This is a genomic window from Kiloniellales bacterium (genome assembly GCA_030064845.1).
Classification (GTDB): domain Bacteria; phylum Pseudomonadota; class Alphaproteobacteria; order Kiloniellales; family JAKSDN01; genus JASJEC01.
Genome location: JASJEC010000051.1, coordinates 1 through 56785 on the forward strand (window position 1 = coordinate 1; position 56785 = coordinate 56785).

General features: G+C 69.6%; 48 protein-coding genes and 1 other RNA gene (1 of these 49 cut by a window edge). 15 read left to right on the plus strand and 34 right to left on the minus strand.

The window, feature by feature from the left end; genetic code table 11:
* Together QNJ67_16120 and QNJ67_16125 are read right to left on the minus strand one after the other, a co-directional pair.
* Positions 1–545: YbfB/YjiJ family MFS transporter (locus QNJ67_16120; protein ID MDJ0610501.1), on the minus strand; the 545-nt coding region annotated here is incomplete at its 3' end.
* Positions 542–988, minus strand: coding sequence for a gamma-glutamylcyclotransferase family protein (locus tag QNJ67_16125; protein MDJ0610502.1), 447 nt, complete (start codon positions 986–988; stop codon positions 542–544). The genes QNJ67_16120 and QNJ67_16125, both read right to left, overlap by 4 nt.
* A 146-nt stretch (positions 989–1134) precedes the next feature.
* On the opposite strand from QNJ67_16125, the gene QNJ67_16130 reads away from it, so the two are divergent.
* Both QNJ67_16130 and QNJ67_16135 read left to right on the plus strand, forming a co-directional pair.
* On the plus strand, positions 1135–2418 hold the full coding sequence (locus QNJ67_16130) for a cation:proton antiporter (GenBank protein MDJ0610503.1): 1284 nt from the start codon (positions 1135–1137) through the stop codon (positions 2416–2418).
* Between the two features lie 28 nt (positions 2419–2446).
* A complete protein-coding gene (locus tag QNJ67_16135; protein ID MDJ0610504.1) occupies positions 2447–3190 on the plus strand; it encodes a flavodoxin family protein in 744 nt (247 codons plus the stop codon).
* A gap of 4 nt (positions 3191–3194) precedes the next feature.
* On the opposite strand, the gene QNJ67_16140 is transcribed toward QNJ67_16135, so the two are convergent.
* Together QNJ67_16140 and QNJ67_16145 are read right to left on the minus strand one after the other, a co-directional pair.
* A complete protein-coding gene (locus QNJ67_16140) occupies positions 3195–4205 on the minus strand; it encodes a S1C family serine protease (protein MDJ0610505.1) in 1011 nt (336 codons plus the stop codon).
* A gap of 74 nt (positions 4206–4279) precedes the next feature.
* Positions 4280–5422, minus strand: a complete 1143-nt coding sequence (locus QNJ67_16145; protein MDJ0610506.1) for a M14 family metallopeptidase — start codon at positions 5420–5422, stop codon at positions 4280–4282.
* A gap of 125 nt (positions 5423–5547) precedes the next feature.
* Here QNJ67_16145 and QNJ67_16150 point away from each other — a divergent pair, with 125 nt between their 5' ends.
* The 5 genes from QNJ67_16150 (at position 5548) to QNJ67_16170 (ending at position 12492) form a co-directional block, all read left to right on the plus strand.
* A complete protein-coding gene (locus tag QNJ67_16150) occupies positions 5548–5964 on the plus strand; it encodes a DUF1761 domain-containing protein (GenBank protein ID MDJ0610507.1) in 417 nt (138 codons plus the stop codon).
* A gap of 55 nt (positions 5965–6019) precedes the next feature.
* Positions 6020–8305: a UvrD-helicase domain-containing protein gene (locus QNJ67_16155; GenBank protein ID MDJ0610508.1), complete on the plus strand. Its 2286-nt coding sequence runs from the start codon at positions 6020–6022 to the stop codon at positions 8303–8305.
* A gap of 5 nt (positions 8306–8310) precedes the next feature.
* A complete protein-coding gene (locus QNJ67_16160) occupies positions 8311–9171 on the plus strand; it encodes a 50S ribosomal protein L11 methyltransferase (protein ID MDJ0610509.1) in 861 nt (286 codons plus the stop codon).
* A 233-nt stretch (positions 9172–9404) separates the two neighbouring features.
* The gene (locus QNJ67_16165; protein ID MDJ0610510.1) at positions 9405–12092 is read left to right on the plus strand and encodes a hypothetical protein; all 2688 of its coding nucleotides are present in this window, start codon (positions 9405–9407) and stop codon (positions 12090–12092) included.
* Positions 12093–12366: 274 nt separating this feature from the next.
* On the plus strand, positions 12367–12492 hold the full coding sequence (locus tag QNJ67_16170; protein ID MDJ0610511.1) for a hypothetical protein: 126 nt from the start codon (positions 12367–12369) through the stop codon (positions 12490–12492).
* 58 nt (positions 12493–12550) lie between these two features.
* Here the strand turns inward: QNJ67_16170 and QNJ67_16175 are convergent, their stop codons facing one another.
* Positions 12551–14158: an ABC transporter substrate-binding protein gene (locus QNJ67_16175; protein ID MDJ0610512.1), complete on the minus strand. Its 1608-nt coding sequence runs from the start codon at positions 14156–14158 to the stop codon at positions 12551–12553.
* A 336-nt stretch (positions 14159–14494) separates the two neighbouring features.
* On the minus strand, positions 14495–15160 hold the full coding sequence (locus QNJ67_16180) for a DUF1127 domain-containing protein (protein MDJ0610513.1): 666 nt from the start codon (positions 15158–15160) through the stop codon (positions 14495–14497).
* Positions 15161–15484: 324 nt separating this feature from the next.
* Here QNJ67_16180 and QNJ67_16185 point away from each other — a divergent pair, with 324 nt between their 5' ends.
* Both QNJ67_16185 and QNJ67_16190 read left to right on the plus strand, forming a co-directional pair.
* Positions 15485–17548, plus strand: coding sequence for an aminopeptidase P family protein (locus QNJ67_16185; GenBank protein ID MDJ0610514.1), 2064 nt, complete (start codon positions 15485–15487; stop codon positions 17546–17548).
* Positions 17549–17928: 380 nt separating this feature from the next.
* On the plus strand, positions 17929–18165 hold the full coding sequence (locus tag QNJ67_16190) for a hypothetical protein (protein MDJ0610515.1): 237 nt from the start codon (positions 17929–17931) through the stop codon (positions 18163–18165).
* A 163-nt stretch (positions 18166–18328) separates the two neighbouring features.
* Here QNJ67_16190 and QNJ67_16195 read toward each other — a convergent pair whose 3' ends face one another.
* The 25 genes from QNJ67_16195 to QNJ67_16315 form a co-directional block, all read right to left on the minus strand.
* Positions 18329–19294: a pyridoxal-phosphate dependent enzyme gene (locus QNJ67_16195; GenBank protein ID MDJ0610516.1), complete on the minus strand. Its 966-nt coding sequence runs from the start codon at positions 19292–19294 to the stop codon at positions 18329–18331.
* Positions 19291–21387 carry an NAD-dependent DNA ligase LigA gene (gene ligA, locus QNJ67_16200; GenBank protein ID MDJ0610517.1) on the minus strand — a complete coding sequence of 699 codons (2097 nt, stop codon included), beginning with the start codon at positions 21385–21387 and terminating at the stop codon, positions 19291–19293. Before ligA ends, QNJ67_16195 begins: the two co-directional genes overlap by 4 nt.
* Positions 21388–21390: 3 nt before the next feature.
* Complete coding sequence (recN, locus tag QNJ67_16205; GenBank protein ID MDJ0610518.1) at positions 21391–23058, minus strand: DNA repair protein RecN; 1668 nt, start codon at positions 23056–23058, stop codon at positions 21391–21393.
* 6 nt (positions 23059–23064) lie between these two features.
* On the minus strand, positions 23065–23919 hold the full coding sequence (locus tag QNJ67_16210; protein MDJ0610519.1) for an outer membrane protein assembly factor BamD: 855 nt from the start codon (positions 23917–23919) through the stop codon (positions 23065–23067).
* Positions 23920–24235: 316 nt separating this feature from the next.
* Positions 24236–25945 (minus strand): cell division protein FtsZ, encoded by a 1710-nt coding sequence (gene ftsZ / locus QNJ67_16215; GenBank protein ID MDJ0610520.1) that lies wholly within the window; start codon positions 25943–25945, stop codon positions 24236–24238.
* A gap of 106 nt (positions 25946–26051) precedes the next feature.
* Positions 26052–27338, minus strand: a complete 1287-nt coding sequence (gene ftsA, locus QNJ67_16220; GenBank protein MDJ0610521.1) for a cell division protein FtsA — start codon at positions 27336–27338, stop codon at positions 26052–26054.
* Positions 27339–27381: 43 nt separating this feature from the next.
* A complete protein-coding gene (locus tag QNJ67_16225) occupies positions 27382–28233 on the minus strand; it encodes an FtsQ-type POTRA domain-containing protein (protein MDJ0610522.1) in 852 nt (283 codons plus the stop codon).
* Positions 28221–29144, minus strand: a complete 924-nt coding sequence (locus tag QNJ67_16230) for a D-alanine--D-alanine ligase (protein MDJ0610523.1) — start codon at positions 29142–29144, stop codon at positions 28221–28223. Before QNJ67_16230 ends, QNJ67_16225 begins: the two co-directional genes overlap by 13 nt.
* On the minus strand, positions 29141–30094 hold the full coding sequence (murB, locus tag QNJ67_16235; protein MDJ0610524.1) for a UDP-N-acetylmuramate dehydrogenase: 954 nt from the start codon (positions 30092–30094) through the stop codon (positions 29141–29143). Before murB ends, QNJ67_16230 begins: the two co-directional genes overlap by 4 nt.
* The gene (murC, locus tag QNJ67_16240) at positions 30091–31536 is read right to left on the minus strand and encodes a UDP-N-acetylmuramate--L-alanine ligase (protein MDJ0610525.1); all 1446 of its coding nucleotides are present in this window, start codon (positions 31534–31536) and stop codon (positions 30091–30093) included. Before murC ends, murB begins: the two co-directional genes overlap by 4 nt.
* Positions 31536–32681, minus strand: a complete 1146-nt coding sequence (gene murG, locus QNJ67_16245) for an undecaprenyldiphospho-muramoylpentapeptide beta-N-acetylglucosaminyltransferase (protein MDJ0610526.1) — start codon at positions 32679–32681, stop codon at positions 31536–31538. Before murG ends, murC begins: the two co-directional genes overlap by 1 nt.
* Positions 32678–33802 carry a putative peptidoglycan glycosyltransferase FtsW gene (locus tag QNJ67_16250; protein ID MDJ0610527.1) on the minus strand — a complete coding sequence of 375 codons (1125 nt, stop codon included), beginning with the start codon at positions 33800–33802 and terminating at the stop codon, positions 32678–32680. Before QNJ67_16250 ends, murG begins: the two co-directional genes overlap by 4 nt.
* Positions 33799–35214 carry a UDP-N-acetylmuramoyl-L-alanine--D-glutamate ligase gene (murD, locus tag QNJ67_16255; GenBank protein ID MDJ0610528.1) on the minus strand — a complete coding sequence of 472 codons (1416 nt, stop codon included), beginning with the start codon at positions 35212–35214 and terminating at the stop codon, positions 33799–33801. The genes QNJ67_16250 and murD overlap by 4 nt, the downstream gene beginning before the upstream one ends.
* Before the next feature lie 14 nt (positions 35215–35228).
* Positions 35229–36317, minus strand: a complete 1089-nt coding sequence (gene mraY, locus QNJ67_16260; protein ID MDJ0610529.1) for a phospho-N-acetylmuramoyl-pentapeptide-transferase — start codon at positions 36315–36317, stop codon at positions 35229–35231.
* A gap of 9 nt (positions 36318–36326) precedes the next feature.
* The gene (locus QNJ67_16265) at positions 36327–37754 is read right to left on the minus strand and encodes a UDP-N-acetylmuramoylalanyl-D-glutamyl-2,6-diaminopimelate--D-alanyl-D-alanine ligase (protein MDJ0610530.1); all 1428 of its coding nucleotides are present in this window, start codon (positions 37752–37754) and stop codon (positions 36327–36329) included.
* The gene (locus QNJ67_16270; protein ID MDJ0610531.1) at positions 37751–39193 is read right to left on the minus strand and encodes a UDP-N-acetylmuramoyl-L-alanyl-D-glutamate--2,6-diaminopimelate ligase; all 1443 of its coding nucleotides are present in this window, start codon (positions 39191–39193) and stop codon (positions 37751–37753) included. Before QNJ67_16270 ends, QNJ67_16265 begins: the two co-directional genes overlap by 4 nt.
* Positions 39194–39218: 25 nt before the next feature.
* Positions 39219–40973 (minus strand): penicillin-binding protein 2, encoded by a 1755-nt coding sequence (locus tag QNJ67_16275; GenBank protein MDJ0610532.1) that lies wholly within the window; start codon positions 40971–40973, stop codon positions 39219–39221.
* Positions 40973–41305, minus strand: coding sequence for a hypothetical protein (locus QNJ67_16280; GenBank protein ID MDJ0610533.1), 333 nt, complete (start codon positions 41303–41305; stop codon positions 40973–40975). The genes QNJ67_16275 and QNJ67_16280 overlap by 1 nt, the downstream gene beginning before the upstream one ends.
* Positions 41306–41310: 5 nt before the next feature.
* Positions 41311–42339, minus strand: coding sequence for a 16S rRNA (cytosine(1402)-N(4))-methyltransferase RsmH (gene rsmH, locus QNJ67_16285; protein MDJ0610534.1), 1029 nt, complete (start codon positions 42337–42339; stop codon positions 41311–41313).
* Positions 42336–42800 carry a division/cell wall cluster transcriptional repressor MraZ gene (locus tag QNJ67_16290; GenBank protein ID MDJ0610535.1) on the minus strand — a complete coding sequence of 155 codons (465 nt, stop codon included), beginning with the start codon at positions 42798–42800 and terminating at the stop codon, positions 42336–42338. The genes rsmH and QNJ67_16290 overlap by 4 nt, the downstream gene beginning before the upstream one ends.
* 418 nt (positions 42801–43218) lie before the next feature.
* Positions 43219–43599: RNase P RNA component class A (rnpB, locus tag QNJ67_16295), an RNA gene on the minus strand.
* Between the two features lie 11 nt (positions 43600–43610).
* On the minus strand, positions 43611–44303 hold the full coding sequence (locus QNJ67_16300) for an N-acetylmuramoyl-L-alanine amidase (protein MDJ0610536.1): 693 nt from the start codon (positions 44301–44303) through the stop codon (positions 43611–43613).
* 15 nt (positions 44304–44318) lie between these two features.
* The gene (locus tag QNJ67_16305; protein MDJ0610537.1) at positions 44319–46166 is read right to left on the minus strand and encodes an ATP-binding cassette domain-containing protein; all 1848 of its coding nucleotides are present in this window, start codon (positions 46164–46166) and stop codon (positions 44319–44321) included.
* Between the two features lie 16 nt (positions 46167–46182).
* Entirely contained in the window at positions 46183–46920 is a 738-nt protein-coding gene (locus QNJ67_16310; GenBank protein MDJ0610538.1) for a TerB family tellurite resistance protein, read from the minus strand.
* Between the two features lie 97 nt (positions 46921–47017).
* On the minus strand, positions 47018–47770 hold the full coding sequence (locus QNJ67_16315; protein ID MDJ0610539.1) for a DUF3750 domain-containing protein: 753 nt from the start codon (positions 47768–47770) through the stop codon (positions 47018–47020).
* A 151-nt stretch (positions 47771–47921) separates the two neighbouring features.
* On the opposite strand from QNJ67_16315, the gene QNJ67_16320 reads away from it, so the two are divergent.
* From QNJ67_16320 to QNJ67_16330, 3 genes are all read left to right on the plus strand, one after another.
* Positions 47922–51590: a hydantoinase B/oxoprolinase family protein gene (locus tag QNJ67_16320; protein MDJ0610540.1), complete on the plus strand. Its 3669-nt coding sequence runs from the start codon at positions 47922–47924 to the stop codon at positions 51588–51590.
* 12 nt (positions 51591–51602) lie between these two features.
* On the plus strand, positions 51603–52154 hold the full coding sequence (locus tag QNJ67_16325) for a winged helix DNA-binding protein (protein ID MDJ0610541.1): 552 nt from the start codon (positions 51603–51605) through the stop codon (positions 52152–52154).
* A gap of 156 nt (positions 52155–52310) precedes the next feature.
* Complete coding sequence (locus tag QNJ67_16330; protein MDJ0610542.1) at positions 52311–52595, plus strand: hypothetical protein; 285 nt, start codon at positions 52311–52313, stop codon at positions 52593–52595.
* A gap of 27 nt (positions 52596–52622) precedes the next feature.
* Here QNJ67_16330 and QNJ67_16335 read toward each other — a convergent pair whose 3' ends face one another.
* Positions 52623–53291, minus strand: a complete 669-nt coding sequence (locus tag QNJ67_16335; GenBank protein ID MDJ0610543.1) for a thermonuclease family protein — start codon at positions 53289–53291, stop codon at positions 52623–52625.
* A 197-nt stretch (positions 53292–53488) separates the two neighbouring features.
* Positions 53489–54295 (minus strand): alpha/beta fold hydrolase, encoded by an 807-nt coding sequence (locus tag QNJ67_16340; GenBank protein MDJ0610544.1) that lies wholly within the window; start codon positions 54293–54295, stop codon positions 53489–53491.
* 144 nt (positions 54296–54439) lie between these two features.
* On the opposite strand from QNJ67_16340, the gene QNJ67_16345 reads away from it, so the two are divergent.
* From QNJ67_16345 to QNJ67_16355, 3 genes are read left to right on the plus strand one after another with little or no spacing between them, the layout of a single operon-like run.
* Complete coding sequence (locus tag QNJ67_16345) at positions 54440–55156, plus strand: DUF6134 family protein (protein MDJ0610545.1); 717 nt, start codon at positions 54440–54442, stop codon at positions 55154–55156.
* Positions 55153–55911: an SDR family NAD(P)-dependent oxidoreductase gene (locus QNJ67_16350; protein MDJ0610546.1), complete on the plus strand. Its 759-nt coding sequence runs from the start codon at positions 55153–55155 to the stop codon at positions 55909–55911. Before QNJ67_16345 ends, QNJ67_16350 begins: the two co-directional genes overlap by 4 nt.
* A complete protein-coding gene (locus tag QNJ67_16355; protein ID MDJ0610547.1) occupies positions 55908–56351 on the plus strand; it encodes a nuclear transport factor 2 family protein in 444 nt (147 codons plus the stop codon). The genes QNJ67_16350 and QNJ67_16355 overlap by 4 nt, the downstream gene beginning before the upstream one ends.
* Here the strand turns inward: QNJ67_16355 and QNJ67_16360 are convergent.
* Positions 56311–56785, minus strand: partial view of a DUF3833 domain-containing protein gene (locus QNJ67_16360; GenBank protein ID MDJ0610548.1) — the 3' portion only. It continues 20 nt past the right edge of the window; only the last 475 of its 495 coding nucleotides appear in the window; its start codon lies beyond the right edge, outside the window; it ends in the stop codon at positions 56311–56313. The genes QNJ67_16355 and QNJ67_16360 overlap by 41 nt on opposite strands.

Genomic DNA, 56785 nt, shown 5'->3' on the forward strand with positions numbered 1-56785 from the left:
GACAGGCCGGCGCCGGCCCACCACTGCTCGGGCCAGCCGCCGCCGAAGGCCGAGACCAGGGTAACGGCCACTGCCGAGACGGCGATGCCCGCGCCGACGCCGGCGAAGTGCAAAGCCGAGAGGCCGCCGCGGCCGCCGGCGGCGAGGCGTTCCAGCACCAGGGCCGAGGCGTAGACCATGACGAAGGCGCTGGCCATGCCGCCCGCCAGGCGGAGCAGGAGGAAAACCGGCATCGCGGTGGTCAGCGCCATGGCGCCCGTGGTCAGCGCGCTGACCGCGAGCGCCGCCAGCAGCCAGCCCCGCCGCGAGCCTGGAATTCCGGGCAGCGCGGCGAGCAGCGCGCCCAGCAGATAGCCCAGGAAGTTGGCCGACGCGATCAGGCCGGCCTCGCTCTTGGAGAGTGCCAGCGCCTCGGCCATGAAGGGCAGGATGGGGGTGTAGATGAAGCGCCCGATGCCGATGGCCGCGGCAAGCGCGAGCAGGCCGCCGAAGGCCAGAAGCAGCGGCCGGTCCGTCGGGCCGTTTGCCGAGAGGCTCGTCGTCATGAGCCTTTTCCTCGACCGCCCGAGCCGGCGCCGCGGCGCGACGCCGGGACGTAGTGCGGGTCGTGCCGGTACTCCTCGAGAAAGTCCGTGTGGACTTCTCCGATGCCTTCGCGCGCCTTGACGTAGGTCCAGGCGGGGTCCGGATCTTCGGCGCCCGCGATGCTGACCGCGATTTCGATCCGCTCATAGCCGCCCGGCAGGTGCGTGCCTTCGAGACGGTCGAGCAGGGCCAGGCCGTCGCCGTCCACGGCGTAGAGCTCGCCCAACACCCGGCGTCCCGCTCCCGGCTCGGCGATCAGCACGGGCGAGAACCAGGGGCCGGCGATGACCAGCGGAAAGGCCTCGAGGGTGCGGCAGACCGCCAGGAAGCGCTGCCCGGCGAGTCCGGTCTGGTGATAGGGGAAGCCGCGCTTGAGCGTTCCATAAACGAAGACGCGGTGCATCGATCTGTTCCGTCGCTCGCCGCGGACCGCTCTGACACTGTATTGCATTCGTTCGTCGGGCGCGCGCATCTCGCATGCTATAGGAAAAAGTTGATCCTAGCCGGCATGTCGTACGTAAATGTTTGGCTGAGGGGGTAAACATAAACATGGACGGGCAGGCCATCGCGGTTGTCGCCGCAGGACTCATCGGCTTTGCGCTGGTTTCCCGGCGGCTCGAGAGCAGCATCTTGACGCCGCCGATGGTGTTCACGGCCTTCGGGTTGGTCATCGGCGAGGCCGTGCTCGGGCTGGCCGATCTGGACCTCGGCCACGGGTTCATTCACGGCCTCGCCGAGGTCACGCTGATCCTCGTTCTCTTCTCCGACGCGGCCCGGATCGATCTGGGCCAACTGCGGCGCGATCACGATCTGCCGCAGCGCATGCTCCTGGTCGGCATGCCGCTCACGATCGCCGCCGGTACGGCCGTGGCCCTCGGCCTGCCGCTCGGCCTCGGCTTCTGGGAGGCGGCGCTGCTCGCGGCGATCTTGGCGCCGACCGACGCGGCGCTCGGCCAGTCGGTGGTGTCCAGCCCTATGGTCCCGGCGCGTATTCGCCAGGCGCTCAACGTTGAGAGCGGTCTGAACGACGGCATCGCCCTGCCGGTCGTGCTGTTCTTCGGCTGCATGGCGAGCGCGACCCATGCCGAGGCGGGCGAGCAGAACTGGCTCCTGTTCGGCGCCATGCAGATTACGCTCGGCCCGCTCGCCGGCCTGGCCGTCGGGGTGCTGGGCGCGAAGCTGATCGACCGGGCGGTTGAGCGGGAGTGGATGGGCGAGAGCTTCCAGGGGCCGGCCATCCTGGGAACCGCCCTGCTGGCCTATGCTGGGGCCGAGCTGATCGGCGGCAACGGCTTCATCGCCGCCTTCGTTTCCGGGATGATGTTCGGCAACCAGGTGCGCGGGCGCTGCGGCTTCATCTTCGAGTTCGCCGAGTCGGAAGGCCAGCTCCTGACCCTGGTCACCTTCCTGATCTTCGGCGCGGCGATCCTGCCCGAAGCCGCGGGCCGCATCGACTGGGCGATCGTGCTCTACGGCGTGCTGAGCCTGACGCTGCTGCGCATGATCCCGGTCGCGCTCTCCCTGCTGGGCGCCCGGCTGCGCCTGCCGACCATCTTCTTCCTCGCCTGGTTCGGGCCGCGCGGCTTGGCCTCGCTGCTGTTCGGCCTGCTGGTCTTGGAAGAGGTCGTCTCGCCCGGCGTCCAGACCGTTCTGGTGACCATCATCGTCACCGTGGCGCTGAGCATACTGGCGCACGGCGTGACCGCCGGGCCCGCCGCGCGCTGGTACGGCCGACTGGCGGAGCGATTGGGCGACAGCGAGGAGATGAAGCCGGTTTCCGAGCTGCCAACCCGCAGCGGCATGGTGGCCGCGTCAAGCGGGCCGCTTTCGTAAGAGCTGAAAACAGAGGAGAGAACAATCGATGTTGAACGAACAGCAAGAAAAGTGGTGCAGCGAGAGCAAGTGGGACTACTCCGACTTGAACGCGCTCTTCTTGAACTGCACCCTGAAGCGCTCGCCGGGCCTCTCCCACACCGAGGGGCTGATCCGCATCGCCCGGGCGATCTTCGAGAAGAACGGCGTCAAGACCGAAACCATCCGCCCGGTCGACCACGCCATCGCGACCGGCGTCTATCCCGACATGAAAGAGCACGGCTGGGAGCGGGACGACTGGCCGGAGATCTACAATAAGGTCGAGGCGGCCGACATTCTGGTGATCACCTCGCCGATCTGGCTGGGCGAGAAGTCCTCGATCTGCACCCAGGTGATCGAGCGGCTCTACGCCAACTCCCACATTCTCAACGCCGAAGGCCAGTACGCCTACTACGGCAAGGTCGGCGGCTGCCTGATCACCGGCAACGAGGACGGCGCCAAGCACTGCTCGATGAACATCCTCTACTCGCTGCAGCACCTGGGCTACGTGATCCCGCCCCAGGCCGACTCCGGCTGGCTCGGCCCGGCGGGACCGGGGCCCTCCTACCTGGACCCCGATTCGGGTGGGCCGGAGAACGACTTCACCAACCGCAACACGACCTTCATGGCCTGGAACCTCCTGCACCTGGCGCGCATGATCAAGGACGCCGGCGGCATCCCGGCCCACGGCAACCAGCGCTCGGCCTGGGACGCCGGCTGCCGCTTCGACTATCCCAACCCGGAGTACCGGTGAGCCTTCAATAGGCGTGCTGGAGCTTCAGGTAGTCGTAGCGGTCGCCCGAGGTGACGGTCAGGTCGGTCGGCTGTGCGCCGCGCAGCACGGTAAGCGGCACCTTCACGCCGGCGTCGCCGAGCGCCCAGATCTTGCGGTAGAAGTCCGCGGTGTCGGCAACCGGCTCGCCCTTGACCGCGAGTATCAGGTCTTCCGCCTCGAGGCCGGCTGCTGCTGCCGGACCTTCCGGCGCCACGCGGGTGACGAAGACCCGGCCGTGGGCCTCCTCGGCATAGACGCCGAGCCAGGGTCGGGGCGTGGCCGCGGCGCGCCCCTTCTCCAGCAGCTCGGCGAGGATCGGCTTGAGCGCGTCGATCGGCACGAACATGTTGCCGGGCAGGCCGGCGTCCTCCGCGGCGTCGGCGACCAGCAGCGAGCCGATGCCAAGCAGCCGGCCGTCTTCGCCGATCAGGCTGGCGCCGCCGTAGCCGGGGTGCGGCGGCGTGGTGAAGATCGCCTGGGGCAGCAGATACTCCCAATAGCCGGCGAACTCGCGGCGCGAGACGACGAAGGCCGCGCTGGCCGAGACGCTGTCGGCGAAGCTGGCGACCAGCACCCGGCTCTGCGGATCCAGCGCGTCCGAGCTGCCCAGCGGGATCGGTTCGACATCCAGGCTGCCGATCGCGCGCAGCAGGCCGAAGCCGGTGTCGTAGTCGTAGGCCAGGATCTCGGCCGGCAGTGCCCGGTCTTCCGGCAGGAGGATCTCGGCCGACTCCGCCTCCAGGATAAGATAGCCGATGGTGAGCACCAGACCGGCTTCGCCGATCACCACGCCGGAGCCCTCGCGCTGGGTGCCCAGCACCGGGGCGGTCCGCGCATCGGCGGGGATCGTCGCGCGCACGCCGACCACCGCGTCGAGCACATCCGCCCGGGCGGGCGACAGCGCCAGCAGGACCGCGACCAGTGCGGCGAGTAGGAGGAGCCCGCGTAGCGCGCTGGGGTTCTGAAAGCGGCGGGCTTTGGCAGAGGCGGGCATGGCGGCCGTTCCTTCTCGATGCCGGTAAAGCAGCATAGCACGGGCGGCGCCCGAGAGCAGACGGTAAGGCCCGCTCAGTCTTCCAGGAGATAGCCGCCTTCGCGGTGGCCGAGCGGCTGGTCCCCGACCACCTTGGCCACCGTCGTGCCGGGCGTGACGTACTTGAGCAGGCGGCGCGACAGCAGCAGGCCGCTCGCCCGCGTGACGATGGGCTGGCGGCCCTTCGCCGGGTCCTCCGCCGCCGGGTCGATCAGCTCGGCGATCATCTGACCCGCCGAGACCTGGTCGCCCAGCGCCGCCGTGTAGCTGAGCACGCCGGCCGCCGGCGCCTTGACCGAGTCTGCGGCGTCCAGGCGGGTCGCGGTGCAGAGCGCCGCGGGAATCGGTCCCGGGTCGCCGGCGATCACGCCGCGGCGTTGAAGGACGCGGAATAGCGCGGCGGCGTCGGCCGCGGCCAGCGCGTCGGCGACGTCGGCCTGACCGCGCAGCTCGACCGTGGCCGAGAAGCAGCCCTGGGGTATCGGATGGTCCGGAAAGCGTTCGGCGAGGCGCGTCCAGACCGACGAGAAGGCTTCGTCGAAGGGATCGCCGCCCGCGGGGTCGGAGGTCATGACCGCGCGGCACTCAAGCTCGGCCGCCAGATCGGCCGCCGCCGGCCAGAGCGCCGGGATGATGAAGAGGTGCATGAGCGCATCGTCGTCGCAGTGCAGGTCGAGCACCAGGTCCGACTGGCAGGCCTCGCGCGCGAGGACTCGGCGCAGGCCCTGGATCTCACTGGCCGCCGGCAGGGCCGCGACGACCTCGGCCATGGCCGCGCGGATCAGGGCGACGTTCGCCTCGCCGTTGTCCGTCAGCTTTCCCGCCACCTTGTCGGCGACGGGCGCCAGCAGGTCCGGCCAGTTGCGGTTGAAATTGCCGGCGCCGCCCAGCTCGTAGCGGCCCAGGTGGTAGGCGTTGACGACGTTGCCGAGGCCGAGCGGGTTGGCGTAGGGCACCAGCACGATCTCGCCCGTGATCTCTCCCGCCGCTGCGGCCGCGTCGAGCAGGCGGGCGAGGTGGTGCGCGACAAGAAGGGCCGGGGTCTCGTCGGCGTGGACCGAGGCCTGCAGGTAGGCCCTGGGGCGCGCGCCGGCCGCGCCGTAGCGCCGCAGCATCACCCGGCGCGCGGTCCCGGGCGTCGAACCGGGCAGGGAGATTTCTTCGATGGAGCGGGTCATGGCGTTACTAGAGAATGGCCCGTTCCGCCGGGTCAAGTGTCAGATACCGACGGGCGCTCTTTTGCGGTCCGCTCCGATCGGACAGGATCGAAGAGAAGGCGTGAGACCCATGCGGGAGGAGAAGGATGGTTTTCGCGGGCATGAACTATCTGGCGATTCTGGTCGCGGCGGTCGCCAGTTTCGCCTTCGGCGCGGTCTACTACACGGTGCTGGGCAAGGCCTGGATGGCGGCGCTCGGCAAGACGGAGGCGGAGGTCCGGGAGGGCGCCACCTCAGCGCTGTCGTTCGTCATCGCCGCGGTGGCGCAGCTGGTCATGGCCTGGGTCCTGGCCGGGACGCTGGGTCATCTCGGTGAGGGTCAGGTCACGATGAGGAACGGGGTGATTACCGCCGGTTTCGTCTGGGTCGGGTTCGTGCTCACCACCATGGCGGTCAACCACACCTTTCAGGGCGCGCGGCGCATGCTGACCGTGATCGACGGCGGCTTCTGGCTCGGCGTTCTGCTGATCCAGGGCGTCATCATCGGCCAGTTCGGCGTCTAGACCGCGGGGCGCAAGGCGGGTCTTTGGTAATCGGGCGCCTCTGGTATAAGGAGCCATGGCGGAAAGCCTCGACGTCCAAAGCGAAGACCTGCGCTATCCCTATCTCGCCGCGCTCAACGAGGCGCAGCGCGAGGCCGTGCTGGCGCTCGACGGGCCGGTGCTGGTTCTGGCCGGCGCCGGGACCGGCAAGACCCGCGTCCTGACCACGCGCCTGGCGCATCTCCTGATCACCGGCAAGGCGTCGCCGGGCCAGATCCTCGCGGTCACCTTCACCAACAAGGCCGCCTCAGAGATGAAGCAGCGGGTCGCCGCCCTGATCGGCCGCCCGGTCGAGGGCTGGTGGCTCGGCACCTTCCACTCGCTGGCCGCGCGCATGCTGCGGCGCCACGCGGAGCTGGTCGGTCTTCGCCCCGACTTCACGATCCTCGACACCGACGACCAGCTGCGCCTGATCAAGCAGCTGCTCGAGGCCGAGGAGATCGATACCAAGAAGTCGCCGGCGCGCGCCGTGCTGGCGGTGATCGAGCGCTGGAAGGACCGGGCGCTGACCCCTGACAAGGTGCCGGCGGGCCAGCGCGGCCAGGCCGCCGGCGAGCTGGCCGGCGGCCGCCTGATCGAGATCTACCGCGCCTACCAGGATCGCCTGAAGATCCTGAACGCCTGCGACTTCGGCGATCTGCTGCTGCACAGCGTGACCCTACTCCAGGACCACCCCGAAGTGCTCGAGGAGGCGCACCGGCGCTTCCGCTACATCCTGGTCGACGAGTACCAGGACACCAACGTCGCCCAGTATCTCTGGCTCCGGCTGCTCGCCCAGGGCCACCGCAACCTCTGTTGCGTCGGCGACGACGACCAGTCGATCTACGGATGGCGCGGCGCCGAGGTCGGCAACATCCTGCGCTTCGAGAGCGACATGCCCGAGGCCAAGGTGGTGCGGCTGGAGCGCAACTACCGCTCGACCAGCCCGATCCTGGCGGCGGCCTCGGGTCTGATTGCCCACAACAAGGGCCGCCTCGGCAAGACGCTCTTCACCGAGGAGGGCGGCGGCCAATCCGAGCTGTTGCGCTGGCGTCGCGTCTACGACGGCGAGGCCGAGGCCCGCTTCGTCGGCGAGGAGATAGAGGCGCTGCAACGCAAGGGCCACGCGCTGTCCGAGATCGCCATCCTGGTCCGCGCCGGCGCCCAGACCCGCGAGTTCGAGGAGCGCTTCATTACCCTCGGCCTGCCTTACCGGGTGGTTGGGGGCCCGCGCTTCTACGAGCGCATGGAGATCCGCGACGCGCTCTCCTACCTGCGCGTGGTGCAGCAGCCCGACCACGACCTCGCCTTCGAGCGGATCCTCAACAAGCCCAAGCGCGGCCTCGGCGACGCCACCCTGCGCCTGCTGCACCGCCACGCCCGGGCCCAGGAGCTGCCGCTGCTGCGCGCCGCGGGAGAGCTGGTCGAAACCGACGAGCTGCGGCCCGCCGCGCGCCGCGCCCTGACCGACCTGCTGCTCGATTTCGCCCGCTGGCGCCAGCAGGCCCAGGACGGCGACCACGTCGAGCTGGCCGAGACGGTTCTCGAGGAATCCGGCTACGTGCAGATGTGGCGCGATGACAAGTCGGCCGAGGCGCCGGGCCGGCTCGACAACCTCAAGGAGCTGATGGCCGCCCTGGCGGAGTTCGACAGCCTGGCCGGATTCCTCGAGCACGTCAGCCTGGTGATGGAGGCGATCGACAACCGCGACCAGGACCAGGTCACCCTGATGACCCTGCACGCCGCCAAGGGCCTGGAGTTCGACACGGTGTTCCTGCCCGGCTGGGAAGAGGGGATCTTCCCGAACCAGAGGGCGCTCGACCAGGGCGGCGTCGGTGGCCTGGAGGAAGAGCGGCGGCTGGCCTATGTCGGCCTGACCCGGGCGCGCAAGCGGGTCGTCATCTCCACCGCCGACAGCCGGCGCATCCACGGCACCTGGTCGGACAACTATCAGTCCCGCTTCATCGACGAACTGCCCGAGGACATGATCGAGCGCGAGATCGAACCCGGCATGTACAGCGCGCCGCGCGGCGGCTTCGCCGAACCGGCCGCCGGAGAGTGGGGCTCGAGCCGGCTGACGCCGGGCATGGCGCGCGCCCGGGAGCGGGCCGGACAGGCCAGCCGCTTCATCGAGCTGACCCCGACCCTGGTCGAGACCGATGCGCCGGGCGGCTACGGTGCGGGCGACCGGGTGTTTCACCGGAAGTTCGGCTACGGCACGGTTGGGCGGGTCGAGGGCGAGCGCCTGACCATCGCCTTCGACAAGGCGGGCGAGAAGAAGGTCATGGCCGGCTTCGTCGTGCCCGAAGACCAGGCGGGCTGACGCGCTTGACCGCCTGGGTCCTGTCCCTCGAGGTGCCGCGCCCGGCGCTCCCGCTCTTCGAGGCGGCGCTGGAGACCCTCGGCGGCGCGCTGGTGGTCGACGAGAAGGGCGCTGCGGCGGCGCTGCGGCTCTACCTGGAGGGCGCACCTGACCGCGGCGCGGTGACCGCCTGCCTGGCCGCCGCGGCCGCGGCGGCGGGACTCGAGACCCCGCTCTTCGACAGCGCGCCCCTGCCCGAGGTCGACTGGGTCGCCGAGAGCCACAAGGCCCTGCCGCCCATCGCGGTCGGCCGTTTCTTCGTCCACGGCTCCCACGTGACCGATGTCCCGGCGGCCGGCCGGGTCCCGATCCTGATCGACGCCGCCACGGCCTTCGGCACGGGACGCCACGAGTCGACGCGGGGCTGCCTTCTGGCCCTGAGCGCCCTGGCCAGGAAGCGGGCGGTCCACCGGCCGCTCGACATGGGCTGCGGCTCCGGCCTCCTGGCGATCGCCATGGCGCGTCTCTGGCGCCGGCCCGTCCTGGCCGTCGACAACGACCGCCAGGCCGTCGCCGTGACCCGCGAAAACGCCGGCCTCAACCGGGTCCGGCCGCTGGTTCGGGCGCGCCTGGGCGAGGGCTACCGCGGGCCCGAGGTCGCGCGCCGCGGCCCCTACGACCTGATCGTTGCCAACATCCTGGCCGGACCGCTCGCGGCCATGGCGCCCGAGCTGGCTCGCCACCTGGCGCCGGGCGGGGTCGCGGTGCTCTCCGGCCTGCTCAGCCGACAGCAAGTATCGGTGCTGGCCGCGCACCGGGCCCAGGGCCTGCGTCTTGCGGGCAGGATCGAGCTGGGCGGTTGGACGACCCTGGTGCTTCGGCGGTAGAGCGAACTCACCGGGTCGCCCCCGGATACCCAGAACTCTCCGAAATATAACGCCAAAAGTATTTTTGTATTGGCGACTCTAATTATTCTAAAACGTCTAAATAATTCTCATATAATTTTGATTATTACACAACTTTATCTTGCGTACCACAAATATAACACGCGAGTAATTCATACGTTTTAGTACATTCCCGATCACGTAAGTGTTCTTACAATGCCATAGGAGATTCTGACATGCGTGGTCTGACGCGAACCGGCGGACGGGATTGCGAGGGGCGGTCGACCTGCCTCCTCGCCATCCTGGTTTGCCTCTCGGCTTCCCCGGCTCTTGCCGGCGGGGTCGACGTCGTCGTTTCCAATGGCAGCAGCGATATGAACGTCAATGCCAGCGACAGCGGCATTGTCAATCCGGGAAACATCGTGACGGGCGACAACAACGACAGCGTTCAAGGCGATGCCGTCGCCAATGGTTCCAGCTCTGCCGAGGCCGCCGGCATCGTGAACGAAGAAGTGTCGGCGGGTGCGATCGACACAGGTGCCGGCGACGATCGGATCAGTGGCTCGGGCACCGCCCAGGCCCATGGTCGAGGGGGCGGCGCCCTGTCTTTCGGCATTACCAACATCAACCGGCAGAACCCCGCGGCGGGCGTCGCCACGATTGACACCGGCGGCGGCGGCGACGTCATCGACGGCAGGGCAGTGGCCAACGGTCGGGACGACGTCGGCGCCTACGGCTTCCTGACCGGCGAGGTCTTCACGCGAGGTGGCCGCGACCGGGTTATCGGCACGGCCACGTCGACGGGCGAGACGACCACCGAGGCGCGCGGCGTCTCCGTCGGGCAATCGGATGTCGACGACGACACGATCTCCGGCGGTGGCAGCGAACCCCCGCTGATTCCGGCGGAGATCGGCCTCATGGAGACGGGCGGCGGCGCCGACGTCGTCAGCGGGTCGGCCAGCGTCACCGTCACCGGCCAAGGGGATCAGGGAATCTTCTTCGCCGGGGCCAACGGTATCGTGGTCGACGGCCCCACGGAGGCCGAGGTCTTCTGGATGTACGGAAGCCCGCCAATCAACGTCGATCCCTTCGAGCTCACGACCGGTACGCTGGACACGGGTTCGGGTGGTGACCAGCTCAATGCCAACGTCATCCTCAACGTATCCGGCGAGACCAACCTGGATGAAGACGATGACCTGGAGGTCATCGGCGACGGGATCGAGAACGCCGGCACCATTCTGCTCGGTAACGGCAACGACGCCGTCAACTCCACGGTCACGGTCACGTCGACCATCAGCCGCGCCAAGGGCCTGGCGGATGCCCTGGACAACAGCAGCGTCGGGATCATCACGGGTCTGGGGTTGGAAGTGAACGACGCGACCCTGTTCGACATGGGCCCGGGCAACGACCGCTTCACCAGCAACATCTTCGCCAGCGCCGTCGATGACCTGGCGGCCGCCGACGGTCTGGGAAACCGGGGCGTCTTCGTGGCCGGCGACGGCGACGATAGCTTCGACCTGACCTCGAGATCGGTTCATCTGCGTCAGCTGCCATTCAACGATCCCGCTCTCGCCGGCGAGCAGCCGGAAGGGATCGCCGACGGCTGGGAAAACCGCAACAAGGTCTGCCTCGACGACGCCGTATTCGACGCGGGCGTAGGCAAGTACGTCTGTGAAGGAGGAAACGGCAATGACTCGGTCAAGGCCAGCGCGACGGCCTCCGGCAATGGCGTCCTGACCATCGCCGAGGGTATCGAGAGCCGCGAGTTGTTCGATGCGGGTGGCGGCAATGACTTCTTCGACCTGACCGCGCTCGCGATCTCCGACGCGTTCGGCGACACCCGTGCCGTGGCGCTCGATCCTCGCAACATCACGCAGGCGGCGGGCTTCCAGACCGAGCAGATCGACGAGGGCGATCTTTTCCTCGGTGACGGCGATGACACGATCCGCGTGGGCAGCCGTGACGAGGTCACGGATGAGGTGATGAGCGCCGGCGCCAGGGCCCTGTCGAAGGGCGGTAACCTGGGAACCTTCGCCTTCGGGGTCACGCAGGTCACCGCCGATGCCTTCAACGGTGTCAGCGAGCAGGATCCCGATTTCGATGCCGACAAGGACGATGGCCTGATCGATACCGGCGCCGGCGCCGACACGCTGGACGGTATCGCCAGGTCCACGGGCGGAAACGACGTCGATGCCTTCGGTCTGCTGTTCACCAACGCCAACGCCGGCCCTGGTGCAGATGTCTTGAGGGGCGATGCCCAGGCCGTTCTGGACAGGACTCCGCCTTTTGTCGGACTGAGCCCTGCCAGGACCAAGGCGAGCGCCGATGCGATCGGAATCGGTGTCGGCGTCTCGGGCAATGCCCGCCTTCCCCAGGAGGCAGGCATTCTCCTTACCGGCAGCGACGGTGACGTCATCGACGGCACCGCCGACGCCCAGGACGTCGGCGGCATCGGAGCGGTCAGTGCGTTCGGCATCTTCGTGGCGGACAGGAGCGTGCTCAAGACGCAGGGGGGTGCGGACGAGATCACCGCCAAGGCGACCACCAGCCCGGGTGGCGCGGCCTTCGATATCGGCGGCCGCGGCACTATCGACACCGGCCCCGCGAACGACTCGATCGTGACCGACGTCGATGTCACGATCGTCGACGTCAACAGCTTCGGTGGCGGAATTCGGATCAGGACGGGTGGCGGCAACGACCGCGTCTTCGGCTACGGCCACGCCCACATGGATGGTGGTGCCGGGGTCAGGGACGAGCTCGCATTCGGCTTCTCGAAGAGCGCGTTCCATGATGCGGGCGGGCGTATCTCGGCCGACTGCATCGCCAACAAGATCAAGTTCAACGTGCGGGGCGTCACGCTCAAAGCCGCGAACTTCGAGACGTTCGTGTTTGCCGGCATGCGCTTTGCCTGCAACCAACTCTGACCCCGAAAGGATCCAGAAATGCGCGGCCTCCCGGTTACCGCCGGGAGGCCGTCGCTGTTTCAGCGTCGGATCAGCAGCGCTGGGGCGATGCTCTGGGGTCTGTGAACCTTAGCTACTGTAATAAAACTTGTGATAGTTCTCATCCGTCCCGCCAAAATATCACTGGTGGAAACTTCAAATAAAATTGGAAGATTGTGTGTATTGCCACAGCAATACCTTCGCTTCTCGTGCGATCAGGCCGCCAAACGCCAGTTACGCGATGGAGTGTTTTGTTATGGAGTACGAAGATTACGCCAACGCACATCGGGCGACGCGCCGCGATGTCCTGGCGTCCTGGGCGGCCCTCGGCCTGTTCATGGCCGCGATGGTCGCCTGTTCCCACCTGTCCATGATCATCTAGTGCCGGACGGCGAGGTGGTCCGCAGTGGGTCTCCTCACTGCGGACCACGTCCGCAAGCTCAGCTCATCCACCAGCGCTCGACGTAGCGGCCGCCGTCAAGCTCCCAGTTCGCCGCCACCTTGGGCCCGTGCTGGACCTTGTCGCGCATGGCGTAGACGTAGTTGGCGAATGCCCAGACCACGACGCCGCCCTCGTCGCGCACGATCTGCTGCATCTCGCGGTAGATCTCGCTGCGCTTGGCCGCGTCGAGCTCGCCGCGGCCGGCCTTGAGCAGCATGTTGAAGCGCTCGTGGCTCCAGTAGGTGTCGTTCCAGTTCGCCCCCTCGGCGTAGGCCTGGGAGAACATCCAGTCCTGGGTCGGGCGGCCGCCCCAGTAGCACATGCACCAGGGCTTCTTCATCCAGACGTTCGACCAGTAGCCGTCGTTCGGCTCGCGCGCGACGTCGATCTCGATGCCCGCCGGCGCCGCGTGCTCTCGCAACAGCACGGCGGCGTCGACCGCCCCGGCGAAGGCCGCGTCGGCGGCCGAGATCTGCACCTTCAGGCTGTCCAGACCGGCCTGCTTGAGGTGGAACTTGGCCTTGTCGGGGTCGTAGCTGCGCTGCTCGAGCTCGGCGTGGAACGGCACGGACGGGGCGATCGGGTGGTCGTTGCCCAGGGTGCCGTGCCCCTTGAGGATGCGGTCCAGCAACTGCTGGCGGTCGACCGCGTGCTTCAGGGCGAGGCGGACGTCGTTGTTGTCGAACGGCGCGACCGTTGTGTTCATCGGCGCCGTGTAGTGCAGGAACCCGGTCTCCTCCTCGACCCGGACGCCGGGCCGGCGCTTCAGCAGATGGACCGTCTTGAGGTCGCAGCGGCTGATCACGTCGACCTCGTCTGTCACCACGCCGTTTTGGCGCGCCGCCACGTCGGCGATGACCAGCAGCTCGACCTCGTCGAAGTGCGCCCGGTCGGCCTTCCAGTAGTTCGGGTTGCGCTTCATGGTGGAGCGCACGCCGGCCTCGTGGTTGTCCAGCACGTAGCCGCCGGTCCCGACGTAGTTCTTCCAGTCCGCCTTGCCGTCGACCGCCGGCATGATCAGCAGGTGATAGTCGGCCATCAGGAAGGGGAAGTCGGCGTTGGCGCTCTTCAGGGTGAAGACCACGGTGTCGGCGCCGTCCGCCTTGATGTCGTCGATCGGGTCGACATTGGACTTGGCGGCCGACTTGGAGTCCTCGCCGCGGTGATGGTTGAGCGAGACGATCACGTCCTCGGCGGTCATGGTCTTGCCGTTGGAGAACTCGATCCCCTTGCGCAGCTTGAAGGTCCACTGCGTGGCGTCGTCGGAGGCGTCCCAGGACTCCACCACGTCGCCGACCAGCTCGCCTTCCGGGTTGATCTCGGTCAGCGTGTTGTGCGTCCCGAAGCCGAGCGAAATCATGTAGATGTCGGTGTAGGTCTGCGGATCGAGCGAATCCGTGGTGGCGCCCTCCGCGAGGCCGACCCGCAGGCGGCCGCCCTTTTTCGGGCCGGCGGCCATCACGGCGCTGCCGGCGAGGCTGGCGGCCGCGGCCGCGCTCAAGCCGAGCGCCATGGCCCGGCCGATGAACTCGCGGCGCGAAACCCGTCCCTTGACGAGGCCGTCCGCAAGACCGGCCAGTTGCTTGAAGGTGTCGTCGTTACTCATGGTCATCTCCCCGGTCGTCCTGTCTGACGTCTGCGATCTAATCGTCGCTTTGCCGATCCTAACAGAAAAACGGCGGCCCCGTGGTAGGGGCCGCCGCAAAAAGTGGCAGGCGACGTGAGAACTCGGGAAGAGCGAAGTCGCTCTAATGGAAGCCCGATCGAGGGATCGCCTGGGGCGATCCCTCGATCGGGTCTTGTCCTAGAGCAGATCCGGGTTTGATGGAATCGCCACGGGCGATCCATCAACCCGGTGAATCTGCTCTAAACCTATGATGTAGAGCGGATTCAGACGTTTAACTGGAAACCACGAAGTGGTTCCACCTAAACATGATCCGCTCTAGGCGGCGCGGCGCGCCGTATCCAGGTTGAACAGGTCGTAGCCGCTCCGCTCGGCCGCGGCCTCCGTCAGCACCTCGACGGCGCCCGGACGAAGCACCGTGGGAAGGGCCGCCGCGGGGGCGGGGGCCGCCTCGGCGGGCGCCTTGTCGGCCAGCATCCGATCCACGGTGGCGACGATGTTGCTGCGCTCGATCCCGATGTCGCGCAGGGCGCGGTCGTCAAGCCTGGCGAGCTGATGGATCAGCGCCTGGCGGCGGAAGTGGAAGCGGATCCTGGTCAGCAACCAGGGCGCCGACTGGGATTTGGGGTACTGCATCATGGCGGCCTGCCAGGCATAACGCTCGACGTCGTCGTGGGTCATGCCGATGTCGCTCAGCCGGTGCGGGTCGAGGTGGCGCAGCTCGTCGAGCGTCCGCCGGTAGCAGCTCGCCCGGCGCAGCCGGTCGATCACGCCGGTCTTGACGAGATAGGCGAGGTCGGCGAGGCCGCTATAGCGGGCCAGCCGGCTGAAGCCGCCGCTGAGTGCCGCGCGGATTGCGGCGCCCTGGGCCGCGCGCGCCTGGCTGACCAGCCGCTGGAACTCCTGCGGGTCGGCCGCGCGCTCCCAACTCTGCCGCTTGGCGCGCTGGATCATGGAGCGTTCGCGTTCGGTCAAACGGGTCATCTTTCTTTCCTTTCCTTCGTGACGCGGGGGCCCGGGCCACTGCGGTCGCGGGACCGATCTAACCGTAATGGTTGCAATGGTCTACGCGTAAAGTAGTTACGAGGATCTCAAGAACGGAACGGAGTTATTGCGATGCAGCAATGCGTTTCCGGCATAGCTGCGGACCCCCGGACTGCCCGTATCACAGAGCTCGCCACAAGGGTTGTCCCGGGGGTGATCATGGGCCTGGCCCTGGAGCCGGCCATCGCGCGGGCGGGTGCCCTTGCCAGGGTGCCGGGGACCCCCTAGCTTCTCGGTCACAAGCCTCCCGAAGCGAGATCAGCCATGGCCGCACCCGACGATACCGCCGCCCGCGGGCCCTATCAGGGCGACGAGGCGCTGGGACGCCTCCTGACGGAGGCGGGGAGCCGCTACGACCCCGAAGCGGTCCGGAGCCTGGTGGCGGGGGTGCTGGCCGCGCCAGAGGACCGCGACCCCGACGCCTGGGTCGATCTGGTGGCGCCGGATCCGGGCGATCCGCTGCGGAACCAGCTCGTGGCGCTCAAGGCGCAGATGGGCGCGTCGCGCCCGGAAACGGCGCTGCCCGATGCGGGGGCGCGCCTGGCGGCCCTGCGCGCCGAGCTGAAGCGTCGCGGGCTGGCCGGCTTCGCCGTGCCCCACGCCGACGAGCACCAGGGCGAGAACCTGCCCGGCCGGGCCCAGCGCCTGACCTGGCTCACCGGCTTCAACGGCTCGGCCGGCATCGCGCTGGTGCTGGGCGACAAGGCGGCGATCTTCGTCGACGGGCGCTACACTCTGCAGGTGCGGGACCAGGTGGACACGGCGCTTTTTGCGCCGCAACATGTCACCGAAGAGCCGCCGGCCGCCTGGATCGAAGCCAATCTGCCGAAAGATGGAAAGCTCGGCTACGATCCCTGGTTGCATACGCGGAAGCAGGTCGAGACGCTGGGCAAGGCCGCCGAGAAGGCCGGCGGCGCCCTGGTCGCCGTGGCCGACAACCCGATCGACGCGCTCTGGACCGACCAGCCGCCGCCGCCGGTGGCGCCGGTCGTGGCCCACGACGCGGCGTTTGCCGGCCGGAGCTCGGCCGAGAAGCGCCAGGAGTTGGCGGAAAGCCTGAAAAAGCAGGGCCTTGCGGCGGCCGTGCTGACCCTGCCGGACTCCATCGCCTGGCTGCTCAACGTGCGCGGCGGCGACGTCGCCTCGACGCCCCTGCCGCTATCCTTCGCGATCCTGGCCGAGGACGGCACGCTCAAGTGGTTCATCGACCCGCGCAAGCCCGCCCCGGGTCTCGAGCGGCACCTCGGCAACGGCGTCGAGATCCTGCCGCCGGCCGAGCTTGGGCCGGCACTGGACCGCGCCGGGGCGGCGGGCCGGCCGGTGCTGGCCGATGCCGGCTCGGCGCCGGCCTGGATCCTCCAGCGCCTGGAGTCCGCGGGCGCCGCCGTGACCGAGGGCGCGGACCCCTGCCAGCTGCCCAAGGCGCGCAAGAACGAGAGCGAGCTGGCTGGGACCCGGGCGGCGCACCGCCGGGACGGGGCGGCGCTGACCCGCTTCCTCGCCTGGCTCGACGGCGAGGCCCGGCCCCGCGCCGAGGCCGGCGAGCCGGTCGGCGAGCTCGAGGCCTCGGCCCGGCTCGCGGCCTTTCGGCAGGGGGACCAGGGCTACCGCGGCCCGTCCTTCGACACCATTTCCGGCGCCGGCGCCAACGGCGCCATCGTGCACTACCGGGCCAGCGCCGAGACCGAGCGGCGCCTGGAGGCGGGCTCGCTCTTTCTGGTCGATTCCGGCGGCCAGTACCGCGACGGCACCACCGACGTGACCCGGACCGTGGCGATCGGGGCGCCGAGCGCGGAGATGCGCGACCGCTTCAGCCGCGTGCTCAAGGGCCACATCGCCCTGGCCACGGTGCGCTTCCCCAAGGGCACGACGGGCAGCCAGCTCGACCCCTTGGCCCGCGCCGCGCTGTGGCGCGCCGGGCTCGACTACGACCACGGCACGGGCCACGGCGTCGGCAGCTATCTGGGCGTTCACGAGGGGCCGCAGCGGATCTCCAAGGTGGCCAACGGCGTCGCGCTGGAGCCGGGCATGATCGTCTCCAACGAGCCCGGCTACTACAAGACCGGCGCCTACGGCATCCGGATCGAGAACCTTGTCGTGGTGGTCGAGAGCGAACCCGAGGGCGGTTTCGAGGGCGAGCGGCCGCTCTACGCCTTCGAGACTCTGACGCTGGCCCCGATCGACCGGGCGCTGATCGCGCCGGAGCTCCTCAGCGAGGAGGAGCGGGCCTGGCTCGACGCCTACCACGCCCGGGTCCGCGAGACCCTGACCCCGCTCCTCGACGAGGCCACGGCGGCCTGGCTGAAGGTTGTGACCCAGCCGATCTAGGCGGATCATGTTTTGACGGAGACGTTTCGCGGTTCCGGCAAAGACATGGGAAACCGCTCTATATCAACTCGTTAGAGCAGATTCACCGGGTTTGTCGGATCGCCTCTGGCGATTCCGTCAAACCCGGATCTGCTCCAGGCGGGCGGGGGATGCCGACAGCAGAACGCGACAGGAGGCACACCCCGCCGGACGGTGCCGGGGTCGCCGGCGGCCGCTACAGTTAATTTCGGTTAAGGTAAATTTACTACGCGAACCTTTTAGGTATAATTCGCAGAAAAATATTAGTGTATTGACGATAGCTTCCGGACCACGACGCGAGAGACCCGGCGACAGCAGCCGGGCGGACCAGAAGCCGGTGGCACGGCGATGGACGGGGAACCATGCGACGACCGAGTTCCAAGAAACTGGCGAAGTTGGACCGGCTGGGCGGCGCGGGCCCCCTGGAGACGGAGCTTCGTCTGGGTGAATCGATCGGCTGGACGATCCGGCTCACCCGGGGACGGGTCGTCGACGTCACCCGCAAGCACGTCGTGCTCTCCGAGGACTCCCTTGGCGTCCTCGCGTTCGACGACGGCGAGGCGCTGTCGATCGAAGGCGTCCGGCGCGTCGGCTGGTAGCTAATAGCCTCTCCGTTTCGAGTCAGCCGAAAACCTTCGGAGTTCTTGATCCCGGTCATCCTTCGACATGCTCAGGATGAGGGTGAGTGCTTGAAGCACCTCGCCCTCACCCTGAGCTCATCGAAGCGTGATGGTCCCGACGAAGTGCTTCGTTGGCAGCCTTCTAAAGCCCGTCGGTGCCGGCGCCGCAGATCAGCGCGGCCACCTTGCGCGTCGAGAGATCGCCGGCCCGGCCGGTGAGGAGGGCGGCCAGCGCGGCGGCGCCGGAGAGCTCGGCCGCCACGCCCAGCTCGAACCAGAGCCAGCGGGCCGCCTCGCGCATCTCCGCGTCGCTGACCAGCACGATGCGGTCGACGTTGCGGCTGATGATCGCCAGGTTGATCGCCTCGCTGCGCCGGGGCGCCAGGGTGCCGGCCGCCGTGGTCACACTGGGCAGCGTGACCGGCTCGCCGGCGGCCAGGCTCTCGGTCAGGGTCGGCGCGCCCTCGGGCTCGATGCCGATGACCTCGATCTCCGGCTTCAAGGCCTTGAGCGCGGTCGCGACGCCCGAGATCAGGCCGCCGCCGCCGATCGAGACCAGGACCGTGTCGAGCTCGGGGGCGTCGTCCAGCATCTCCAGGCCCGCCGTGCCCTGGCCGGCGATCACGGCGGGATCGGCGAAGGGATGGAAGTAGGCGAGACCCTCGTCTTCGGCCAGGGCCAGCGCGCCCCGGTTGGAATCGTCCCAGACCGCGCCCTCGATCCTGACCTCCGCGCCCCAGGCCTCCAGCTTCCGGGCCTTCTCCGGCGGGCTGTTCTCGGGCAGGAAGATCACCGCGCGGGTCGCGGCCTGGCGGGCGGCATAGGCCACGGCCAGGCCGTGGTTGCCGCCGGACGCGGTGACGATGCCGCGCGACACCTGACCGCGGTCCAGGCTCAGCAGCTTATTGGTGGCGCCGCGCGCCTTGAACGAGCCGGTGACCTGGAGGCATTCCAGCTTGAGCAGCAGCGCGTCCATGGGCGGCGGGTTCAGGAGCGGCGCCGCCGCTATCTGGGGCGTGCGCCGGACCCGGCCGGCGATCCGCTCCCGCGCCGCCTCGATGTCGGCGAGACCGACATCGGCGAGACCCACGGTGGCGCCTCCCGTCACGAGCCTGCTCCGGCGAGTTCCAGCCATTCTTGCTCGCTCAGCACGGCCACGCCCAGCTCCTCGGCCTTGCGCGCCTTGGAGCCGGCGTCCGCGCCGACCACGACGAAGTCGGTCTTGCGCGAGACCGATCCGGCCACCTTGGCGCCCAGCGACTCGGCCTTGGCCTTGGCCTCGCTGCGCCCCATGGCGCTCAAGGTCCCGGTGAACACCAGGGTCTTGCCGGCGATCGGCGAGTCTCCGGTATCGCGGGTCTCTGGCGCGGTGATCTCGGTCAGCTGTCCGGTCAGGTCCTCCAAGGCGGCGAGGTTGTGCGGCTCGTCGAAGAAGGCGATCAGGTCGGCGGCAACGGAGGGGCCGATCTGATCGATGTTGATCAGGTCGCCATAGGCGGCCGCCTCGGGATCAGCGGCCTCGGTCATGGCGGCGCGGAAGGCCTCTACGCCGCCGTAGTTGCGGGCCAGCAGCTTGGCCGTCGACTGGCCGACCTGGCGGATCCCAAGCGCGTAGATGAAGCGCTCCAGGCTGATCGTCCGCCGCGCCTCGACGGCGCGCAGAAGGTTCTGCACCGACTGCTCGCCCCAGCCCTCGCGCTCGGCCAGGTCTGCCGCCTTCTCATGGAGGCGGAAGATGTCGGCCGGCGTGGCAACCAGGCCTTCGGCCAGGAAGGCCTCGACGTGCTTGCCGCCCAGGCCCTCGATGTCGAAGGCGTCGCGGCTGACGAAGTGCTTCAGGTGCTCGGCCTTCTGATGGGGGCAGGCCAGCTCGCCGGTACAGCGCCGCACAGCCTCGCCTTCTTCGCGGTGGGTCGGCGTCCGGAGCGGGCAGGGGCAGACGCTGGGAAAGTCGTAAGGCTTGCTGGCGTTCGGCCGCTTCCCCAGCACCACCGAGACGACCTGGGGAATCACGTCGCCGGCCCGCTGGATGATCACCCGGTCGCCTTCGCGGATGTCCTTGCGCTCGATCTCGTCCTCGTTGTGCAGTGTCGCGCGGCTGACCACGACGCCGCCGACCGTGATCGGCTCCAGGTTGGCGACCGGGGTGAGGGCGCCCGTGCGGCCGACCTGGATGGTGATCTCGTTCAGCCGGGTCTCGGCCTGCTCGGCGGGGAACTTGTGGGCGATCGCCCAGCGCGGCGCCCGGCTGACGAAGCCGAGGCGCTCCTGCCAGTCGAAGCGGTTCACCTTGTAGACGATGCCGTCGATGTCGTAGGGCAGGTCGACCCGCCTGCCGAGCAGCTCGCCGTAGAACGCCATGACGGCGTCGAGGTCGGCACAGACCGTGGCCTCGGGATTGGTCGGGAAGCCCCAGGCCCGGAGGCGCTGCAGCAGGTCCCAGTGGCTCGCCGCCACCACGTCGCTGACCTCGCCGAGGGCATAGGCGAAGAGCTTCAGGGGCCGCGACGCGGTGACCTCGACGTTGAGCTGGCGCAGCGACCCGGCCGCGGCGTTGCGCGGGTTGGCGAAGATCTTGCCGCCGCTCGCCTCCTGCTGGCGATTGAGCGCTGCGAAGTCGTCATGCCGCAGGAAGATCTCGCCGCGCACCTCGAGCACCGCGGGCGCCTCGCCCGAGAGCGTCTTCGGCAGGTCGCCAAGCGTTTCGACGTTGGCCGTGACGTCCTCGCCCTCGGTGCCGTCGCCGCGGGTCGCGGCCTGCACGAAGCGGCCGCCTTCGTAACGCAGCGAGATCGACAGCCCGTCGATCTTGGGCTCGGCGACGATCTCTATGGGTTCGTCGGGGTCGAGACCCATGAAGCGGCGGATCCGGGAGAAGAACTCCGCGACCTCCTCGCGGTCGAAGGCGTTGCCGAGCGACAGCATGGGCAGGCGGTGCCGGACCTTGCCGAAGCCCTCGGCCGGCGCCGCGCCGACCCGCCGCGAGGGGCTGTCCGGCCGCACGAGCTCGGGAAAACGCGCCTCGATCGCGTCGTTGCGCTGACGGAGCGCGTCGTAGGCGGCGTCGGAGATCTCCGGCTGGTCTTTCTGATGGTAGAGGCGGTCGTGATGCGCGATGTCGCCGGCAAGCCGCGCCAGCTCTGTCGCCGCCTCCTCGGCCGAGAGGGCCTCGGGCGCCTTGGTCGCAACGTCGGCGGCCACCTTCTAGGCCGCCCCCATGAGCCGGTCGGCCGCGGCGCGGGCCTCCTCGGTGATCTCGGCGCCGGACAGCATGCGCGCGATCTCCTCGCGGCGCGCCTCGTCGGAGATCCGGCCGACCCTCGTCGCGACCTGGCCGGCGTCCGGCACCTTGCGCACGCACCAGTGATGGCGCGCCCTGGCGGCGACCTGGGGGCTATGGGTGACGACCAGGATCTGGCGGTCCTCGGCCAGGCGCTGCAGGCGCTCGCCGACGGCGTCCGCGGTGGCGCCGCCGATGCCGCTGTCGACCTCGTCGAACACCAGGGTCTTGCCCTGGTCGACCCGCGCCAGCACGACCTTGAGGGCGAGCAGGAAGCGCGACAGCTCGCCGCCCGACGCGACGCGGTTGAGCGCCGCCGGCGGGTTGCCCGGGTTGGTCGAGGCCTCGAAGGTGACCCGGTCCAGGCCCTGCGCGCCCCAGTCCGTCTCGTCCAGGCGCTCGACCCTGGCAAGGAAGACCGCCTTCTCCAGCTTGAGCGGCGGCAGCTCGCCGTTGACCGCCGTTTGCAGAGATTCGGCGGCCTCGCGCCGCTTCTCGCCCAGCGTCTCGGCGCGCGCCAGATAGGTCGCGCGGGCGGCTTCGACGGCCGCGGTCAAGGCCTCGAGGCGCTCGGCGCTGTTGTCGATGCCGGCCAGGCGCTCGGCGAGGCGGGTTCGCAGCGCCAGCAGCTGGTCGACCTCGACGTCGTGCTTGCGGGCCATGTCCTTGAGCGCGAAGTAGCGCTCCTCGACCTCCTCGAGGCGCCTCGGATCGAGATCGAAGTCAGCCAGAAGCGACTGGATCCGGGCGACCGCCTCCTCGGTCTCGGCGGCGGCGCGCGCGAGCACGTCCAGAACGGGATCGAGGCTTTTGCCGGCCTTGTCGGCCACCCGCTCCAGCGCCGACTGGGCCGCGCCGAGGCCGCTCTGCGCGCCCTCGTCGCCGGCCAGCTCGGCGAGCGCGCCGTTGACCGCCTCGATCACCTTCTCGCCGTGCTGCAGGACGTGGCGCTGCTCGGCGAGCGCGGCGGCCTCGCCCGGCTCCGGCGCGAGCAGGTCGATCTCCTCCAGGGCATGGCGCAGAAAGGCCTCGTCGCTGCGAGCCCGGTCGAGCTCGGACTCCGCCTGGGCGCGCGCTGTGACCGCCTCGCGCCAGGCGCGCCAGGCCGCCGCCACCTCGCGCGCCAGGCCGCCGGCGCCGGCGTAGGAGTCGACAAGCTGGCGGTGGGTCGCCGAGTTGAGCAGGCCGCGCTGCTCGAATTGGCCCTGGATCTCGACCAGGCTGTCGCCGAAGGACCGCAGCAGCCCGACGCTGACCGCCTGGTCGTTGATGAAGGCCCGGCTGCGGCCGTCCGCGCCGAGCACCCGGCGCAGCAGGACGCTGTCGTCGTCGCCGTGGAGCCCGTGGTCCGCCAGCAGGCCGGCAGCCGGATGGTCCCGGTCGAGGTCGAAGACCGCGGTCACGCTGGCCTGCCGCGCACCGTGCCGCACCAGGCGCGTGTCGGCGCGGCCGCCCAGGGCCAGCCCGAGGGAATCGAGGAGGATCGACTTGCCGGCCCCGGTCTCGCCGGTCAGGGCGCAAAGCCCGTCTTCGAAGATCAAGTCGAGATGGTCAATCAGGACAACGTCCCGGATCGCCAAGCTGACCAGCATTAGACCTCACTGTTGCGGCTGACGCGCGCGGGCAACGGTCGAGTTCGGCTCGTCTTCGAGCTGGACCCCCAGGTCCTGGAGCAGGGCGTAGCTGTCGGCGTACCACTCGCTGCCGGGATAGTTGTGGCCGAGCACGGCGGCCGTCTTATAGGCCTCCTGCGTCAGGCCCAGCGCGAGGTGGCATTCGACCAGGCGATGCAGCGCCTCGGCGACGTGCGTCGTGGTCTCGTACCGCTCGACCACGTTCCGGAAGCGGTTGATGGCGGCGAGGTAGTGCCCTCGGGACTGATAGAACCGCCCGATCGAGGTCTCCTTGCCGGCCATGTGGTCGCGCGCCAGATCGATCTTCAGCCGCGCGTCGCGGGCGTAGCGGCTCTCGGGAAAGCGGCGGGCCACTTCCTCCAGCGACTCGAGCGCCAGCCGGGTCATCTTCTGGTCGCGGTCGACCTGCGAGATCTGCTCGTAGTAGCTGATGGCCTTGAGATAGTAGGCGTAGGCGATGTCCCGGTTGCCCGGGTGCAGCTGGATGAAGCGATCCAGGGTGTTGACCGCGTCGTCGTAGGCGTTGTCCTGATAATAGGCGTAGGCCGACATGAGCTGGGCCTTGGACGCCCAGACCGAGTAGGGGTGCTGGCGGTCGACCTCGTCGAACAGCCGCGCGGCTTCCTTGTAGTTGGCGCTCTCGAGCCGGTCCATGGCCCGGTTGTAGAGCTGCTCGACCGGCTGCTCGACGTACTGGGGCGCTTCGTCGCTGCCGCAGGCGGCCAGCGTCGCGACCAAGAGCGGCGGCAGGATCGCGCGCGACAGGAACCGCCGCAACGCGCGGGCCGCACGTTTACCTTTCGCTAACCAAGACGTCATGGGCTCCAGCCGGGCTCCTCGAACGCAGCTGCCTTCATTATAGGGCCAAGACCCTTACCGCTCAACAAATGCGGCGGAAGCGGATCCGGTTCGAAGGAAACCGCGCCGGGCTTCGTTCAAACCGTCGCTCCGTTCCGAGTCACCTGGCCGGCGCCGGATTCGCGGTGCCGATCGACACCATCCGGGCCGGCCAGTCTTTTTCTACCGAATCCTCCGGACGGCGCAAGGGGGTCGCGCGCCGCCGCCCCTGGGGCGAAGCGGTCACGCCGCCCGCCGAGCCTTCGACGTCCTCCTCTTGCCGTGCCGGACCGGCCGGTCAGTTGGCCTGCCGGCGCAGGAAGGCCGGAATATCCAGCAGCTCTTCCTCGGCATGACCCGACGCGACCGGCTTGGCCGCCTCCAGACTGGACACGCGCGGCTCGTTCAGGCTGGCTGCCCGGATTTCGGGGACGGGCGCGCTGTCTTCGGCGACGTCGAGCTCCTGCTTGGCCCGCGCGGCGCCGGCGACGCGGTCGAACAGCCGAACCTTGCGGCGCCTCGGCTCGTCCCGCGCCGGAGCCTGCCCGGCCCTCGGACTCAGCCTCGGCTCGCGGTCACCCTCGTCGCGCTCCGGGGCCGGCTCCCCGGCGAAGCCCGTGGCGCCCTGGCGATCGAGAGCGGGCGGGGTCATGAACTGGTCGTTGTCCCAGTCTCGATCCCGCTCGGCGCGCTTCGGCTCTTCGGCCTTCGCGGCGCCGCCGACCCGAAGTGCCGAGCGGAACAGCCCCGGCGCCCGGCGGGGCCTGGTCGCCAGCTCGTCTTCCTCTTCCTCCGGATGGCCGCGGTCGAACGCGGTGAGGGGCTCGATCTCGCCGAGCGAGTCCTCGTCGACCGCCAGGTTGCCGTCGCTCTCGGCGGTGGCGAAGTCGCGACGCCGCCCGCCGGACAGGGTCGCCCGGGTCCTGAGCGCGTGGGCGCTAGGATCGGAGGCCCCGAGATCGTCCAGCTCGTCGTCGTCCGCGACGGCGTCCGCCTCGCCGGATACCACGCTGAAGGCGGGGCGGGGCGCCACGGCTTCGCCGGTGTCGATGCCGGTGGCCACGACGGACACGCGCATGCGGCCGTCGAGGTTGGGCACGAAGGTCGAGCCGAAGATGATGTTGGCGTCGGGGTCGACCTCGTCGCGGATCCGGTTGGCCGCCTCGTCGACCTCGAAAAGGGTCAGGTCGGCGCCGCCGGTGATGTTGATCAGCACGCCGCGGGCGCCCTTCATCGAAACGTCGTCGAGCAGCGGGTTTGAGATCGCGGCCTCGGCGGCGTCGGTCGCCCGGTTCTCGCCCTCGGCCTCGCCGGTGCCCATCATGGCCTTGCCCATCTCGGTCATGACCGCCCGGATGTCGGCGAAATCGAGGTTGATCAGGCCCGGCATGACCATCAGGTCGGTGACGCCGCGGACGCCGGCGTCGAGCACGTCGTCGGCGATCTTGAAGGCGTCGGCGAAGGTGGTCTTCTCGTTCGCCACCCGGAACAGGTTCTGGTTGGGGATGACGATCAGGGTATCGACGAACTCCTGCAGCTCGTTGATGCCGCTCTCGGCCAGGCGCAGGCGGTGCACGCCCTCGAAGTGGAACGGCTTGGTGATCACGCCGACCGTGAGCAGGCCTGCCTCGCGCGCCGCCCGGGCGATCACCGGGGCCGCGCCGGTGCCCGTGCCACCGCCCATGCCGGCGGTCACGAAGACCATGTTGGACCCCTCGAGCTGGCCGAGGATGTCGTCCAGCGCTTCCTCGGCGGCGGCCCGGCCGATGTCCGGCCGCGAGCCGGCGCCGAGCCCCTGGGTGATGTTGCGGCCGAGCTGGATCGTCCGGTCACAGAGCGTCTGCGCCAGCGCCTGGGCGTCGGTGTTGGCGACCACGAAGTCGACCCCCTCGAGGTTCGACTGAATCATGTTGTTGACCGCATTTCCGCCGGCGCCGCCCACGCCGATCACGGTGATACGGGGCGAAAGCTGCTCCTTGGTCTTGGGCAGGTTCAGGTTCAAGGTCATCGCAATCCTCCACTAGCCGGCATCTCGGCCGTCGTTGCCGGCCCCGCCGGCTCAGTACCCCGATCCGGTCGGGGCGTCCGCAAGTCGCTCGTCACAGCGTCGCTCATCAAAAATTCTCCCTGACCCACTGGCCCAGGCGACCGATCATCCCGCCCGGTCGGGCCTCCTCCCGCGTTGCTTCGCGGGGCGTTATGAAATCGCTGGCCGTCGCGCAGGCGAGCAGGCCGGCGCAGGTCGAGTAGGCCGGCCCGCTGGTCGCCTCGGCCAGGCCCGCGGTGCGGCTCGGCCGGCCGATGCGGACCTGCTTGTCGAGGATCAGCGCGGCCAGATCGCGCAGCCCGGGCAGCTGGCAGGCGCCGCCGGTCAGGACCACGCGCCGGCCCGCGACCTTGTCGAATCCCGCCGCCTCCAGGTGAGAGCGGACCAGCTCGAAGGTCTCCTCGAGCCGCGGCTGGATGATGCCGACCAGGATCGAGCGGGCCACCTGCTGGGTCTCGCATTCGTGGGCGTCCTCGCCGATCTGCGGCACGTCGATCATCTCGCGCTCGTCGGCGGCGACCGCCATGGCGTGGCCGTAGAGCGTCTTGAGCCGCTCGGCGTGGCTGACCGGAGTCGACAGGCCGCGGGCGATGTCGTTGGTCACATGGATGCCGCCGACCGGGATCTGGTCGGTGAAGATCACGTTGCCCTCGAAGAAGACCGCCATGGTGGTAGTGCCGCCGCCCATGTCGATCACGGTAACGCCGAGCTCGGTCTCGTCCTCGACCAGGCAGGCGAGGCCGGAGGCGTAGGGCGACACAATGAAGCCGGCGATGTCGAGGTGGCAGCGCTGGATGCAGGTCGCCAGGTTGCGCACGGCGCCGGAGCGCGCCGTGATCAGGTGCAGCTTCACGCCGAGCGTCTGGCCGTACATGCCCCGGGGATCCCGGATGCCACGGCTGTCGTCGATCGAGTAGCCGACCGGGATCGAGTGGATCAGCAGGCGGCTGAGATCGGCGTCCCCGTTGCTCTCGCCGTTCTGGCCGGTGATCCGCTGGCCGTGGCGCAGGGCGCGGCTGAGGTCCGCGTCGCCCACCTCGTGGCCGGCGATCGAGACCTCGACGCCGATCGCGGTGGAAGCCGGGTGGCCGCCGGTCAGGCTGACCACGACCTGGCTGATGGTCTCTCCGGCCATCTGCTCGGCGGCGTGCACGGCGGAGAGGATCGCGCCCTGGCAGGCCTCCATGTCGACCATGTTGCCGTTGCGCAGGCCGCGGCTGGCCTGCTGGCCGATGCCGATCACGCGCGGCGCGCCCGTGCCGTCCGACTCGGCGATGAAGCAGCAGATCTTGCTGCTGCCGACGTCGAGGGCGGCGATCAGCCCTTTGCGCATTCTGCCAAGCCCGCGTCTCATGGTCTCGAGGCTTCCTTTCCGGGTGTCGTCCGTGTGGTCGGGGTCATGTTCGCTGACCCCCTTTCGACGGCCGCTTCTCGAGCGGCTTGGCGTCGCCGGAGCGAACCAGCAGCCGGCCCGGCAGGCGCATGTCGATGGTCACCACGTCGCGCGCCAGCAGGTCGTGCCGGCTCTGCAGGTCGGCGAGGCGGGCCCAGGCCTCCTCGGGGTTCTTCTCCGGCAGGCGCACCTCGATCCCGCCCTTCAGCCGCAGGTTCCAGCGCCGGCTGCCGACCCGCACCGCCGCCGTCACCAGCTCGCTGAGCTTGGGCGCGCCGCCCAGCATGGCGAGCAGCGCGGCGGTATCGCGCGGAGCGTCCTTGCCGACGACCAGCGGCAGCCGGGCGAAGCGGTCCGGCTCGATGCCGCGGATCACTTCGCCGTCGCGGTCGATCACCGAGACCTCGCCGTCGATCTGCCAGAGCGCCAGCGGGGTCCGCTCGGAGAGGCGGACATAGATCTCATCGGGCAGGCGGCGTTCGATCGAGGCCCGCGCGACCCAGGGCAGCGCTTCCAGGCGCCGCCGGGCGTCCTCGGCGTCGAGCGCCAGGATCGGCGCGCCCCGGCTGACGTCCAGCGCGCCCAGAACCTGGTCCGCTTCCGTGCGTACGCGGCCTTCGACCAGGACCTCCTGGACCGAGAAGCCGGCGCGCGCGCTCAGTCCGTAGGCGCCCGCCGCGATCCGCTCGGCCTGCCGGCCGAACCAGCCACTCTGGCCGGCCCACGCGAGGACACCGAACACGGCCAGGCCCGCCATCCCGCCGGCGGCCAGGCGGCGCGCCCGCGGCCCGAACCGCTCCGCGGCGGTCCGCTTGCTCTTGGACTTCCTGCTCTTGGCGCTCTTCACTCGTCGCATGCCGCGTGTTCCACCATCCAGGCGCAGAGTTCGGGGAAAGAGATGCCGCGGTGGGCCGCCTGCTCGGGCACCAGGCTCATGGGCGTCATCCCCGGCTGGGTGTTGATCTCCAACAGATAAAGGCGTCCGGGTGTGCCGGTCGTGTCGTCGTAGCGGAAGTCCGCCCGGCTGACCCCGCGGCACCCCAGGCTCTCGTGCGCCGCCAGGGCGATTGCCATGGCCTCTTCGGCGATCGGCTCCGGGATCTCGGCGGGCACCACGTGCTTGGCCGCCTTCTGCTCGGAATACTTGGCCTCGTAGTCGTAGAAGCCTTCGCCGGGGCGGATCTCGGTGACCGCCAGGGCTTGGTCGCCCATCACCGAGACGGTGAGCTCCCGGCCCGGGACGTAGCGCTCGACCAGGACGGTCTCGCCGAAGCCCCAGTTCTCCTCGGACAGCGGCGGCTCGTTGTCGCCCTCGAGCACGATTGTGACGCCGACGCTGGAGCCCTCGTTGGTGGGCTTGACGACGTAGGGCCGCGCCATGACGTCACCGGCGAGCACGGCGTCCCGGCCGACCACGACGCCCTCGGCGCAGGGCAGCCCGGCCTCGGCGAAGAGACGCTTGGCCATCGGCTTGTCCATGGCTAGCGCGGAGGCGAGCAGGCCGGAATGGGTGTAGGGGATGCGCATCAGGTTGAGCGCGCCCTGGATGCAGCCGTCCTCGCCCCAGCGGCCGTGCAGCGCGTTGAAGGCGACGTCGGGCGCCGGCGTCAGGGCGGCGACCAGGGCGGCCAGGTCGTGGCCGACATCGATCTCGCTGACCGTGTAGCCGGCTTCGCGCAGCGCCGCGGCGCAGTCCCGCCCTGAAATCAGGGAGACCGCGCGCTCGGCCGAGGATCCGCCCATCAGAACGGCGACATGCTTGCTCATGGCGCCGCCTCGTCGGGTCTGCCGTTGGTCGCGGGAACCCCGATCCGGCGGATTTCCCATTCCAGCCCGACGCCGCTTTGCGCCTGCACGCGCTGCCGGACCATCTCGCCCAGCTCCTCGAGCTCGGCCGCGGTGGCGCCGCCGGTATTGATCAGGAAGTTGCAGTGCTTGTCCGAGACCATGGCCTTGCCGTGCCGGAGGCCGCGGCAGCCGGCCTGGTCGATCAGCTCCCAGGCCTTCGCGCCCGGCGGGTTCTTGAAGGTCGACCCGCCGGTCCGGTTGCGGATCGGCTGGGTCTCTTCCCGGGCGTGCTGGATCTCGGCCATGCGGGCGGCGATCGCGGTCCGCTCGCCGGGCTCGCCGCGCAACCGCGCGCCCAGGAAGATCCAGTCCTCGGGCAGGGCGCAGCGCCGGTAGCTCAGACCCATCTCGTCCGGGGTCAGGCGGTGCAGCTCGCCGTCCGGCGTGGCCGCCTCGGCCCACACCAGCACGTCCTTGATTTCCCGCTGGTAGGCCCCGGCGTTCATGCGCAGGGCGCCGCCGATCGTGCCCGGCACGCCGCAGAGGAACTCGAGGCCGGCGATGCCGGCGGACTGGGCCACCTTCGCCACGTTGTAGTCGAGCGCCGCGGCGCCACAGACGACCTCGGTGCCCTCGGCGGCGATCTCGGCGAAGGCCCGGCCCAGGCGAACCACGACGCCGGGGACGCCGCCGTCGCGCACCAGGAGGTTGGATCCGACGCCGAGCAGGGTCACCGGCACGCCGCCCGGCAGCCCCTTGAGGAAAGCCAGGAGGTCGTCCCGGTCGGCCGGCTTGAACAGCACCTCGGCCGGGCCGCCGACACGGAACCAGGTGACCCGGGAGAGGTCGGCCCCCTCGCTGATCCGGCCGCGCAGGGCGGGCAGGCGGGCGGCGAGGCCTTCGGCCTGGGTGGGCGCGGCCGCCATCATGTCTTCTTCTCCCCGCCGCGCGCCTTCTTGCGGCCCGCCAGGCGGTCGGCCAGGGCGTTGGGCAGCGCGTTCGCCCAGGCGGTGATGTTGCCGGCGCCCAGGCAGACAACCAGGTCGCCGGCCTCGCCGTTCTCGATGATGAGGTCGGCCAGCGCGTCCTCGCCGGGCAGGGGCAGCACGTGGCGGTGGCCGCGGGCGCGCAGACCCTCGACCAGAGCGTCGCGGCCGACGCCCTCGATCGGCTCCTCGCCGGCGGCGAAGACCTCGGCGACGATCACCAGGTCGGCGTCGTTGAAGCAGCTGCAGAAATCTTCGAAGAGGCTCTCCAGGCGGGTGTAGCGGTGCGGCTGGACCACGGCGATGACCTTGCCCGCGGCGGCGAGACGGGCCGCCTTCAGGACCGCGGAGATCTCGACCGGGTGGTGGCCATAGTCGTCGATCACGCTGATCCCGCCGGCCTCGCCGGTCATGGTGAAGCGCCGCTTGACCCCGCCGAAATTGGCCAGGCCCTTGCGGACCATGTGGTCCTCGAGATCGAGCGCGCCGGCGATCGCTACGGCGGCTAGGGCGTTCTGGACGTTGTGGTGGCCGACCATGGGCAGGGTGAGGCCCTTGAGACTGCGCGACTCGCCCTTCTTGCGGTAGGTCAGGGACACGTCGAAGCGGGAGCCGCCCGGGGTGGTCTCGATGTTCTCGGCGCGCACCTCGGCCTGGGGATTGAAGCCGTAGGTGATGATCCGGCGGTCCTCGATCCGGCCGACCAGGGACTGCACCACGGGATGGTCGATGCAGAGCACGGCGAAGCCGTAGAACGGGATGTTGCCGATGAAGGTCTCGAAGGCCTTGTGCAGGTCCTCGACCGAGCCGTAGAAGTCGAGGTGCTCCGGGTCGACGTTGGTGACCACGGCGATGGTCGCGGGCAGCTTGACGAAGGTGCCGTCGCTCTCGTCGGCCTCGACCACCATCCAGTCGCCCTCGCCGAGCCGCGCGTTGGTTCCGTAGGCGTTGATGATGCCGCCGTTGATGACCGTCGGGTCGAGATCGGCGGCGTCGAGCATGGCGGCCACCATGGAGGTCGTCGTGGTCTTGCCGTGGGTGCCGCCGACGGCGATCGACCATTTCAGGCGCATCAGCTCGCCCAGCATCTCGGCCCGCCGCACGACCGGGGCGAAGCGCTCGCGCGCCGCCATGACCTCGGGATTGTCCTCCTTGACCGCGGACGACACCACGACGACCTGGGCGTCCTCGACCTGCTCGGGCTTGTGCCCGACCATGACCTTGATGCCCAGGTTGCGCAGGCGCTTGACGTTGGCGTTCTCCGACATGTCGCTGCCCTGCACCTTGTAGCCGAGGTTGTGCAGGATCTCGGCGATGCCGGACATGCCGATGCCGCCGATGCCGACGAAGTGGATGGTCCCGAGATTGACCGGCAAGCCTCGCATCAAGCCGCCTCCTCGGTATCGAGATCGCCGGTCCGGTTGCCGCCGTTGTCGCGCGCCGCGCCGGTCACCAGGTCGGCCAGCCGGCCCGCCGCGTCGGGACGGGCGAAGGCCTCGGCGGCGGCCGCCGCTTTGGCCAGGGTCTCGGGCGCGGTCAGGCGCGACTCCAGCTGTTCTGCGAGCCCCTCGGCGGTCAGGCTCGATTCCGGCGCCAGCCAGGCGCCGCCGGCCTCGGCCAGGGCGCGGGCGTTGGCGGTCTGATGGTCGTCGGCGGCGTAGGGATAGGGGATCAGGAGCGCCGGCCGGCCGACGGCGGCGAGCTCGGCAATGGTCGAGGCCCCGGCCCGGGTCACCGCGAGATGGGCGGCGGCCAGGCGTTGCGGCACGTCGTCGAAGAAGGTGCGCAGATCGGCCCTGACGCCGCAGTCGGCGTAGGCCCGGGTCACGGCGGCGAGCTCCGCCTCGCCGCGGACCTGCTGGCTGATCTCCAGGCGGTCGCGCAGGGACTGCGGCAGGCGGGCCACGGCGCCGGGCACCAGGTCGTTGAAGGCGCGGGCGCCCTGGCTGCCGCCGGTGACCAGCAGGCGCAGGGGGCCCTCGGCGCCGGCCGCGGGATAGGGGGCCGCGCGGAAGCCGTCGCGCACCGGATTGCCGGTCATGTGCAGCTTCGCCCGGTCGCCGGAGCCGACCCGCTCGACCTGGCCGAAGCAGGTGGCAATGGCGTCGGCACGCGGCGCGAGCAGGCGGTTGGCGCGGCCGAGCACGGCGTTCTGCTCGTGCAGCACCACACGCAGGCCGAGATGGGCGCCTGCGAAGACGGTCGGAACCGACGGATAGCCGCCGAAGCCGACCACCGCCTCGGCGCCGAGCTGGCGCAGCAGGCCGCGCGCCTGGACGTAGCCAACCAGCAGGCTGGCCGCGCCCTTCAGCTTGCCGGCCAGGCCGCGCCCGGCCATTTGCCCGGCGGCGATCCGCTGCACTGCGACCTCGGCCAGGTCGTCACCGAACCCGGCGCCGCGCCGGTCGGTGATCAGGGTAACCGCGTGGCCACGCGCCAGGAGCGCGCGCGCCAGGGCCTGGGCGGGGAACATATGCCCGCCGGTGCCGCCGGCCGCCAGCACGACCCGGTTGACCGACCGGCCGCTCATGGCGCGTCCTCCGTCCAGACCCGCCGCCGGGTCAGCGCGAGCGCCATGCCCATGCCGAGGGCGAGACCCATCAGGGAGGATCCGCCGTAGCTGATGAACGGCAGGGTCATGCCCTTGGTCGGCATCAGGTGCAGCGCCGAGGCCATGTTGATCAGCGCCTGGAGCCCGAACTGGGCCAGCAGGCCGCTCGCCGCCAGGAGCACGAAGAGCGAGGAGTCCTGGAACGCCCGGCTGAAGCCGCGCAGCACGACGAAGCCGAAGAGCGCGACAATAAGGAGGCAGGCGATCAGGCCCAGCTCCTCGCCGGCCACGGCGAAGATGAAATCGGAGTGCGAATCCGGGAGATGCTCCTTGACCGTGCCCTCGCCCGGGCCGCGGCCGAGCAGGCCGCCGTTCATGAAGGCCTCGATCGAGCGGTCGACCTGGTAGCGGTCGCCCGCGCCCGGATCGAGGAAGCTGTCGATCCGCTGGGCGACGTGGGGCAGGGCGAGATAGGCGACGAAGAGCGCCGTGACGCCGAGCGCGACGAGGCCGCCGACCCAGATCAGCGGCAGGCCCGCCAGGAAGAACTGGAAGCCCCAGACCGCGGTGACCACGAAGGTCTGGCCGACGTCGGGCTGGAGCAGCAGCAGGCCGGCGCAGGCGAGCCAGAGGGCGCCGGCGATCGCGGCTCCGGGCAGGGAAGGGTTCTGCCTCCAGGCAGCGAACATCCAGGCGGCGACGACGGCGAAACAGGGCTTCAGGATCTCCGAGGGCTGGAGCGAGAACCCGGCGAAGGAGAGCCAGCGGGTCGCGCCCTTGATCTCGGTCCCGGCCAGGAGCGTGAGCAGGCAGAGCGCCATGGCGGCCACCAGGCCGAGCGCGGCGAGGCGGCGCACGGCCCGCGCGTTCAGCATCGAGACCGCGATCATGACGACCGCCGCGAGCGGCAGCAGGACGAGCTGCCGTTGGGCCAGACTGAAGCTGGGCAGGCCGATGCGCGCGCCCGCCGCGGGCGAGGACGCCAGAACCAGCACAGCGCCGAAGCCCATGAGCCCGAGCAGGGCGACGAAGGTCCAGCGGTCGACGGTCCACCACCAGCGGGCCAGGATACTGGTATCGGTGCGGTCGAAGGTGGTCATGGCAGCACCGCCCCGCCGGGACCGAGATCGGCGTGGTGTCCAGGAAGCGCCTCGACCAGGGCGCGGAAGTGCTCGCCGCGCGCCTCGAAGTTCCGGTACTGGTCGAAGGAGGCGGCGGCGGGCGAGAGCAGAACGACCGCGCCGGTCTTGCCCGCCTGGTTGGCGGCGGCCTGGGCGGCGCGCACGGCGGTCTCCAGGTCGCCGCAGAGGCTGTGCGCGACCTGGCCGTCCAGGGCCTCGGCGAAGCTCTCGGCGGCTTCGCCGATCAGAAAGGCGTGAGCGATGTTGCCGTAGGTCGGCGCGAGCGCCGCCAGGCCGCCCTCCTTGGGCTGGCCGCCGGCGATCCAGAAGATCCGGCCGTAGCAGGCGAGGGCCTTGGCGGCCGCGTCGGCGTTGGTTGCCTTGGAGTCGTTGACGTAGCTGACGCCGTCGATCACGGCGACCAGCTCCTGGCGGTGGGCGAGCCCCGGGAAGCTCTGCATGCAGGCGGTGATCACGGGCGGCTGGATGCCGAGCGCCTTGCACGCGGCATAGGCCGCGGCCGCGTTCTGCCAGTTGTGCGCCCCCGGAAGGCTGGGTATCGGCCGCAGGTCCAGGGCGCGCACGCCTTGGCCCTCGGTATCGTCGACCAGGACGCCCTCGTCTACGTAGACCCCGCCGGGCGCCGCCCGGCTGCCGGAGATCGGGACGACGATCTGCTCGTCGGCGGTGCTGAGGTCTTCCCAGATGCCCCGGCTGGTCTCGTCGTCGATCCCGACGATGGCGCTGCGCGGCCGGGTCTGGCGGTGGAAGATCAGGCGCTTGGCGGCGACGTAGCCCTCGAAGCCGCCGTGACGCTCCAGATGGTCGGCGCTGATGTTGAGCAGCACGGCGACGTCGAAGGTGATCGAGACGGTGATCTCGAGCTGATAGCTCGACATCTCGAGGACGTAGATGCCGCCAGATTCGAGAGCCTCCAGGGCGAGCGCGGGCGTGCCCAGGTTGCCGCCGACCGCGACGTCGCGGCCCGCGGTCTCGAGGATGTGGCCGATCAGGGCCGTCGTGGTCGACTTGCCGTTGGTGCCGGTGATGCCGACGTAGCTGGCGTTGCGCTGCGCGCGGGCCAGCAGCTCGATGTCGCTGACGATCTCGCAGTTGTGCTCGCGGGCGAGCGCCGCCACCGGGTGCGGCGCCGGGTGCAGATGGGGAATGCCCGGCGAGATCACCAGGGTGGTCATCTCCCGCCAGTCGCAGGCCGCCAGATCGACCACCGGGATGCCTTCGCGCTCGGCGGCCGCGCGGCGCGCCGGGTCGTCGTCCCAGGCCCGGACGTCGGCCTTGCTCGCGGCCAGCGCGCGCGCCGCCGACAGCCCCGAGGTGCCGAGCCCCAGGACCGCGACGGGAAGTCCGCTGAAGTAGAAGAGGTCGATCACGCCGGCTCCATCCCTCAGCGCAGTTTCAAGGTCGAGAGGCCGGCCAGGGCCAGGATCGAGGCGATGATCCAGAAGCGGATCACGATGGTCGGCTCGGCCCAGCCCTTCTTCTCGAAGTGGTGGTGCAGCGGCGCCATCTTGAAGATCCGCTTGCCGGTCAGCTTGAACGAGGCGACCTGCACGATGACCGAGACGGTCTCGAGCACGAAGAGCCCGCCGACGATCGCCAGCACGATCTCGTGCTTGGTGATCACCGCGATGCCGCCCAGCGCGCCGCCGCAGGAGAGCGAGCCCGTGTCGCCCATGAAGACCATGGCCGGCGGGGCGTTGAACCAGAGAAAGCCGAGGCTGGCGCCGACCAGGGCGCCGCAGAATACCGTCAGCTCGCCGGTGCCGGCGACGTAGTGCAGCTGCAGATAGGTCGAGAAGTCGGTGCGGCCGACCAGGTAGGCGATCAGGCCGAAGCAGCCGGCTGCGATCATGACCGGCACGATGGCCAGGCCGTCGAGGCCGTCGGTCAGGTTGACCGCGTTGGAGGCGCCGACCATGACGAAGACGGCGAAGGCGAGATAGAACCAGCCGAGATCGAGCAGGATGTCCTTGAGCAGGGGGATCGCCAGGTGGGTCTGGAGGGTCTCGCTACTCAGGTACCAGATCCAGACCGCCGCCGTTGTGCCGACGGCGAGCTGGGCCAGGAACTTTAAGCGGCTGGGCAGGCCCCGCGAGTTGCGCTTGGTCAGCTTCAGGTAGTCGTCGCCGAAGCCGATCAGGCCGAAGCCGACGGTGATGAAGAGGATCGCCCAGACGAAGCCGTTGGTCAGGTCGGCCCAGAGCAAGGTCGAGATGGCGATCGCCAGCAGGATCAGCACGCCGCCCATGGTCGGCGTGCCCTGTTTGGTCAAGAGGTGGCTCTCCGGCCCGTCGTCCCGGATCGGCTGCCCTTCGCCCTGGCGCGACTTCAGCCAGTTGATCACCGAGGGACCCAGCACGAAGCTGATGAACAGCGCCGTGATGATCGCGCCGCCGCTGCGAAAGGTGATGTAGCGGAAGACGTTGAACGCAATGTGCTCTTCGGCCAGGGGGACGAGGAAGTTGAACAGCATGCGCGCCCCCTATTGTCCGTTGGCGGCGCGCGCCGGCGCTTCGCCCAGCTGGGACAGCGCCTCGATCACGTTCGCCATGCGGCTGCCGAGCGAGCCCTTGACCAGCACCACGTCGCCCGGCCTGAGCGCGGCGGCGACCAGGGGCGCGAGCTTGGCGGAATCGGCCGCGTGCCCGCCCCGCCGCTCGGCGGGCAGGGCTTCGTCCAGCGCCGCCATGTCGGCGCCGCAGGTGAACACCAGGTCGATGCCGGCCTCGAGCAGGGGCTCGCTCAGGTCGGCGTGCATGTTCCGCGACGCCGATCCCAGCTCCAGCATGTCGCCGAGCACCGCGAGGCGCCGGCCGCCGGCGCCGGGCGCCGCGAGCCGGAGCACCTGAAAGGCCGCCCTCATCGACGTCGGGTTGGCGTTGTAGCTGTCGTCGATCAGGGTGAAGCCGCCGCCCGGCAGCGCCAGGCTGCGCTGGGCGCCGCGTCCCTTCAGGGGCTGCAGGCCGGCCAGTTCGCCGGCGGCCGCGGCGAGGTCGGCGCCGAGCGCCGCCACCGTGGCGAGCACCGCGAGCGAGTTCTCGACCCAGTGGTCGCCCGGCAGGCCGACCCGGTAGGCCAGCTCGGCGCCGTGGACCGAGGCTCTGATCCGGCTGTGGCCGCCGTCGAGCGTGGCTTCGAGGACGTGGGCGTCGGCGTCCGGATGGCGGCCGAAGGTGACGATCCGCTCGATGCCGGCCTCGCGGGCGCGGGCCGCGAGCAGCTGGAACAGCGGGTGCTCGCGCTTGAGGATTGCGGTGCCGCCGGGCTCGACGCCCTCGAAGATCTCGGCCTTGGCTTCGGCGATGCCCTCGATCGAGTCGAAGTGGGCGCTGTGCGCCGCCTCGACCGTGGTGATCAGGGCCACGTGAGGCCGCACCAGGCGGGTCAGGGCGCGGATCTCGCCGGCGTGGTTCATGCCCATCTCGAACACGCCGTAGCGCGCCTGCCGGTCCATGCGCGCCAGCGAGAGCGGCACGCCCCAATGGTTGTTCAGGCTGGCGGCGCTGGCGCTGGTCGGCGCCTGGGCCGCGAGGCAGTGGCGTATCGCCTCCTTGGTGCCGGTCTTCCCCACGCTGCCGGTCACGCCGGCGAAGCGCGCCTGGCTGCGAACGCGGGCCGCCGCGCCGAGCCGATTCAGCGCGGCCAGGGTGTCGTCGACCAGCAGCAGCGGGGCGGCCGGGTCCAGGCCGTCGGGGCGGCGGTGCGCCATGGCCGCGACGGCGCCGCCCGCCAGGGCCTTTGCGATGAAGTCGTGGCCGTCGAAGTTGGGTCCTTCCAGGGCAACGAAGAGGTCGCCGGGCGCGACGCTGCGGCTGTCGATCGAGATGCCGGAGGCGGTCCAGTCACCGCTGACCTGGCCGCCGGTCGCCTCGACCGCCTCCGCCGAGGCCCAGAGCGCCGCGGGGGTCATGACGCACCTCCGGCGGCGGCCAGGGCGGCGCGGGCGACCTGCCGATCGTCGAACGGCAGGACCTTGTCGCCGACGATCTGGCCGGTCTCGTGGCCCTTGCCGGCGATCACCAACAGGTCGCCAGATGCCAGCGAGGCGATCGCCGCCGCGATCGCCTCGGCCCGGTCGCCGATTTCCGTTGCGCCCGGTGCGGCGGTCATGATGGCCCGCCGGATCGCCGCCGGCGGCTCGCCGCGCGGATTGTCGTCGGTGACGTAGACCCGGTCGGCCAGGCGGGCGGCGATCTCGCCCATGAGGGGGCGCTTGCCGCTGTCGCGGTCGCCGCCGCAGCCGAACACGGTCACGAGCCGGCGCTCGGTGTGGCCGCGCAGGGCCGTGAGTACGCTGGCCAGGGCGTCGGGCGTGTGTGCGTAGTCGACGAACACGAGCCCGCCTGTTCCGCTGCGGCCGACCAGCTCCAGCCGGCCGGCGACCCCGGTCAGCGTGCCGAGCGCGGCGAGCGCGTCGTCGAGCACGGCTTCGGGCGAGGGCGCGGTCGCCAGCACGAGGCCGAGCGCTGCCAGGGCGTTGGCGGCCTGGAACGCGCCGGCCAGGGGCAGGCGGACGTCTTCGCGGCGGCCGAGGGCGTTGAGGGTGAGGCTTTGCCCTTCGGCCGCCGCCGCGCGCCGTTCAAGACGCAGTTCGCGTCCGGCGGCGCCGTATCCGATAACGGAGATGCCGCGCCCGCGGCACAGCTTCTCCAGGGGTCCGAACTGCTCGACGTCGGCGTTGAGGACGGCGGTCGCGCCCTCCGGCAGGAGCTCGGCGAAGAGCCGTTCCTTGGCCGCGAAGTAGGCGGCCTCGCTGCCGTGATAGTCGAGGTGGTCCCGGGACAGGTTGGTGAAAGCGGCCGCCGAGACCCGCAGGCCGTCAAGGCGGAACTGGTCGAGCCCGTGGCTGGACGCCTCCATGGCCAGATGATCGACGCCCTCGCCGGCCAGCGCCGCGAGGCAGCGGTGCAGCTCGACCGGGTCCGGGGTGGTGAGCGAAGCCGGCGTGTCGGCGCGTGGCGGGTTGAGGCCCAGGGTGCCGAGGCTGGCGGCGCTGTGGCCCAGGCCGCGCCAGATCTGGCGGGTGAATTCGGCGACCGAGGTCTTGCCGTTGGTGCCGGTAACGGCGGCGATGGTGCGCGGCTGCGTGGCGTAGAAACGGGCCGCCAGGTAGGCGAGCTGGCGGCGCGGGTTCGGGTCGGTCAGCAGCGGCACCGGGGCCTCGGCCCGCTCGGCGCCCGGCGCGGTCAGCACCGCGACCGCGCCGCGCTTGACCGCGTCGTCGATGAAGCGGCGCCCGTCGGTTTGGGACCCGGGCAGGGCGGCAAAGAGATACCCGGGGGCGATCTTCCGGCTGTCGGCCGAAAGCCCCTTGATATCCAAGCTCCGCAAGGCCGCCGCGGGCGTCATGTCGATCCTCAGTCCGTCTAGCAGTTCACTCAATTGCAAGAGCAGTTCCCCTGTAGCTGGCCGGAACCAGATGCCGTTCCGCGCCCTGCTGTTTATCGGGCGATCTGGGCAAAATTCCGGCCATGGGGCCAATTCTCTCGATGATGCGGCCGACCGCGGGCGCCGCGACCCAGCCGCCGGTGGCGTAACCGAATGTGCTCTCCCGGCCCTTGGGCTCGTCGACCACGGCCAGCACGACGAAGCGCGGCCGATCCATGGGAAAGGCCCCGGCGAAGGAGGCGATGCGCGAACCGCTGTCATAGCCAGAGCGTCCGGGCTTGTCGGCCGTGCCGGTCTTGCCGCCGACGAGGTAGCCGGCGGCGTCGGCCTTGCGGCCGGTGCCCGCCTGCACCGCCAGGCGCATCAGCCAGCGCATTCGCTGCGAGGTCTGCGCGCTCATTACCTGGCGCGCCGGCGCTGGACGGGCGCCCTCGTGCTTGAGCAGGGTCGCCGGCCGGAGATTGCCACCGTTGACCACGGCCGCGACCGCCTTGGCGACGTGCACCGGCGTGACCGCGAGGCCGTGGCCATAGGAGATCGTCACCGTGCTGAGGTCGGTCCAGGGCGCCGGCAGCAGGGGGGTGCCGCGCTCGGGCAGTTCGAGCGAGAGCTCGCGGGTGAGGCCGAGGCCGTCGAGGAAGGCCTGCTGGGCCGCCGTGCCGCTCGCCGTGGCCATGTGCACCGTGCCGATGTTGCTGGAATAAATGAAGATTTCCGGCACGGAGAGCCACCGGTTCTTGGGCTTGAAGTCGGTGATCGTGTAGCTGGCCGCGCGGATGGGCTGGCTCACGTCGAAGCCGTCGTCGAGCGCCACGACCTCCTGGTCCAGCGCCATGGCGGTGGTGAAGATCTTGAACACGGACCCCATCTCGTAGAGCCCGAGCGAGGCCCGGTTGAAGCGGGCCTCCTCCGCCGCCCGTCCCGGGTCGGCGGGGTCGAAGCTCGGCAGCGACGCCATGGCGAGGATCTCGCCGGTGTCGACGTCCAGGATCAGTCCGGCGGCGCCCGCGGCCTCGAAGTCCCGCATGGTGTTCGCCAGCTCCTCGGCGAGCACGTGCTGGAGGCGGATGTCGAGGCTCGAGCGCAGAGGATCGGCGTTGTGCCGCAGCTGCCGGTCGAAGACCTGCTCGAGACCGGAGAGGCCCTGACTGTCGATGTCCGTCAGGCCGACCAAGTGGGCGGTCAGCGCGCCGTGGGGATAGACCCGCTGGGCCTCGGGCTGAAAGTAGACGCCGGGCAGGCCCAGCCCGTTGACCAGCTGCTGCTGGCGCGGCGTGAGCTTGCGCTTGATCCAGACGAAGGCCCGGTCGCTCGCCAGGCGGCGGGCGAGGTCCGGCTCCGAGATGTCGGGCAGGACCGCGGCGAGGCCGCGGGCCGCCGCGGCGCTGTCGATGATCTGCCGCGGGTTGGCGTAGAGCGATACTGTGGGCAGGGTCGTCGCCAGAACGACGCCGTTGCGATCGACGATATCGGCGCGCAGCGTCTCCAGGACGCCGTGGGCCGGCGTGTGGGCGACCTTCGGCTCCTCGATGTCCTGAAACAGGACGAGGCCGAAGAGGCGCAGGCCGATCGCCGTGAAAGCCAGCATGAAGATCAGCCCCGAAACGGCGAGCCGGGCCCGCCCGGTGTCCAGGCTCTGTTTCAGGGTCCCATCAATCTGGACCAGGGCCTCGCCGTCGCGTCCCGGATCGAGGGCCGTGGGCCGGCAGGGCCGGCAGTCCTGGGCGTCGAAGCTCATCATCACTCCCTCCCGACCTCTGCGCTGAGGCCTGCCGCGTCGAGCTGCCCGGCGCTCGCGGTGCGGTGGCGCCGGTAGGGCAGCTGCGCCATGCCGAGCACCTGCTCGGGCGTCATCGGCGCGAGGTTGAGGTGGCGCCGCGCCAGTTCGGCGATGCGCGACGGCTGGTTGAGATAGCTCCACTCGGCCTCGAGGATGTGGATCGCCTCGCGGCGGGCCATGATCGAGCGGCGCACGTCGGCCAGCTCCTCCTCGATGGCGCTAATCTCGTGCTTGACGTGGAACAGACCGAAGGCGGCGAGCGCCGCCGCCAGGACCCAGATCATGAGAGCCATGCCTTTCAACGCCGCCTCCCTCGCTGATTGGACTGCGGGCCGTGGGGCCAGGCCGGCGCGTCGGTTCGGACCGCCGCGCGCAGGCGCGCCGAGCGGGCGCGCGGGTTGATCCGGATCTCGTCCTCCTGGGGCTTGAGCGCGCCCTTGAAGAGCAGGCTGAAGCTCGCCGCCGGCGCGGCGTCGTCGGGCGCGGCCGGTCGGTGGCGTGAGCCGCCGCCGCCGCGCGCGCTGCGCGCCCGCAGGAAGTCCTTGACCTTGCGGTCCTCCAGCGAATGGAAGGCGATCACCGCGAGGCGGCCGCCCGGACAGAGCAGCGTCTCGGCGGCCTGGAGGCCGCGGTCGAGCTCGCCGAGCTCGTCGTTCACGAAGATTCTCAGGGCCTGGAAAGTCCGGGTCGCCGGGTCGGTGCCGCCGGGCACCCGCCGCAGGATGGCGCGCACCAGGTCGGCCAGCTGGGTGGTGGTGGCGAAGGGCGCGTCCTTGCGCCGGGCGACGATCGCCCGGGCGATCGCACGGGAGCGCCGCTCCTCGCCGAAGCGCCACAGGATGTCGGCGATCTCTGCCTCGGGGTAGGTGTTGACCACCTCGGCCGCCGTCGGGCCGTCGTCGCTGTCCGGGCCGGACATGCGCATGTCGAGGGGGCCTTCCTCGCGGAACGAGAACCCGCGCTCGGGCCGGTCGAGCTGCGGCGACGAGACCCCAAGGTCCAGGGTGATCCCGTCGACCGTTTCGAGGTCGCGCGCCATGACCAGCGCGTCCATATCGCCGAAGCGGCCCTCGATCACCGTGAGTCGGTTCTGAAACCGCGGCGCCAGGGTCTCGCCGCGGCGCACGGCCTCCGGGTCCCGATCGATCGCCCAGACCCGGCAGTCGGCCGCCGCCAGCAGCGCCTGCGTCGTGCCGCCGGCGCCGAAGGTGCCGTCGAGGTAGATCGCGCCGTCGCGCGGCTCCAGCGCGCGCAAGACCTCCCGGACCATGACCGGCCGGTGCGCCTCGGCCGAAGCCTCGCGCGTGGTCCCGCCTGACGCGTTCACTGTTCCTTACTCCTCTGCCGCAGCGACAGGGTGAGGCCCTGGCTCCGTGCCCGGTCCCTGGCGGCCTCCTTGTGTTGCTGCAGGTCTTCCGGCTGCCAGATCTGGAACGAAGGGCCCATGCCGACGAAGCAGGCGCGATCGGTAAGTCCGGCGTAGTCGATCATGTCGGCCGGCAGGATCACCCGCCCCTCGGGGTCGAACGGAAGCTGGAAGGAGTCGGCGAAGATGGTCAGGCCGAGATCCTGCTGATCCTCGGAGTGGAGGTCGTTCTCCATGGCGCTGTCATTGAGCGCCTCGAGGAACTCGAGATCGGAGCCTTCGATGACCGTGTGGCGGTAGGAGGGACGGACGATGATCCCCGCGTAGGACGAGCGGGCGATCGCTTGACGAAAAGGCGCAGGCACGGAGACCCGACCCTTGCGGTCGACCTTGTTCTCGAAGGTGCCAAAGAACACCGCCACTTTCGTCTCCCGGGGCTCGGCCGCCTGCAGTCACGACCATGCCGTTCGCTGATTTCCCCGCTTTGCCGCTCTCCCCCCATCTTGGGATCTTTTGGATCTCTCATGGGTGAGTTTGGGATAACATGGGAAATCATGGGTGTCAATGGTGCGGCAAGTAAAACTCTTAGGGTTAAAAAGAGGTTAAGGGCCTTCTTTTATTGGGTTTGAGGTCTTCACCAGATCTCGTGGTTTTCAGTTCTTGAGATACTGGATGAAGGAAGGTTCGAGTGCATACGGCGACTTTGTTCTTATTTTGTTCTCAAAATGAAACGGGGCCAAGACAAGACGGCAGAGGCTGCTCGGCTCCGGTCCAAAGCGGCGGAGTCATGGGAAATCATGGGATCGGGCCGGACGCCGTCTGCGGGCAAAGTGCGGGCTGAGCGTCAGACGGCCTGTAAGCCGGGTTCTGTCCCCCTTGAAGGGGGGATGGCCATTCATCTGGGACGCCCGTTGCCGGACGCCTCGCGCGACCTACCCGGGCGGCGGCGTGGAAACCCGCTGGCCGAAGCCTGCCGCCCCTACTTGGTCTTGCTCCTGGTGGGGTTTACCGTGCCGTTCCCGTTGCCGGCAACGCGGTGCGCTCTTACCGCACCCTTTCACCCTTACCCGCCTTCGCCAAGGCTTCGGCGGGCGGTTTGCTTTCTGCGGCACTTTCCCTGGGGTCGCCCCCGCCGGGTGTTACCCGGCACCGCGTTTCCATGGAGCCCGGACTTTCCTCCCCCGGCGCCGAGGCACCGGGAGCGGCCATCCGGCCGTCTGACCCTTCTTCATCTAGGCCGCGCCGCCGGGGCCGTCAACCAGACGCAGCAGGGCGGCTAGCCGCCGGCGGCTCTCCCGGTCCATGGAGCCGGTCACGGCCTCGGGCCGGAAGTGGCGCTGAAAGGCCCGGATCACGGCGGCCGGATCCTCGTCGAGGTAGCCGTAGCCGTAGCGTTCGAGGTCCTGCGGCATCTTGCCCGGCGCCGCGGCGGGCGACGCAGGATCGGGCCAGAGGCCGATGCCGGCACGGGCCAGGCGGGCCCAGTCGAACAGCTCTCCCGGGTCCTGCTTGCGCAGCGGCGCGACGTCGGAGTGCCCGAGAACCCGGGCGGGCGGGATCGGGTGGCGCTTGACGATGTCCGCTGCCAGCGCGATCAGCGCCCTCATCTGGGCCTCGGGAAAGGGACGGTAGCCGAACTCGTGCCCCGGATTGACCAGCTCGATGCCGATCGAGCGGGCGTTGATGTCGTCGCGTCCGGCCCAGCGCGCGACGCCGGCGTGCCAGGCCCGCCGCTCCTCCGGCACCAGCCGGTAGAGGCTGCCGTCCTCGTCGATGCAGTAGTGCGCGCTCACCTTCGCCTCGGGGTCGCAGAGACGGTCGATCGCGGCCTCGGCGCTGGTCATGCCGGTGTAGTGGATCAGCAGGATGTCGACGGCCTGGCCCTCGGGCCGCGCGTCGTGATTGGGCGAGGAGCGCAGGATCATGGCGGTCCGTTCCGGTCAGGAGGCGCGCTCGACGCCGCCGAGCGCCTCGCGCTTTTCTTCCAGCTCGATCCAGCGCGCCTCGGCCGCTTCGAGCGTGTCGCGCAGGCCGGCCAGCTCAGCCGCGGCGGCCTGATAGTCCTCGGGCCGCGCGCTGTAGAGATCGGGATCGGCGAGCTTCGCCTCGAGGGCCCGGGTTCGTTCCGTGAGGTCGTCGATCTTCGCCGGCAAGCCGTCGAGCTCGCGCTGCTCGCGGTATCCCAATTTGCGCGATGCCGTCTTCTGCCGCGCCGGCCCGGTCGGGCCCGTCGCATCGGGCGGCCTGCGCTCGGCGGTGGCGCCGCGGCGGGCGTCGAGGTAGTCGCTGTAGCCGCCGACCTGCTCCACGACCTTGCCGTCGCCCTCGAGCACGATCAGGCCCGTGACCAGCCGGTCGAGGAAGTCGCGGTCGTGGCTGACCAGCAGCAGCGTGCCCGCGTAGTCGTCGAGCACGTCGAGCAGCAGGTCGAGCGTGTCCATGTCGAGGTCGTTGGTCGGCTCGTCCAGGATCAGGAGGTTGCTCGGCCTGGCGAAGAGCCGCGCCAGCAGCAGGCGGTTGCGCTCGCCGCCGGAGAGCGACTTGACCGGCTGGCGAGCCTGGCTCTCCTCGAACAGAAAGTCCCGCAGGTAGGCCACCACGTGGCGCTGCCGGTCGCCGACCATGACGCTGTCGCCGCCGCCGGGCACGAGGTTCTGCCAGAGCGACGCCTCCAGGTCGAGGCTCTCCCGGCGCTGGTCGAAGTAGAGCGCCTGGAGCCGGGTGCCGAGCCGGAGCCGGCCGGAGTCGGGCGCCAGCTCGCCGGTCAGGAGGCGGACCAGCGTCGTCTTGCCGGCGCCGTTGGGACCGATGATGCCGATTCGGTCGCCCCGGCGAATCCGGGTCGAGAAGCCGGCCATGATCGGCCGCGCGGGCGCGCCGGGGCTCTCCGGCGGAAAGCTCTTGGTCAGACCCTCGGCCTCGATCACCAGATCGCCGCTCTTGCCGCCCTCGGCCGCGGCCAGCCGGGCCCGGCCCGGCGCGGCGAGCCACTCCGCCCGGGACCGTCGCAGCGCGGCGAGCCGGGCGAGACGTCCCTGGTTGCGCTTGCGCCGGCCGGTCACGCCGCGCGCCAGCCAACCTGCCTCGCGCACGATCCTGCGCTCGAGCCGGTGCCGTTCTTCGGCCTCGGACTGGAGCACCGCGGCCGCCCAGTCCTCGAAGTGGCTGTAATCCTTGTCCAGGCTGCGCAGGCGTCCCCGGTCGAGCCAGTGGGTGCGCCGGCAGACCCGGGTCATGAAGGCCCGGTCGTGGCTAACCAGGAGCAGGGCGCCGGCGAAGCGCGCGAGCTCGCCCTCGAGCCACTCGATGGTCGGCAAGTCGAGGTGGTTGGTCGGTTCGTCGAGCAGAAGGACGTCCGGCTCCGACACCAGCGCCCTGGCCAGGGCGGCGCGGCGTCCCTCGCCGCCGGAGAGCCGGCCGAGCCGTCGCGCCCCCTCGATGTCCAGGCGTTTCAGAACGGCCCGCACCCGGTGGCCGCCGCACTCGGTGTCCTGGTCCGGCGCCAGGCCCCCGGTCACGTAGTCGGCCACCGTCGTGTCGCCATCGAACCGCGGGTCCTGGGGCAGATAGGCGATGCGGGTCGCGGGCTGAACGAAGCGGGTCCCCTGGTCCAGCGCCACCTGTCCGGCCAGCGCCTTGAGCAGGGTCGACTTGCCCGAGCCGTTGCGGCCGACCAGGCAGGATTTCTCGCCGCGCGCGATGCCGAAATCGAGTCCCGTGAAGAGCGGCCTTTCGCCGAACGAGAGCGTCGCGTCTCTGAGCGCGACGAGGGGCGGGGCGGAGGCCATGGAGCCGGCGCGACTCCTAATCCAGGCCGCGATGTTTGCGCACCGTGTCGTAGGCGGCGTTGATCTGGGCCAGCTTCTCGTTGGCCAGATCGACGAACTCCTGGGGCATGCCCTGGGCGACCAGCTTGTCCGGATGGTTCTCCCGGACCAGCCGGCGGTAGGCGCCCTTGAGGTCGTCGTCGCTGACGTCGCGCCGGACGCCGAGCACGCCGTAGGGGTCGGCGTCGCCGGCCGCGACGTTGGCGGCCTTGACCCGCTCCCAGCGCTCGGGATCGAGCCCGAAGATCTTGGCCACGCTGGCCAGGTACTCGAGCTCCGCCTCGGTCACCTGGCCGTCGGCCTTGGCGATGTGGAACAGGCCTTCGAGCAGCTCTTCAAGCACCGCCGGGTTCTGCCTGAACATCCGGCCGAGCTGGCGGGCATAGGGCTCGAAGCCGCGCGAATCCCGACGCGCCTGGTCGAACAGGCGGCCGACGTTCTTCATCTCGCGGGGCGGGATCCGGAACACTTCCTTGAAGGCGCCGATCTCGTCGCGGGTGACCACGCCGTCGGCCTTGGCCATCTTGGCGCCCAGCACGATCACGCCGATGGTGAAGGCGACGTTCTTGGTCGCGTCGGCCGCCTCGGCGCCGTCCTCGGTGCTCTGCCGCATCTTGTCGACGGCGTGGCCGGCCAGGCCGCCGAGCAGGGCGCCCAGCGGCCCGCCGATCGCGAAGCCGGCCGCACCGCCGAGGATTTTGCCCCATACGCTCATCGAACCGGAGCTCCCGGCGCGAGACCCGCGGACCCGGCCTCCGCCGCGCCCGCCCGCGCGCTTCCGTCAAGAAAGAGGGTGGCGGTCAAGGATGCGGCTATCCCTCGCCGATGGCAAGGCGGCCGATCCCGGGCATCTTGATCGCGAGATCGAGCGGGTCGACGCCGAAGGTCAGTCCGAAGACCGTGATCTCCAGGCCCTCCTCCACGGCCGCCAGGATGCCGAACAGACCGAACAGCGACACCTGGAAGCCGGTTCCACTCGGGCTCGCGGCGGCGAAGGTCGTCTGGCCCAGGAAGTCCTTGCCGACCGCCGTCGGCGGCAGCTCAAGGCGCAGCGCCGGAACCTCGCGGCCGACATAGGCGACGAAGGTGTTCGAGTTCGGCCCCGGCCAGGTCTTGTAGTACTCGGCATAGGGATAGCGGTCGATGGCGGCCTCGATCTCGTCGATCAGCGCCTCGGCCTCGGGGCCCCGGCGATCCAGGTAGATCTCCGGCGCCGAGCCATACCAGAGGCGGTCGGGATGCCGGTCGCGCCGGGCCACCAGGGCGCGGCCGCCGTGCCAGTAGTTCCAGCCCATCACCTGGTGGACGTCGAAGACCTCGGCGCCTTTCGGCTTCACGGCGATCCAGGTGTGCACGGCGAAGGCGCCCCGCCAGTTGAACGCGCGGGCGCCGTAGACCTGCACGATCGCCTCGGGCGTGTTGGCCGGATCGGGCGCTATGCCGGTCGGCTGCCGGCTGGCCGTGCGCCAGTCGGCGTCCAAGTTCGCCATGCCGGCCAGCGCCGCCAGCGCCGGTCCGGCGAGCAGCAGCAGGAGGCCCAGGATCGCGAGCTTTGCAACGGTCATCGGCTTCATTTCCCAAACCCTACAGTAGCACCCCAGGGACGCACGACCCGAGCACGTTCTCGTGACGGGATTGTGGCAAATGCCTTGCCAGATGCAATCTGATATATTATCGATAAATTATCGACATTTTGCAAATATAGAGATTGGAACCATGGCGCGGCGCGAAGCAGGCGAGGGACCTCAGGAGCGGCAGGGACGGTGGCAGTTCTGGATCGACCGCGGCGGCACCTTCACCGACGTGGTTGCCCGCCGCCCCGACGGCACGCTGGTCACCCATAAGCTGCTCTCCGAGAACCCCGAGCAGTACGACGACGCGGCGTTGCAGGGCATTCGCGACCTGCTCGGCCGCGACGGAGCGGCGGAAGCTGGCGCGGCGATCCCGCCCGAGCGGATCGAGGCGGTCAAGATGGGCACCACGGTCGCCACCAACGCCCTGCTCGAGCGCAAGGGCGAGCGGACCCTTCTGGCGGTCACCAAGGGCTTCAAGGACGCACTCCGGATCGCCTACCAGAACCGGCCGGACCTCTTCGCCCGGCGGATCGTTCTGCCCGAGCTGCTCTACGAGGAGGTGGTCGAGATCGACGAGCGCGTGAGCGCGCAGGGCGAGGTTCTGGTCGGCCTCGATCCGGCGGCGGCCCGCGCCGCACTGACGGCCGCCCACGACCGGGGCATCCGCTCCCTGGCGATCGTTCTGATGCACGGCTACCGCTACACCGCCCACGAGACCCGCCTGGCGGAGATCGCGCGCGAGGTGGGGTTCACCCAGGTCTCTGTCAGCCACGAGGTCAGTCCCCTGATGAAGCTGGTCTCGCGCGGCGACACGACCGTGGTCGACGCCTATCTCTCGCCGATTCTCAGCCGCTACGTGGACCGGGTGGCGGCGGCCCTCGGCGGCGCCCGGCTCATGTTCATGCGGTCGAACGGCGGCCTGACCGACGCGGCGCTGTTCCAGGGCAAGGATTCGATCCTTTCGGGCCCGGCCGGCGGCATCGTCGGTGCGGTCCGCACCTCGGCCATGGGCGGCTTCGAGAAGATCATAACCTTCGACATGGGGGGTACCTCGACCGACGTAGCGCACTACAACGGCACGTACGAACGGGCCTTCGAGACGCTTGTTGCAGGCGTACGCATGCGCGCGCCCATGATGCAGATCCATACGGTGGCCGCCGGCGGCGGCTCGATCCTGCATTTCGACGGCGCCCGCTACCGGGTCGGGCCGGACTCGGCCGGGGCGAACCCGGGCCCCGCCTGCTATCGGCGCGGCGGACCGCTCACCGTCACCGACGCGAACCTCATGCTCGGCCGGATCGTCCCGGCCTTCTTCCCCAAGGTCTTCGGGCCCGGCGCCGACGCGCCGCTCGACGAGGCGGCGGTGCTTGGCGGTTTCGAAGCGCTGGCGGCGGAGATCGGCGCTACGACCGGCGACGTGCCGGCGCCGGAGCAGGTCGCGGCCGGGTTCCGCCGCATCGCGGTCGAGAACATGGCCAATGCGATCAAGAAGATCTCGACCCAGCGCGGCTACGACGTCACCGAGTACACCCTGACCTGCTTCGGCGGCGCCGGCGGTCAGCACGCCTGCGACATCGCCGACGCCCTGGGCATGACCAGCATCTTCCTGCACCCCTTCGCCGGCGTGCTCTCGGCCTACGGGATGGGCCTGGCCGACCTGCGGGCGCTCGGCCAGAAAGCGGTCGAGCAGGACCTCTCGGAAGCGCTGATTCCGGAGCTGGAGGCGGGCCTCGCGGCGCTCGAGGCCGAGGGCCGGGAAGAGATGCGTAGCCAGGGCATCGCGGACCGGGCGATCAGCGCGGTCAGGCGCCTGCACCTGCGCTACGCCGGCAGCGATACCGCGCTGGAAGTGGCCTTCGGCACGCTCGAGGAGATCGTCGCGCGCTTCGAGGCGGCGCACCGCCAGCGCTACGGCTTCGTCATGGCCGGCAAGGGCCATATCGTCGAGGCCATCGCCGCGGAGGTGATCGGCCATACCGAGCATCCGGCGGACCGGGAGCTGGCGACGCGCGCGCGCCTGGAGGCCCTGGCGCCCGCCGCGACGACCCGGCTCTACGCCGGCGGTGCGTGGCGCGACACGCCGGTCTACCTGAGGGAAGACCTGCTGCCAGGTGACGAGATCGACGGTCCGGCGATCATCGTCGAGCCCACCAGCACGACCGTTGTGGAGCCCGGTTGGCGCGGCGTCCTGAGCGCGCGCGATCACTTCGTCATGAACCGGGTCGTCCCGCTGGAGCGCGCCGCGGCCGTCGGCACCTCGGTCGACCCGGTCATGCTGGAGGTCTTCAACAACCTCTTCATGTCGATCGCCGAGCAGATGGGGTCGACCCTGGAGAACACCGCCTACTCGGTCAACATCAAGGAGCGGCTGGACTTCTCCTGTGCCATCTTCACGCCCGAGGGCGAACTGGTGGCCAATGCGCCCCACATGCCGGTGCATCTGGGCTCTATGAGCGAGAGCATCCGGGCGGTGATCCGCGCGCGCGGCGAGACCATGGCGCCGGGCGACGTCTACGTGCTGAACGCCCCCTACAACGGCGGCACCCACCTGCCGGACATCACCGTGGTGACGCCGGTGTTCGGGGAGGGGCCGGGTAGTTCAGGGACCCTGCTGTTCTTCGTCGCGAGCCGCGGCCACCACGCCGATATCGGCGGGATCACCCCGGGCTCCATGCCGCCGGACAGCCGGACGGTCGAGGAGGAGGGTGTGCTGATCGACAACTTCACCCTGGTCGAGCAGGGCCGCTTCCGCGAGGCCGAGCTGCTCGCGCTGCTCGCCTCGGGGCGCTATCCGGCCCGCAACCCGGCCCAGAACCTGGCCGATCTCAAGGCCCAGATCGCGGCCAACGAGAAAGGCGTACAGGAGCTGCGGCAGATGATCCGGCATTTCGGGCTCGACGTGGTGCACGCCTATATGGGGCACGTACAGGACAACGCCGAGGAACAGGTTCGCCGGGTGCTCGACGTGCTGAAGGACGGCAGCTTCATCTATCCGCTGGACGACGGCTCCCAGGTCCAGGTGGCGATCCGCATCGACAAGGCCAGGCGCGCGGCGGCGGTCGACTTCTCCGGCACCTCGGCGCAGCAGCCGGGCAACTTCAACGCGCCCTCGGCGGTCTGCCGGGCGGCCGTGCTCTACGTCTTCCGCACCCTGGTCGAGGATGCCATCCCGATGAACGAGGGCTGCCTCAAGCCGCTCGATATCCGGATTCCCGAGGGCTCCATGCTCAATCCCCGCTACCCGGCCGCGGTGGTGGCGGGCAACGTGGAGACCAGCCAGATCGTGACCGATGCGCTCTACGGTGCGCTCGGCGTGCTGGCCGGGGCCCAGGGCACGATGAACAACCTGACCTTCGGCGACGCGCGCTACCAGTACTACGAGACGGTCTGCGGCGGCTCCGGCGCCGGGCCCGACTTCGACGGCACCGCCGCGGTCCATACCCACATGACCAACTCGCGGCTGACCGACCCGGAGGTCCTGGAGTGGCGCTTCCCGGTGCTGCTCGAGAGCTTCGGGATCCGCGCCGGCTCGGGCGGCGCGGGGCGTCACCGCGGCGGCGACGGGGCGCGGCGCCGCCTGCGCTTCCTCGCGCCGATGACCGTGGCAATCCTGTCCAGCCACCGCAAGGTCGCGCCCTTCGGCTGCGCCGGCGGCGCCCCCGGCGCGCTCGGCCGCAACTGGGTCGAGCGCGCCGACGGCGGGCGCGAGGATCTGGGCGGCACCGACCGGACCGAGGTCGGCCCCGGCGACGTCTTCGTGGTCGAGACGCCGGGCGGCGGCGGCTTCGGCGCATCGGGCGGCACGGATTAGGAGGCGCGCGGCATGGCTCGGGAAAAGGCTCAATCAGAGGCCGCCGGGAAGCGGCCGATCGTGTCTTCGGCCCATCTCGTCTCCGCCACCTCGGCCGAGCTCAGCGAGTTCGAGTTCGGCCTCATCATCGCCAGCCACGCCTTCAGCCGCTGGACCGTGCGCTGCATGGCCGCGGCGGGCCACGACGAGCTCGGCGCGCTCGATATCATGGTGCTGCACTCGGTCAACCACCGGGACCGGGAGAAGAAGCTGGCCGACATCTGCTTCGTGCTGAACATCGAGGACAGCCACACCGTGTCCTACGCGCTGAAGAAGCTGAGCCGTCTCGGCCTCGTGGGACGGGAGCGGCGCGGCAAGGAGATCTTCTATGCCGCCTCGCCGGCCGGCAAGGCAGCCTGCGCGCGCTACCGGGAGATCCGCGAGGCCTGCCTGATGAGCAGCTTCAGCGCGCTCGGCACCGACTGGACCGAGGCCGCGAACCCGGAGATCGGCCAGGCAGCGGAATGGCTGCGCACACTCTCGGGGCTCTACGACCAGGCAGCGCGGGCGGCGGCGTCGCTGTAGCGGGGTCAGGTAAATATATAAAGTAAATAAAAAGGTAAAATATTTGTTAGTTGTTGATTTTTATTTGGCTTTATAATATATGAATTTAGTCCGGAGCAGATTTTACTGTACAGGTTTCGGGCAGCGGTTGAATATTTTTCACGGGAACAAACGCCGATGACCCAAGTGGGCGCCAAGTCACTACAGGATGGTCTCAGGGCCGAAGGGTTCGTCCAGGAGGACGACGAAGGCATCAGCTTTCTCTCGCTGGTGCGCAAACTCTCGGCTTTCACCGTCGTCATCCTGCTGTTCCATCTCGCGGTTCCCCTGCCCGAGGCGAACCTCGCCATCACGAGCGGCCTCGGGATCGAGCATGCCTGGTACCGAGATGTCCCGCTGACCATCCTGGTGGCGGGGCTGAACGCCGGCTTCGCGATCGTCGCGTTCCGCCTGGTCCGCTGATCGCCGAGAGTTCGATAGATTTCCTGGTCAGTTCCGCGGGAAGCGGTTCCAGCCCTGTAGGATCGCCTCGTCGTCGCTGCAGAACACGTGCTCGCCGCGATCCGGGTCGACGGTGATCTGGTCGTAGTTCTCGTCGGAAGGGATATAGAAGATTTTCTGGCCTTCGTCGGTGACCACCGCCTTGACCACGCAGAAGGTCGTGTCGGTGACTTCGCCGGGCAGACGCTCGCCGGCGCGCCATTTCTCCGGCGGCACGAAGTCGCCCCGCCAGAGTCCGAGCTTGGCCTCGCGGGCCCGGGCCTCGGCCGCCAGATAGGTCGGGAAGGCGTCGGGCAGGGCGACCACATAGCCCTGCTCCAGCAGGACCGCGCTCAGGTCCTTGCCGGCCGCCTGGCAGAGCCCCGAGACCATCAGGCCTTCCTCCTCGGTCTTGCAGCTCACCTCGCCGAAGGCGACCAGCTTGCGGAGAGCCAGGGCCGCGTCGAGGCCGCAGCGCCACTCCTTGTTCTCGAGCAGGCAGCGCTGGCCCAGTTCCGGCGCGTCGATACCGGCCAGATTGAAAATCTGCATGTCGATCTGCAGCGTGTCCCCGTCGATGACGGTAATCTCGGGTTTCGCTTCCGTCGTGACGCCTCTTTGCAGGCCGAGCATGAGCACAAGCGCCGCGACGCCGAGAACCAAGAAAAAGTGGCGCATTGGGAGATCCAAATGATGACTCTCTTCTTATACGGCAACGCCGCGCCGATGTTATAGCTACGAAGTAAAAAAAATCATGGCAAAGACGTGTCTTTGCCGGGAAAAAAGCGGCCCTGGAGGTCATAGCCGCTCAGCCCGTGGCGCGGCCGGGCCGCGCGAGGGGCGCTCTCGGGGTGGCGTGGACCCGCCCCGGCGGTTCAGAGTGCCTCGCCGAAGGCCAGCAGGTGTCTGGTGAACGCCTCGGGCCGCTCCAGCGGGATCAGGTGGCCGGCGTCCTCGAAGCATTCCTCCCGGGCGTTCGGCAGACGGCCGGCCAGCTCGGCGATGTCGGCCTCGACCCGGAACACCCGGTCGTGAGTGCCGGTCATCAGGAGCACCGGCAGGTCGAGCGCCTCGTAAGGCAGGTCCCAATTGGCCTCGGTCGAGCAGACGATCAGCCGCATCAGGGCCTCGTCCGGGGCCATGGCCTGGAAGGCGCCCTCGCCGAAGGCCTTGTCCCACATGACCGGCAGCTGCTCCGGATTGACGATCATGGGCAGGTTGGCTGCCATGACCAGCCGGGTGCCGCCGAGCCTTGCCATCTCCACCATGGCGCGGTTGATCCAGTCGAGCCGGACCCCGGACTTGCGCAGGGTGTTGATCAGCACCAGCCCCGCTGCACGGGGTTTTGCCAGCTCGGCCTGGGCCGCGAAGAGACCGCCGATCGACAGCCCGACGAGAACCGGCCGGGCCGGCGAGAGGTGGTCCAAGAGCCGGTTCAGGTCCTCGACGATCAGACCCGGTGTCAGCGCCGTGCCCGGCGCGAGCGGCGATTTCTGCTGGCCGCGCAGGTTGTAGCACAGCGTGCCGTGGCCGGCCGCCCGAAGCGCGGGTGCGATCGTCGTCTGCCACATGGCGGTATCGCCGGTCAGGGCGTTGACGAAGACAAAAGTTTTGCCGGCCTCGCCGGCCTCCGCGTGCTCGTAGTAGAGCCCGTCGCCGGGCCCAAAGGGCAGATCCGCCATCGCTTGCCTCCGCTGGCAGGGCGCCGCCGTCGGGCGGGACAGGCGGAGCCCTAAGGGTTAACATGGCCTTTACCGCGTCCATGAAGATCCATGGCCGCTTTGCCAGCGTAACGCTTTCAGCGCAATTCTGTGGGATATTGGGATATGACAAGCGATCACACTCGCCTCGTGGGCATCACGGCCGTCGCCCTGGCGACACTCGCGGCTGCGCTCTTCCCGGCGACCCGCGGCTTTAGCGCCAACCTTCAGCCGCCCAATCCTCTGGCCCTCTACGGCGAGGAGGCGCGCTACCTCGTGCTCCGCGACGGCCAGGTGGTCGGTCGCAACATCATGAACTTCTCACAGCGCGGCGACAGCATCGAAGTGGCGGCGCGCATGGAGCTGGAGCTGCGCTTTCTCGCGCTCAAGATCTACTCCTACCTCTACGAGTCGCGGGAGGTCTGGAGCGGGGCGCAGCTGGAGCGGCTGCTGGTCAAGGTCAACGACGACGGCGAGCAATCGAAGTTGGCCGGCGAGCGCCGCGGCGCCAAGTTCGTTTTTGAGGGCCACGGCGCGCAAGGAAAGGTCGAAGGCCTGATCTTTCCGACCAACCACTGGAATGCGGCGGTCCTTTCCCAGACTCGGGTGCTCAACACGCTGACCGGATCAATCAACGACGTCGAGATCACCGCGCACGGCCGGGAGAAGGTGCGGGCCAACGGCGGCGAGATCGAGGCCACGCGTTACAGCTACAACGGCGAGCTCCAGACAGAGGTCTGGTACGACGACTCCGGGCGCTGGGTCGGGATGCGGTTCCGCGCCAAGGACGGCTCCACCATCGTCTATCAGTGCGAGGTCTGCTGGCCGGAAAACTCTTCGTGAGCTTTGCGGGCAGGGCGGTCTGGATCACAGGCGCAAGCAGCGGCATCGGCCTCGAGGTCGCGACACAGTTGCTCGGTCAGGGCGCGCGGGTCTTCGGCAGCGCCCGCAGCGCCGAGCCTTTGCAGGCCCTAGCCGATGAGCAAGCCGGCTTCACCGCCATCCCCCTGGATGTGAGCGACAGCGCCGCGGTCGGGCGCGCCCAGGAGGAGATTGTCGAGCAAGCCGGTAAGATCGATATCGCGATCCTGAACGCCGCGGTCTATGCGCCCGGACCGACCCGCGACCTGAGCGCCGCGGAAATGCAGCGGCACCTCGACGTCAACGTGATGGGCGTGGTCTACGCCCTGGAAGCTCTGTTGCCGCTGTTCGAACGCCAGGGCCACGGGCGGGTCGCGATCGTCGCCTCCGTCGCCGGGTACCGCGGACTGCCGCAGGCCGGCGTCTACGGCGCGACCAAGGCCGCGCTGATCAACCTGGCGGAGAGCCTGCGCGCCGAACTCTCCGGCAGTGGCATCACCGTCCAGGTCGTCAATCCGGGCTTCGTGGACACCCCGATGACCCAAAAGAACGAGTTCGCCATGCCGCTGATCATCACGCCCCGGCGCGCCGCCGAGAAGATCGTGGCGGGCCTGGCGTCCGACCGCTTCGAGATCGCTTTTCCCTGGCTCTTCGTGATCTGGCTCAAGCTGCTGCGGCTGCTGCCCTACGGGCTCTATTTCCCGCTGGTGCGCCGTCTCACTGGGGAGCGGTCATGACCGCACCCGCCGATGGCTCGATGCTCGACGCCTACATCGCACTCTACGAGAACCTCGCGGAGGCGGATCTCGACCGGTTGGAGACCTTGGTGACGCCGGACATCCGCTTCAAGGACCCCTTCAATGACCTGCGCGGCGTCGAGCCGTTGCGGAAGCTCCTGGTCAAGACCCTGGAGGACGTCGCCGATCCGCGCTTCGAGGTGGAGGGTGTCTGGCGGCGCGATGCCGACGCCACGGTCGTCCTCATGTGGCGCTTCTCGGGCCGCGTGCCGGTTCTCAACAAATGGGAGGTCCGCGGCCTGTCGCACATCGGCTTCGCGCCGGACGGGCGCATTGCCAACCATGTCGACTATTGGGATGCGGCGGAAGGGTTCTACGCGCGCCTTCCCGTTCTCGGCGCTATCGTGCGGCGGGTTGGACGGCGGCTTTCGATTGCGTAAAGAAGATTGAGACGCGCCCGATCTCGACGCCCCACTTCGAGACCACGGCCCGGTTCAGCAGGACGCCGCCCTCCTGGAGAAACATCCAGTCGTCGAACGTGACTTCCCACTCGCTATCGCCGATCGGCAGGAGCATCCGGTAGGTCCAGTTGAGCGCGTTGCCCGCCACGGTGCCGGCCGCCTCGCCGATCACGTCGTCCGCGGTGCCGGAATAGCTGTTGGGGCCGGTCCTGGTGATGGTCCAGACCCGCCGATCCTTCTCGCCGTCGTCGTAGAGGAAATCCTCGTCGAGGACCAGCTTGCCCTCGGAGACGGTTCCATCGATGGAAACGCGAAACTGGCGCCGGACGTCGCCGAAGCGGTCCTCGAACCAGCCCCAGGCCGTGGTCTGGCCCTCGAAGTATTCGAAGAGGTCGAGCGGCGGCCCCTTGTCC

What these genes read in the sequence shown, in the direction of transcription:
- QNJ67_16305 (MDJ0610537.1), bottom strand. Translation starts at nt 46,166, where the DNA reads ATGGCCTCCGCCCCGCCCCTCGTCGCGCTCAGAGACGCGACGCTCTCG.
- QNJ67_16315 (MDJ0610539.1), bottom strand. Translation starts at nt 47,770, where the DNA reads ATGACCGTTGCAAAGCTCGCGATCCTGGGCCTCCTGCTGCTGCTCGCC.
- QNJ67_16300 (MDJ0610536.1), bottom strand. Translation starts at nt 44,303, where the DNA reads ATGATCCTGCGCTCCTCGCCCAATCACGACGCGCGGCCCGAGGGCCAG.
- QNJ67_16155 (MDJ0610508.1), top strand. Translation starts at nt 6,020, where the DNA reads ATGGCGGAAAGCCTCGACGTCCAAAGCGAAGACCTGCGCTATCCCTAT.
- mraY (MDJ0610529.1), bottom strand. Translation starts at nt 36,317, where the DNA reads ATGCTGTTCAACTTCCTCGTCCCCCTGGCCGAAGAGCACATTGCGTTC.
- QNJ67_16280 (MDJ0610533.1), bottom strand. Translation starts at nt 41,305, where the DNA reads ATGGCTCTCATGATCTGGGTCCTGGCGGCGGCGCTCGCCGCCTTCGGT.
- QNJ67_16310 (MDJ0610538.1), bottom strand. Translation starts at nt 46,920, where the DNA reads ATGAGCGTATGGGGCAAAATCCTCGGCGGTGCGGCCGGCTTCGCGATC.
- QNJ67_16150 (MDJ0610507.1), top strand. Translation starts at nt 5,548, where the DNA reads ATGGTTTTCGCGGGCATGAACTATCTGGCGATTCTGGTCGCGGCGGTC.
- QNJ67_16275 (MDJ0610532.1), bottom strand. Translation starts at nt 40,973, where the DNA reads ATGATGAGCTTCGACGCCCAGGACTGCCGGCCCTGCCGGCCCACGGCC.
- QNJ67_16320 (MDJ0610540.1), top strand. Translation starts at nt 47,922, where the DNA reads ATGGCGCGGCGCGAAGCAGGCGAGGGACCTCAGGAGCGGCAGGGACGG.
- QNJ67_16250 (MDJ0610527.1), bottom strand. Translation starts at nt 33,802, where the DNA reads ATGACCACCTTCGACCGCACCGATACCAGTATCCTGGCCCGCTGGTGG.
- murG (MDJ0610526.1), bottom strand. Translation starts at nt 32,681, where the DNA reads ATGAGCGGCCGGTCGGTCAACCGGGTCGTGCTGGCGGCCGGCGGCACC.
- QNJ67_16330 (MDJ0610542.1), top strand. Translation starts at nt 52,311, where the DNA reads ATGACCCAAGTGGGCGCCAAGTCACTACAGGATGGTCTCAGGGCCGAA.
- QNJ67_16270 (MDJ0610531.1), bottom strand. Translation starts at nt 39,193, where the DNA reads ATGACGCCCGCGGCGGCCTTGCGGAGCTTGGATATCAAGGGGCTTTCG.
- QNJ67_16230 (MDJ0610523.1), bottom strand. Translation starts at nt 29,144, where the DNA reads ATGAGCAAGCATGTCGCCGTTCTGATGGGCGGATCCTCGGCCGAGCGC.
- QNJ67_16340 (MDJ0610544.1), bottom strand. Translation starts at nt 54,295, where the DNA reads ATGGCGGATCTGCCCTTTGGGCCCGGCGACGGGCTCTACTACGAGCAC.
- QNJ67_16130 (MDJ0610503.1), top strand. Translation starts at nt 1,135, where the DNA reads ATGGACGGGCAGGCCATCGCGGTTGTCGCCGCAGGACTCATCGGCTTT.
- QNJ67_16175 (MDJ0610512.1), bottom strand. Translation starts at nt 14,158, where the DNA reads ATGAGTAACGACGACACCTTCAAGCAACTGGCCGGTCTTGCGGACGGC.
- murB (MDJ0610524.1), bottom strand. Translation starts at nt 30,094, where the DNA reads ATGATGGCGGCCGCGCCCACCCAGGCCGAAGGCCTCGCCGCCCGCCTG.
- QNJ67_16165 (MDJ0610510.1), top strand. Translation starts at nt 9,405, where the DNA reads ATGCGTGGTCTGACGCGAACCGGCGGACGGGATTGCGAGGGGCGGTCG.
- ftsZ (MDJ0610520.1), bottom strand. Translation starts at nt 25,945, where the DNA reads ATGACCTTGAACCTGAACCTGCCCAAGACCAAGGAGCAGCTTTCGCCC.
- QNJ67_16125 (MDJ0610502.1), bottom strand. Translation starts at nt 988, where the DNA reads ATGCACCGCGTCTTCGTTTATGGAACGCTCAAGCGCGGCTTCCCCTAT.
- QNJ67_16135 (MDJ0610504.1), top strand. Translation starts at nt 2,447, where the DNA reads ATGTTGAACGAACAGCAAGAAAAGTGGTGCAGCGAGAGCAAGTGGGAC.
- QNJ67_16355 (MDJ0610547.1), top strand. Translation starts at nt 55,908, where the DNA reads ATGACCGCACCCGCCGATGGCTCGATGCTCGACGCCTACATCGCACTC.
- recN (MDJ0610518.1), bottom strand. Translation starts at nt 23,058, where the DNA reads ATGCTGGTCAGCTTGGCGATCCGGGACGTTGTCCTGATTGACCATCTC.
- QNJ67_16225 (MDJ0610522.1), bottom strand. Translation starts at nt 28,233, where the DNA reads ATGCGACGAGTGAAGAGCGCCAAGAGCAGGAAGTCCAAGAGCAAGCGG.
- QNJ67_16210 (MDJ0610519.1), bottom strand. Translation starts at nt 23,919, where the DNA reads ATGACGTCTTGGTTAGCGAAAGGTAAACGTGCGGCCCGCGCGTTGCGG.
- QNJ67_16180 (MDJ0610513.1), bottom strand. Translation starts at nt 15,160, where the DNA reads ATGACCCGTTTGACCGAACGCGAACGCTCCATGATCCAGCGCGCCAAG.
- QNJ67_16140 (MDJ0610505.1), bottom strand. Translation starts at nt 4,205, where the DNA reads ATGCCCGCCTCTGCCAAAGCCCGCCGCTTTCAGAACCCCAGCGCGCTA.
- QNJ67_16335 (MDJ0610543.1), bottom strand. Translation starts at nt 53,291, where the DNA reads ATGCGCCACTTTTTCTTGGTTCTCGGCGTCGCGGCGCTTGTGCTCATG.
- ftsA (MDJ0610521.1), bottom strand. Translation starts at nt 27,338, where the DNA reads ATGAGACGCGGGCTTGGCAGAATGCGCAAAGGGCTGATCGCCGCCCTC.
- QNJ67_16190 (MDJ0610515.1), top strand. Translation starts at nt 17,929, where the DNA reads ATGCGACGACCGAGTTCCAAGAAACTGGCGAAGTTGGACCGGCTGGGC.
- QNJ67_16345 (MDJ0610545.1), top strand. Translation starts at nt 54,440, where the DNA reads ATGACAAGCGATCACACTCGCCTCGTGGGCATCACGGCCGTCGCCCTG.
- murC (MDJ0610525.1), bottom strand. Translation starts at nt 31,536, where the DNA reads ATGCGAGGCTTGCCGGTCAATCTCGGGACCATCCACTTCGTCGGCATC.
- QNJ67_16145 (MDJ0610506.1), bottom strand. Translation starts at nt 5,422, where the DNA reads ATGACCCGCTCCATCGAAGAAATCTCCCTGCCCGGTTCGACGCCCGGG.
- QNJ67_16265 (MDJ0610530.1), bottom strand. Translation starts at nt 37,754, where the DNA reads ATGACCCCCGCGGCGCTCTGGGCCTCGGCGGAGGCGGTCGAGGCGACC.
- QNJ67_16170 (MDJ0610511.1), top strand. Translation starts at nt 12,367, where the DNA reads ATGGAGTACGAAGATTACGCCAACGCACATCGGGCGACGCGCCGCGAT.
- QNJ67_16325 (MDJ0610541.1), top strand. Translation starts at nt 51,603, where the DNA reads ATGGCTCGGGAAAAGGCTCAATCAGAGGCCGCCGGGAAGCGGCCGATC.
- QNJ67_16185 (MDJ0610514.1), top strand. Translation starts at nt 15,485, where the DNA reads ATGGCCGCACCCGACGATACCGCCGCCCGCGGGCCCTATCAGGGCGAC.